Source organism: uncultured Oceanisphaera sp. (assembly GCF_947495715.1).
Lineage (GTDB): Bacteria > Pseudomonadota > Gammaproteobacteria > Enterobacterales > Aeromonadaceae > Oceanimonas > Oceanimonas sediminis.
The window spans coordinates 114475-172145 of sequence record NZ_CANLZU010000004.1 but is presented as its reverse complement, the minus strand read 5'-3'; the positions used below and the strand labels follow the sequence as shown (position 1 = coordinate 172145).

Genomic DNA, 57671 nt, shown 5'->3' with positions numbered 1-57671 from the left:
GCTGCCGGGCCCGCTTCAACCGCAGATTAAGATAATAACGGGAGGGTGAGCATTTCACATATTGCTGAAACAGACGTTCGACCTGACGCCGAGACAGTCCCACGTAGCAGGCCAGCTCATTCAGCGTGATCGGCTCTTCCAGGTTGGCCCCCATCAGTGCCACTACCTCGGCCAGTTTGGGTTGGGTCGTGCCCACCATATGGCGCAGCGGCACCCGCTGCTCTTCCTGCCCCTCTCGGATACGTTCGCACAGGAACATGTCACAAATGGCTGTACTCAGGGCGCTGGAATGCTCTTTTTCGATCAGGTGCAGCATCATGTCCATCGGTACGGTTCCACCGCTGCTGGTCAGCCGGTCCCGGTCGATACAATAAAGCGCACTACTGGTTTCCAGCTGCGGGAAAGCCTCGTTGAAGGCCGTCATGTATTCCCAGTGCAGGGTACAGCGATAACCGTCAAGTACGCCGGCATCCGCCAGCAAATAGCTGCCGGTACAGACGGCACCCAGCTTGACCCGGTACCTGGCCAGTTTTCTCAGCCATTTACTTAGCTCGCTACTACGAGCCTTGGCCACCTCGACACCGCCACAAAGGATCATCATGTCCAGATGGCCACAGTCCTGGATGCTGTGATCGGGGGTAACCAGAAGGTGGTCACTGGCCCGTGCCGGCTCACCGGTTTCGGTGAGCATGACCCATTCATAGAGGGTCTGCCCCGACAACTGGTTGGCCATGCGCAGCGGTTCGATGGCAGAAGCCAGCGAAATCATGGTGAAACTGTCCACCAATAGAAAACCAATACGGTTAGTCTGAATCATCACGCTCGCCCCTGATAATTTAGCCGTCGATTTAAAGACAGCTCAGATAGCCAGTCGCTCTTGTTTTAGATAAGCAATATCATGCTCATGAAAAAGACCGTGATGAGCAGCGGATTAATCAGCTATCACCACGGTCAAATGTCAGCGACTACATCATCCTCTCAGTTTTTTATTTGAGCCGTCTTCAATCAACTTGATGACTGACAGATGAGGCACATCTGGACCATATGACTCTGTCGCCGTTTGGTAGGTTTCATAAACTTTGCTGGCCAGGGTCAAGTCCACTCCCAAGTGATCACCCAGCCCCGTGATCAGCCGCATGTCCTTGGTTGCCAGTCCCAGGGCAAAAGAGGGATCGTAGCTGCCATCCAGTACCTTGGGGATATACCTGTCAACCACGTAGCTCTGGGCACAGCTGTTCTGCAGCACTTCATGCAGTGTTCTCAAATTCAGATCCGCTTTGGCACCCAGCATCAGGGCTTCACCAATCCCCTGTGCCACCAGGTAATTCAGATGAAGCTGGACCAGTTTGGTGACATAACCGGCACCCGATGGTCCCATGCGTACGGCCTTTTTGGTAAAGGAAGCCAGCAGGGGTTTAAAATCTTCCAGCACGTCTTCCTCAATACCCAACAGCATGGTCAGTGTTCCGGCCGCAGCACCTTCGGAGCCGCCGGTAATAGGAGCATCAACCAGGGTCAGGTACCCAAGAGCGGCCTCACAGACTTTTTCCCACTCGGACAGCTCATTGGTGCTGGTTTCAAACCAGACAGCACCTTCTTTGGCATTGGCAAGAATACCTTCTTCTCCAAATGCCACCTGATTTACCTGCTTTGAGCTTGGCAATGAAGTGAAGATAACGTCACAGCCCTTTGCTATGTCTTGTACCGACTCTGCCGCTTTGGCTCCCCTGGCAACAAAACTCGCGACGACAGCGGCATTAATATCAAAAACACACAAGCTGTTATCTGTGCTCAGACAATATTTAAGAATATTATCTGCCATACCAGAGCCCATATTTCCCAAACCAATAAAGCCAATTTTCATCATTTATTCCTTTAAAAAGATAGATTTGCACTTTTTTGTACTGCCTTACACCTGAACTGCTCACCAAATCAAACGTTCATATAGGGAGCATGTGCTGTCAAACCACCGTCATGCATGAAAACCTGCCCTGTTGCGAACGATGCCTCATCAGAGGCCAACCAGCAGGCCAAATTGGCAATATCTCCAGGTTCTCCCAAGCGCCCGACCGGGTGCTGCGCCACTATGGCCCGCTCGGCACCTTCCCCTTCGGACTGGCTCTTTAGATAGGCTTCCATCATCTCGGTCCTGATCCATCCCGGACTGATGGCATTACAGCGTACTCCTTCCTTACCATGGTCGACCGCGATCGCCCGGGTCAGTGCATGCACTCCCCCCTTGGCAGCACAATAGGCAGCCAGGGCAGGATCGGCCATCAGGGCGTCATAGGAGCCGATGTTGATGATGATCCCATGCCCCTGCCGCCGCATGGGGTCGAGCGCCGCCCGACTACACAGAAACACGCTCTTGAGATTAATATCCATCAACCAGTCCCATTCCGCTTCGCTGGTCTGAGCAATCGTTTTTTCCAGCTGGACCGATGCATTGTTCACCAGTATGTCGAGTGAACCGAAACGAGCGACCGTATAATCGAGCAATGCCTGCACCTCACCGGCATTGGCGACATCGGTGCGCTTTAGCCAGGGACCCTTTTCTCCGCCACCCAATACAGCCTCCGGTTCATGACGGGCCGCCACCACCACTTGGGCACCTTCCGCCACGAAGCGTTCTGCAATAGCCCGACCTATGCCACGGGTGCCACCGGTCACGATGGCTGTCTTGCCTGACAATTTTCCCACTGCTCCGCCCTCCTTATTGCAGAATGCCTAATAACCTCGTACCGGATCAAACACCGGTGATGGACACTCCCCTGCCACTACCTTCTTGATATTGTCTGCCATCAGACTGGCAGCAGAATGGGGGTAATTTATACCCGCCACGTGTGGCGTAACAAACACCTTTGGATGGGTCCAAAATGGATGGTCGACCGGCAGGGGTTCGACGCGAAAGGTATCCAGGGCCGCTGCCGACAGATGTCCGCTATCCAGCGCCGCCAGCAAATCCTCATCCACAATGATGGCTCCCCGGCTGATATTGATGACAGAGGCCCCTTTCGGCAACATTGCCAGGTGACGCTCATCAAGCAGGTTTTCCGTTGCGGCCGTCAGTGGCAGCACATTGACCAGAATATCGGTACTTTCCAGGAAGGGCTGCAACTCGTCATCGCCATCAAAGAACTGAACCCCTTCAAGATTAACCGGATCCCTGCCCCATCCGGATACCCCGAAGCCCAGATTTCGCACCATTTTGGCGGCTACCGCCCCCATGGCCCCCATCCCCAGAAAGCCGACACGTCGCCGGGCCGGCTCACGCAGAGGATATTTCTGCCAGCTAGCCTCTTTTTGTCCATCCAGATAGCGGTGATAGTCACGATGGAAATGCAGTACCCAATGGACCACGTGCAGCGCCATATCCTGCACCACCAGTCCGTCAACCAGGCGCACTATGGGCACATGCCTGGGAAACTCGGGATCACGGGTAATGTGCTCGACTCCGGCACCAAACGACATGATCGCCTTCAGGTTGGTATACCTCTGCAAGTCGCCGATGGGGTGCATCCATACTGCGGCAAATTCAATATCATCTGGCTCACCGACCTCGGGATATATCCGGATATCCATGTCCGGCAGGTGCTTGCTAAATTCCTGACGCCAGACTTCGGAGTCTGCTCCCTCGTAGCTGATCAGTAATGCCATGATTCTCTCCCTAAACGTTAACAGCCCTTGGCCTACCGAGGTCATCCAAATTTGTAACCTGGCCGCTCGAATCGTCACGATTCCTTGACGCCACGATACAAGCAGCCAAAGGTTCAGCGCATCAGATGTTGATCGATAAAGTCGTAATCGAAATTGAATCCCAGACCCGGAGCCTGTGGCATCGGGATCTCCCCTTCGACCAGTACCATTTTTTCCTGGTAAAGCGGTGAGAACCAGGAAACATGCTCGACCGAGATACAATTGGCCGCCGAGCCCGCGATACTGAGGCTTTGCTCGGTAAAGATATGGGTAGATACGGGTACATGGTAGGCCGAAGCCAACGCCACCGACTTGCGAAATTCGCTCAACCCACCGATGCGTTGCAAATCCGGCATCAGCACATCCACCGCATGGGCATCCAGAATGTTTTTCATGCCGAACCGGGTATAGTCGGTTTCACCACTGGCCACCGGAATATTGCTCGCCCTCAGGATACGGGCGTGTCCCACCAGATCGTTGGCCGATACCGGCTCCTCGAACCAGCCGATATTGTACTTCTCGATTTGCCCGGCCAGACGTATTGCCTGCCTTGGTGTCAGAGCCTGATTGGCATCGGTCAGGATCTCGATATCATCCCCCAGGGCTTCCCGCAGGGCCGCGACCCGGGCCACATCTTCCGCCGGGTTTTCCTTGCCCAACCGTAACTTCACCGACCGGAATCCCTGACGTACAAAGTCCTGGGCTTCATCGACCAGTTCATCGATGCTGGAGGAGAGCCATAGACCGCTGCTGGCATAAGCCTTGACGCTGTCACGGCAGGCCCCGAACAACTGGTAAAGAGGTAGTTGCGCTTTTTTTCCGATCAAATCCCACAAGGCGGTATCGATCGCCGAAATGGCCGATACAGCAATGCCCTTGTGACCGACAGGATTGATATCCGCCCACATGTTTTCCCAAATCCGCTCGACATAGAGAGGATTCTGGCCAATCACATGCGGTGTCAGGCTCTTGATCATGCCTTCGAACACATCCAACCGGGCCTTGTTCAGCGCAAAAATATAGTTTTCGCCGACCAGTCCACATTCGGTTTCAATCGAAATCAACACACAGCCCACGGTATCGGTACGGTGGATCGCCGTTATCATCGGCTTATCCAGGGGGATCTCGACCTTCAGAGTCCTGATATTTGCTATTTTCACTGAGTCACCTGCCATCAATCAGAAATAATATCGTTCTAACAACACCCATGTCGTCAGCGCTTTAACGCCGCAATCACATCGGTTTTGTCGAGATAACCCACCAGGGCATTTGACGCATCGATCACCGGTATTGACGATGCACCGCTTATCAGCTGAGGCAGTATTTCTTCCAAGGTTTGATCTATTCGCACCGCATGGGTGGCATCAAACCGTCCCTGGTTGAATGGTTCTGCGCCGCTGGCCATGGTCATCGCCGCAGACCGCATCAGATGCCCGACACGAATGGCCTTGGAGCGATTGACGCCGCCGATAAACTCCTCGACATAGCCATTGGCAGGCTTCATCAGAATATCCGAGGGGGTTCCTTCCTGGATCAGCTCGCCATCCTTGAGAATGGCGATGCGGTCACCGATCTTGAGCGCCTCGTCCAGATCGTGGGTGATAAAGACGATGGTCTTGTTCAGTTTCTTCTGCAGCACCAGCAGCTGATCCTGCATTTCACTCTTGATCAGCGGATCCAGTGCACTGAACGCCTCGTCCATCAGCAGGATGTCCGGGTCATTGACCAAGGCCCGGGCCAGGCCGACCCGCTGCTGCATGCCACCGGAAAGCTGAGACGGATAATGGCTTTCAACACCGGCCAGACCGACCTGTTCAAGCCAGTAAAGCGCCTTTTTCTCGCGTTCGGCCTTCGCCACCCCCTGTACCTTCAGGCCGAAGGCCGCATTGCTGAGTACCGTCTCGTGGGGTAACAACCCGAATCGCTGAAACACCATGCTGATCTTGTTGCGCCGAAAAGCTTCGAGTTCCTTCTTTCCGAACTCCATCACATTCTTGCCATCGACGATCACCTGCCCGCTGGTGGGGTCAATCAGGCGGTTGAAATGCCGGATCAGGGTCGACTTGCCGGAGCCGGACAGCCCCATAATCACATAGATATGCCCGGCTTCGATGGACAGGGAAACATCGTTCAGTCCCACCACATGTGCAGTTTGCTCTAATATTTCTGTCTTGCTGGCCCCGGCCTTGATACGGCTCATCACGTCGGTCGGGTTGGAACCGAATACCTTATAGATATTCCTGATCTCTATTTGGTAGTTTTTGCTCATAATTGCTGTCCCGTCGGATGCTTAACTGTTGGTATGCAGATGGGCCTGTGCCCGCTTGCCGTAGGCCTGGGTAATGCGATCGAACACCACGGCCAGGATGACAATAGCGATGCCGGCCAATAATCCGCGGCCGACTTCAAGCCGGGTGATACCCTGCAACACCTGGTAGCCCAGCCCCTGGGCACCGATCATCGACGCAACCACCACCATCGCCAGCGCCATCATGGTCGCCTGGTTAATACCGGCCATGATATTGGGCAGGGCCAGGGGGATCTGCACCCAGAACAGTTTCTGCATCTTGTTGGCACCGAAGGACTCGGTTGCTTCGATGATCTCGCTGTCGACCATGCGAATCCCCAAATCGGTCAGGCGGATCAGCGGCGGCACCGCATAGATAACGGTGGCCAGTACCGCCGGTATCTTACCGGGTCCAAACAACATGATGGCCGGGATCAGATACACGAAACTGGGCATGGTCTGCATGATGTCGAGCACCGGCAACATAAAGGCACGGAATTTATTCGACCAGGACATCAGAATGCCCAGCGGAATGCCGACCAGAATAGAAATAAGGGTACATACCAGCATCAGTGCCAAGGTGCGCATCCCGTCTTCCCACAGGCCGAGGAACCCCATCAGCATCATGGCGCCAGCCAACCAGAGCACCAGCGACACCTTTCGTGAACCGGCATAGGCTACGCCGGAGATAATGCCGATAACCAGCCACCAGGGGCTCTGCAGCAAGAGTGATTCAAAGAAATTCAGCAGCTGCAGGAAGGGATTGAACAGTTGCTCGAGAAAAGTGGCCCATTCAATGACAAAGTTATCGACGAAGTCATCGATGGCGCCTCTAAACTCTCTGGGATCTATCAATTCCGGAAACATATTCGCGTTACCTCGCATGTTATCGGGTGCCGAGGCACCCTCTCTTCCAATGATTTATGTCAGTTGCTCGCAATGACTTTTCCAGCGACCGTCGGTGATACCCAGGGGGTCCAGACTTCCTGATAGTTTTCCAGAAAATGCTCGGCAATCTCCGAGGCTTCTGCCTTGTTTTCATCGCCCCAGGCCAGCAGGCTGTTGACCATGTCGGTTTCCAGGCTCACCTTGGCAAGAAAGTCGTAGATAGACGGGGCTTTTTCCTTGAGTTCCTTGGAGACGATGGTATTGACCTCGGCATGAGGGAAGCCACCCGCCGTCGGGGTATCGCAATCGACCTTGGCATTGCAGGCATCCCGCTCCGGATCATGAGGAGTCATCTCCAGCTGAACCATGTCGTATTTTCCCAGCAAGGCGGTCGGTCCCCAGTAGAAGAACAGGACGGGCTTCTTGCGCTTGTAACTGGAGCTGATGGCGGCATCGAGGGCGGCACTGGAGCCGGGAGAGAAAAGGTTGTAGTGCTGATCCAGCCCGTAGCCCTTCAACAGGTTCTTGCTCATGACCTCACAGGCCCAACCGGGAGGACAATTATAGAAACGTCCCTTGTCCGGATCATTCGGGTCCTTGAACAGGTGGCTGTAACGGGCCAGATCGGCAACCGACTTGAGTTCGGGGTGCGCTTCCACCACATATTTGGGTACCCACCAGGCGTCGACCCCACCCGACACATAGGTATCGCCGGCAATGGTAATGGCGCCACTCTGCTCGCCGTCCTCCAGCACCTTGCGGACATTGCTACTCCACATTTCCGGCGCGATATGCGGGAGTCCCTTCCTCACCATGGTGGTGGCCGTCGGGACCGTATCACCCGGGATAAGCTGGGTTTTACAGCCAAACCCCTGCTCCAGTATCCTGGACTCGATATGGGCAATCGCAGAGGCCGAAGCCCAGCTCATATCGGCAATCTTGATCACGTCATCCATTTCGCAGGTGGCGTGGGCCGGCATGGCGCCTATGCCGGAAACAATGGTAATCAGCGCACCAAGTTTCGTTATCTTTTCCATGATTTACCTCTACAGATTGTTATCCATGTGTTAACCAAGGGTTCGGTTAACGTCATAGTAAGCCGATGTTTTTCATATTGAAAATTAAAGTTTATTGCCAAGATGTTAATTATTTTTTATGGGTATTTCCCGCTATTCGTGACCGCTGATGAATCCATCCCGGTGATGTATATCGAGGGAAAAACAAATCCCGATGGAAGGTGAGGTGTGAAGAAAATATAAAAAAACAGGCACAGCTCTCGCTGTACCTGTTTTTTATTATCTCGATTTTAACTCAAATATTGGCAAGCACCTTGTCTAGCACTTCCCTGGCTTTCGTAGACGGCCAACCTTAATAACGGTAAGACGGATCCTTCTTATCCAGCAGGCGCAACATGGCCGGCCACTCGTATTTACCCGCCGGAAAACTTTCATACTGCTGACTTGCCTTTTCCCACAGTGCTGGTGATGTTTTAACCAGCGGCAGGCCGGTTGCGCAGGCCTGCAGCATGGTCTGGCAGGCACGAACCAGATAGTACATGTTGATAAAGCACTCACCGGCGGTCTCACCGACGGTCAGGAAACCGTGATTACGCATGATCATGCATTTGTTATTGCCCAGGTTATCGGCCAGGCGCTGACTCTCGTCAAGGTCGACCGACAGGCCTTCCCAGTCGTGGTAGCTGATCTTGCCATACAGCATCGACGAGTCCTGCACCAGATGTATGACTTCTTCGATCGCCGTGGCCGCAAGGGCCGCCGGGGCATGGGAGTGAAACACAAACTTGGCATTGGGAATGCTGTTGTGAATTCCCTTGTGAATCACAAAACCCGCCGTATTTACATCGGGCGGGCCATCCAGCACGTTGCCTTCCTGGTCGATCTTGATCAGGTTCGATGCGGTGATCTCGGTATTGTGCAGACCGAAGTGGTTCATCAGGAAGTTGTGACCCCCCCCAGGTACACGCGCCGTAATATGGTTCCAGACGATATCGTCATAGCCATACTCATGAGCCATTCGATGCATGGCAGCCAGATCAACACGGACCTGCCATTCTTCCTTGGTATAGCGTGCCGCAGACGACGCTGCTCCAGTAAACTCAGCCATTGTTCCACTCCATTCGAACTGTGTATATCGACATATGCCAGGACAAATTAAACCCTGTATCGGTAGAGTAAAGCGGTCACCGGGCTTCGTAAAATTAATAGTTGTTAGCTTTAATTTAAAAAAAATTTATATCTCACGAAGACTCGTACACATCTCGCCGATACACATTGGGACGAGGACTGATCGTGAGGAGGAAAACACAAAAATAAGCTGCTCCATCAAACAAAGAACAGCCTGCGTTGACATCTGTTTCAGACCATATTGGAGATATGTGCTTCCAGCTCTTGGGCAAAGCAGTTGATGGCCTCACTGCCTTCACCCAAGCCACGATGCAGCTCAATCTCGATCATGCCGAGGTCGGGCAAAGATCCCGGGGAATCCAGAGTCCGCCATTCTCCCGACTTCACCAGAGATGCCGACATGGCGGAAATCGCCAAGCCGTTCGAAATGGCGATATCGAACCCTGTCACCCCTTGGCACTCAAAAGCGATATACCATTCCATGCCATGCTGATTGAGTACTTCAATCGCCCGACGCCTGTAATCACAACCCTGTTCATAAAGCGCCAGTGGAATGGGGACTTTGGTATCGAGCACATAATCCTCGGCCCCGACCCAGACCAGTTTTTCCTTGCGAACAATGCTCCCTCCCGGTTCCTTCTGTGAACGGGTGACCAGAATAAGATCCAAGTCTCCTTCATGCAGGCTGTGGAACAAGTTGGGACTCGGCGCATTTTTAATATGTAACCGGATTTTCGGAAACCGCTGAATAAAACGCTTGAGTACATCCTGAATAAAGGTACGGGCATAACCATCCGGTACACCAAAGCGCACCACCCCTTCGATCTCGTCTTCACTGATGGCATGATAGGCTTCATCGGCCAGCGCAAGTATTCTGCGCGCATAAGCCAACAACACCTCCCCCTCGCGGGTCAGGCTGATCTTGTTGTAGGTACGGTTCAACAGTTGCTTACCCGTCGACTCCTCAAGCTTTTTCAGCTGAATGCTGATCGCAGCCTGGGTTCGATGCAGCGCCACCGCCGCCTTTGAAATACTACCGGTATCAACAATCGATACGAAAGTGACTAACAGATTGAAATCGAGCCGCTTCATTCTTTACTCCTGCTATACAAACTTCGACCGGGCCCAGTAGAAAGACAAGGTGCGGGTGCTGATTACCAGCGCTTCCGACAGAGTCGGCTTGGCTGCATAGCTGGCCAAACGGAGAGGAGCTAATGCAAGCTGATGTGGCCCTAGGAAGATGAGGACTAACCGCATATAGCCCGGTGACACCTCCCGGAAAGTGAGAAGCCCCGCATTGCGGGGCTTGCCATAAACCTGTATTAACGTCCCATTTACAGAGTCACCGAGGCAAAGGTAGGCTCGCCCCGCGCCATGTCCAGCTGCATGTTCATGACCAAACCTGGCAGTATGGGGGTATCCAGCGTCGGTTTGGGCTTGGCTCTGCCGCTGCGGTCATCCCGCGGCGGCACCCCGAAGTTCTCCCGGTAGCACTTGCTGAAATGGGGCGTAGACACAAAGCCGCAGGCGGTGGCGATGTCGATAATGGACAGCGAGGTCTGACGCAACAGTTGCCGGGCCCGCGTCAGGCGCAGGTTGAGGTAATAGCGGGAAGGCGAACATTTCACATGCCGCTGAAACAGTCGCTCAACCTGACGCCGGGACAAGCCCACATAGCAGGCCAGCTCATTCAGCGTAATCGGCTCTTCCAGGTTGGCCCCCATCAGTGCCACTACCTCGGCCAGTTTGGGTTGGGTCGTGCCCACCATATGGCGCAGCGGCACCCGCTGCTCTTCCTGCCCCTCGCGGATACGCTCGCACAGGAACATGTCACAAATGGCGGTACTCAGGGCGCTGGAATGCTCTTTTTCGATCAGGTGCAGCATCATGTCCATCGGTACGGTTCCGCCGCTGCTGGTCAGCCGATCCCGGTCTATGCAATAGAGGGCGCTGCTGGTTTCCAGCTTGGGGAAGGCTTCCTTGAACGACGCCATGTATTCCCAATGCAGGGTGCAACGATAGCCGGTCAGTACGCCGGCATCGGCCAGCAAATAACTGCCGGTGCAGACCGCCCCCAGCTTGACCTTGCGCCTGGCCAACTGCTGCACCCAGGTACGCAAGGCCCGGCTGCGGGCATTAACCACCCCTACCCCACCACAGAGAATCATCATGTCCAGATGACCGCAGTCCTGAATACTGTGATCCGGCGTTACCAGCAGATGATCACTGGCCCGCACCGGTGCCCCGGTTTCGGTCAGCATCACCCATTCATAGAGCGGCTTGCCCGACAGTTGATTGGCCATGCGCAGCGGCTCGATGGCCGAGGCAAGGGAAATCATGGTGAAGTTATCTATCAGTAGGAAACCAACACGTTGTATCTGGCTCATTGCGCTTGCTCCTGGTCCCTGCAATATCTCACCGGGATCCTGTTAACACGACATCGACTCGATAACAAAAAGCGCTCATTTAAATAATAAATAAACACATTTGCGAAACATATACCATAAGTGAGATTTCGGAAACCTGTAGAGCGGCAATTTTCAGGCGTTCGGTGATAACTTGTGACCAAGCCATGATAATTCCGTCATCGTGGCCAAACTCACAGACTCGGTTGCCACCGCCCTGCCCCGGAAGCGCCTGAAAACATCACGCCTTCCCTTACTACTCACCAGCAAGATACGCGCCACTCTCTCACGCTCAAAAAAGATAAAAAAACCCTCGTCAAACAGCTGTTTGCCGAGGGTTTTTTATAATAAATCGTCACGTTTCATGATCCTGCCTGCCCGAACGGCCGATACTGCACCAACCGGGGGCAGCACGGCTCCGATAACAGGCATAATAAAGGGGCTTTCGCCCCTTATTTCATGTCGCTCAAGATAAGGGTAACAATGACCGGTCAGGATGCCGGCGGCACCTTCACCGGCACCTCTATGGTGACCGGTGTGTCGACCGTCACCGGCTGAGTGACCGGCACCTCCTCGTGCAGGCCGCGGTACAGGCCCCACATCATTACCAGGATAACGAACGAGAACGGGAAGGCGGCGATAATGGCCGCGGTCTGCACTGCCTTGAGACCACCGGCCAGCATCAGAATGGCCGCCACCGCCGCCACCGCCACGCCCCACAGCACCCGCTGACCGCGCGGCGGATGTTCATTGCCCAGCGACAGTATGGTGGTCACCACCAGGGTGCCGGAGTCGGCGGAGGTAATGAAGTAGAGCGCCACCAGCAGGGTTGCCAGCACCGAAGCCAGGGTACCCATGGTGCCGCCGTCCAGCAGCTCCAGGGTCGCATACAGCGACGAGGTGACGTCATCAGCCACCGCCGTCACGATACCGGCCTGCCCCACGGCCGCGACCGCTTCTCCGGCCGCATTGGTGACCGTATGGTTCAGCTCCAGATAGAGGGCGGTACCACCGAACAGGGTCAGCCAGAGCAGACCGAGCAGGGTCGGTACCAGCATCACGCCGCAGATAAACTCGCGCACGGTACGCCCCTTGGAGATGCGGGCGATAAACATGCCGACGAAGGGTGACCAGGACATCCACCAGGCCCAGTAGAATACCGTCCACCAGGACTGCCACTGACTGTCTTTGGTGGCATCGGTCCAGGTGCTCAGACCAACCACATGGGTCAGGTAATCACCGAGGCCCTGCACATAGCTCAGCAGCAGGTAACGTGTGGGGCCATAACACAGCAGGAACAGCAATATGACGGCGCTCAACCACATGTTGATCACCGACAGCCATTTTACGCCCCGGCCCAATCCGGAGAGCACCGACACGGTGGCAATCAGCGAGATCACCGCGATCAGGATCAACTGACTGCTGGTACCGATTTCCATGCCGAACAGGTGATTCAGGCCGGTATTGATCTGGGACACCCCGAAGCCGAGGGAGGTCGCTACCCCGAAGATGGTACCGAACACCGCCAGGGTATCCACGGTGTGCCCCATCCAGCCATAGATGCGCTGACCGATCAGCGGATAGAGCGCAGAGCGAATGGTCAGTGGCAAGCCCTTGCGGTAGGAAAAGTAGGCCAGGGACAGACCCACTACCACATAGATGGCCCAGGGATGCAGGCCCCAGTGGAAGAAGGTCAGGCGCATGGCCACTTCGGCCGCCTCCGGCGTCATGCCTTCGGTAATGAAGGGGTTGCTCTGAAAATGGTAGATGGGTTCGGCAATCGCCCAGAACACCAGGCCGGTGCCCATGCCGGCACTGAACAACATGGCAAACCAGGTACCCAGGCTGTATTCCGGGCGGGAGTCATCGGCTCCCAGGCGCAGGCTGCCAAAACGGCTGAAGGCCAGCACCACACAGAACACCAGCATCAACGACAATATGGCGATGTAATACCATTTGAAGTGAGTGAGGAGCGCTCCCGATATGCCGTCAAACAGGGTGGCGGCCGCCTCGGGGAAAAAGGCACCTCCCATTACAAACAAGGTAACGATAATCATGGAACTGATCGTCGCCGCCGGGCTCATTCCTTTCAAAAGTCCATCTTTGCCTAACATAGGACAAGATCTCCGTCGGGTTAATAAACATCTAGCGGCAACGGAGGCCTAAGATCCTGAAGGCCCGCCGCTTGCCGGTACAGATTTTGTCCATAACGGCAGTGGGCTGTCGTTATGAGCAAAAACCGGCCTCTATAACAACAGCTAAATCCTGTATGAAATATGCCCGATACGACATTGGTTTATGCCTGGGCGTCCTGCTGACCGCCGACTGTTCCGAGTGCGACATAACAGGCAGTGATCTATTTGGGCAATGTCCTGCATCCCCCACTGGAGCCATATCTGCTGGCACCCGGGTTGTCGCCTGATGTCTATAGCCTGTCGACCTGGCAACATCACCGTACCGGGGTTTCGCCTTAACATGGTTGCCAATGCTGTCACCCGAACAGCTGCCACCAGGTTGGAGACCCCCACATGATTGACAACAGCGCCACCTTCGACATCGCCGGCTACGGCACGTATCCGGTGACCCACCAGCCGCTAGGTATCGAGACGGGGTCCGACTCCCTGCGTCTGGTCTGGGACGATGGCCACGAAAGCGAATTTCATTATCTGTGGCTGCGGGACAATTGCCCGTGCACCAGCTGCGTGTCGTCCCTGACCCGGGAACAGCTGTTCGAAATCTGTGATGTGCCGCTGTCCATTCGGCCGGTAGAGGCGCAGCTGGACGGAGGGTATCTGCATATCCAGTGGGATACTGACGGTCATGTCAGTCGCTTTCATCCCGGCTGGTTACGCAGCCACTGCTACAGCGAACAGGCCCGGGCAGCCCGACAGTGGCAACCCGATATCTGGGATAAAGAGTCCATCACTACCCGTCTCGCCAGATACGATTACGCCGACATGATGCAGAATGACGCCGTCCTCCTGGACTGGCTGCGCAAGCTGCGTGATTCCGGTATTTCCCTGCTGCAGAACACGGATACCACGCCCGGCACGCTGCAGCAGGTGGCCGCTCGTATCTCTTTTATCAGAGAAACCAATTTCGGCACCCTGTTCGATGTGCGTTCCAAACCCGACGCCAATACCGCCGCCTACACCAACCTGCGTCTGCCGCTGCATACCGACTTGCCTACGCGGGAACTGCAGCCGGGATTACAGTTTCTGCATTGTCTGAACAATGACGCTCTCGGGGGCGAGTCGATTCTGGTGGACGGCTTTCGCATTGCCGAACACATGCGTGAACAGTATCCCGACGACTTCGATGCCCTCAGTCGCCTGCCGATGGACTTCTACAACAAGGATCGCCACAGCGATTACCGTTTCCGCGGGCCGGCGCTGGTGCTTGACGGCCAGGGAACGGTTATCGAGGTGCGTTTTGCCAACTTTTTGCGCGGCCCGCTGGATGTGCCGGCCGATCAGGTCATGCGGCACTATCGCGCCTACCGCACCTTTATCAGCCTGACCCGAGAGTCCCGTTTCCAGTTTGAATACCGTCTGCTGCCCGGCGACCTGCTGGTGTTCGACAACCGCCGCGTGCTGCATGCCCGTCAGGCGTTTGATCTGCAGCAGGGTCAGCGTCATCTGCAGGGCTGCTATGTCGATCGTGACGAGTTGCTGTCCCGCATCCGGGTACTGGAGCGCACCCTGTAATACCAATCTGGAAAACTAAATGATCTACTTGGCTGCTCGGTAAAGGTCGAACGAAGGGTCTACTCCACCGACACGCTGCAAGCACCTCCATGTGGCGCTCAGCACATGACGTCCTGTCATGTGATGGTCTCTGGAGTAGAACCCTTCATCCGCCCCTCTGCTGCGGCGTCGCCTGTTGGGGCGCTCTGCAGACAACTCGGTGCTTAAGGAGAGGCAACAGAGATCGACTCCCACGACCGTGAAATGCCAAGGATGGCATTTCCCGAGCCCCCATGGATGGGTTTATAGCGTGTCGAAGGAGGTGACTCTGTTTCCTCTCGTGCCAGCTTTGAAATAGATCATATTTTTATTTAGATTGGTATAATTTCCTCCCATACAGAAGATCAGGCGGCGCCACGGCGGCGCTGCTCACCGGGCGTCATGTTGAAGTGACGCCGGTAGCTGCGACAAAAACCGGATGCCGAGATAAAACCGCAGGCACTGCCGACTTCGCAGACACTCAGATCCGTCTCCTGCAGCAACTGTCGGGCCCGTTCGAGGCGTAACGTCAGGTAGTAGGCGGAGGGTGATGTATCCAGAAACTGCCGGCACAGCCGTTCCAGCTGGCGCAGCGAGATAAAGGCGCTGCCGGCCAGTTCCGCCGGCGTCAGCGGTGTTTCGATATGCTGCTCCATCAGCGCCAGCACCCGGATCAGCCGGGGATGATGGATATTGAGCTGTCGCGGCAGGCCGATGCGCTGCCGATCGGAAGGCGGCCGTATGCCGTTCTTGATGCATTGATCGCAAATCTGCAGCGCCAGTGCGGTGCCCGACTGTTGCCGGATCAGGTGCAGCATCATGTCCGTGGCGGCGGTACCGCCGGCACAGGTAATGCGATTGCGGCCGATTTCAAACAATTCCGGGCTGATCAGAATGTCCGGGTAGGTTTCCTGGAACGCCGGTACGGCTTCCCAGTGCAGGGTAATGCGATGCCCTTTCAATAGACCGGCCCGGGCCAGCAGGTAACAACCGGTATCCAGCGCGCCCAGCAGGCTGTCGCGCCGGTTCAGCCGACGCAGCCAGTCAATAAGGTTGCGGCTCTGATGACGTTCGGGGTGAAAGCTGGCATTGACAAACAGGTTGCGCGGCCTGTCGACGGCGTGCATATCCAGATGCTGTTGCAGTGCCATCTGGTTGCTGGCCATCACGGCCTGGCCGTTCTCGCTCAGGCACTGCCAGCGATAAAGCTCCCGCCCGGCCAGGCGATTGGCGATGCGCAATGGCTCTATGGCCGACAGCAGCGACACCATGGCGTATTCCGGCAACAGCAGGAAGGAGACGGTAATAACGCCGTCGTCGTCGGGGTGCAATATGGGCGGGACGGCGGCGGGATTGCTCACCGCCGCCGTCCCGGTTGGTGTGGATGCGTGCATATGAACTCCTGAAACGGGCCTGCGTCGTGTGCAGTGAGGGCACACAGCGCAGGCCCGGTTGGCGTCAGTCGTTCTGGGGCTCTGAGACTCCGGGCACAGTGCTCGGGGCGCGAACCTGTCCCGAGTCCTGCCACAGAGATGTCAGCACCCCGCAGGTCATGGCCAGAATGACCAGACTCAGCGGCAGGGCCGCGGCCATCAGCGCCGTTTGCAGGGCGCTGAGGCCACCCGCCAGCAGCAGCACGGCGGCAACCAGACCAATCACTATGCCCCAGAATACCCGGAACAGCTGTGGCGGCTCTTCATTGCCCAGCGACAGTATGGTGGTCAGTACCAGGGTGCTGGAGTCCGACGAGGTGACGAACCAGCTCATCAGCAGGAACACCATCAGCGCCGAAATAATCCAGCCCAGGGTGCCTTCACCGGCAATGCCGTCGGAGCTGGCGAACAGCGCGGCCGGCAGGTTCCAGTCATTGACCAGCGTGATCAGGCCCGCATTGCCGGGGCCGCCCGCGGCGTTCAGTTCCTGCCAGAGCGCGGTACCACCGAAGATACCCAGCCAGACAAAGATCACCAGGGTCGGTACCAGCAGCACACCGAGCACGAATTCACGCAGGGTGCGGCCCTTGGAGATTCGGGCAATGAACAGGCCGACGAAGGGTGCCCAGGCCAGCCACCAGCCCCAATAAAACACGGTCCAGCCATTCTGCCAGCTGGCAGGGCCTTCCTCTTCGGGGAACCAGAGTCCCATCTGCACGAAGTTGACCAGGTAATCACCGAGGGATTCGGCAAAAATGCCCAGCAGCCAGGCGGTCGGGCCACCAAACAGGAAAAAGCCGATAACCAGCACCGAAATAATGATGTTCCACTCGGAAATGATCTTGATGCCGCGCTGAACGCCCGACACGGCCGACAGAATGGAAATCACGGAAATCAGGGCGATCAGCACCAATTGGGTGTTGATACCCGGGTCGACCCCGATCAGCCGTTCCAGACCGACCGACATCTGGCTGACGCCAAGCCCCAGCGAAGTGGCGACGCCAAAGACACAGCCGAGTACGCCGAGCATATCCACCACATGACCGATGGGGCCATAGATGCGATCGCCGATAAAGGGATAGAGGGCCGAACGCAGCGCCAGCGGCAGTTTCTTGCGGTAGGCAAAATAGGCCAGCGACAGGCCGACGATGACGTAAACCGCCCAGCCGTGGAAGCCCCAGTGAAAAAAGGTAACGCGCAGAGCATCGACGGCCCGGTCATAACCGAGACCGGTGGCGCCGGCCATGTCGGCGTAGGGGTTGTTGGGGTAGCCAAAGGCGCCGCTGTTGTCGAGGTAGAAGATGGGCTCGGCGACACCGAAAAACAGGATGCCGATACCGATGCCGGCGGAAAACAACATCGAAAACCAGGCAAAGTTGCTGAACTCGGGTCGGGTGTCGTCATCGCCAAGACGAGTGCTGCCATGTCGGCTGAACACGATGTAGAAGCAGGTCGCGATCAGAAACACCACCGTGACCAGGTAGTACCAGCCGAAGGTGGTTTCAATCCAGCTGCGGGCGGTGCCGAAGATACTGCTGGCCAGTTCGGTATTGAAGCCGGTGAAGAGCACGAAGGCGAGCACCAGCGCGGCCGAGGCCACCGTCATTCCCCTGTGCATCCCCTTGAACAGGCCCTTGCGGGCCAGGACATCGGTCTTGAAACGACCGTGATTATCTGCAAGTTGTTGTTCTATAGACATTCTGTTTGTCTCCGATAAGCCATAATACGGGTCCTTGTATTGCTCGATGGATAAACAGCCTCCTTGATGTTGGTGATAAACGGCAATGGGGCCTTAACCCTGCCCCATTGCAGGTGTGTTAACGACGAATACCCTGCTCGTCGCGATATTCCTTGAGTGTCTGCATGATACGGATCAGGCAGTCGTCACGTTCCTGAATCAGTTCATTGATCGAGGCACCATTGGCCTGGTTCAGGCAGCCGGCTACCATATCGTCTTTCAGCTGCGGTGTCAGTTCAGGCGCATCCAAACGGGTCCATGGCTCTTTCAGCGATTCCTCGAAGTGATCCAGCAGGTGCGCCATGCCGCCCTGGCCGCCGCCCAGGTGATAGGTCAGACAGTGGCCCATAATGGCCCAGCGCAGACCCGGCCCATAGGCGATGGCCTTGTCGATATCCTCGACCGAGCATTCGTTGTTGGCCACCATGTGCAGGGCCTCGCGCCACAGGGCTTCCTGCAAACGGTTGCCGATAAAGCCCGGCAATTCCTTGTCCATCTTGGCAACCTGCTTCTCGATCGCCTCATAGAAGGCCGCCGTCCAGTCAACCACGTCCTGGCTGGTTCGTTCGCCGCCACAGACTTCGCAAAAAGGCACCAGATAGGGCGGGTTGAACGGATGACCGACCACAAAGCGATCGGCCTGCTGCTGCACCTCGACGGCCATGTCGGTCATGGCAAACCCCGAGGTACTGGAAATAATCACCACGTCGGGCGGGGCCAGCCGGTCGAGTTCGGCGAACAGGCCGCGCTTGGCATTCAGGTTTTCCGGCGTACTTTCCTGAATCACCTCAACGCTGTTGACCAACTCTTCCAGGCTGTCGGCAAAGCGCAGCCGGCTGGGGCTTGCGCCCTCGCGCAGGCCCAGCTTCTGCATGGTCGGCCAGATTTGCTCCACCATCGCCAGCAGTTTTTCACGCGCATTGGGGCCCGGATCATAGGCGACCACGTCCATGCCCATTCTCAGAAAATGCAGCGCCCAGGCGCCGCCGATAACACCGGTGCCGAGCACGCCGGCCTTGGTAACTTCAGTTGGTAGAGGACGAGTCATGGTATTTGCTCCGAATAGGGTTGAGTGCTGTGTCGTTACAACGGGCGTTACTGAGTGCCACGCAGACGCAGTTTCTGGCGGGCTTCGCTGGGGCTGAGCACCCGAGATCCCATATTTTCGACGATATTGACGGCGCGCTCGACCAGCTGGCCGTTGGTGGCGAACCGGCCCTTGCCCAGATACAGGTTGTCTTCGAGGCCGACGCGAATATGGCCGCCGAGCAGGGCTGACTGCGCCGCCCAGGGCAACTGGTTGCGGCCCAGTGCAAAGGCGGTCCAGTTGGTGTTGGCCGGCAGCATGTCGACCATGCCCTTGAGCAGGCTCAGCTCCGGCGGTGTGCCCCAGGGAATGCCCTGGCAGAGCTGGAACATGGCGTTGTCGTCCAGTAGCCCTTCTTTCATCATCTGCAGCGCAAACCAGAGGTTGCCGGTGTCGAAAATTTCCAGTTCGACGGTAACGTCCAGCTGCTGGATACGGGCCGCCGCCTTGCGCAGCATGTCCGGCGTCGAGATGTACACCAGGTTGCTGTCACCGAAATTGACCGAACCGCAGTCCAGGGTACAGATCTCGGGCTTCAGCTCTTCGATATGTACCAGTCGCTCGAGGCCACCGACCAGGTCGGTTTCCGGGCAGAAGGCGGTGGGGTTTTCCTCGGGGCCGATATAGAGGTCGCCCCCCATGCCGGCGGTCAGGTTGATGATAACGTCGCAGTCGGCGGCGCGCAGACGCTCGCAGACTTCGGCGTACAGATCCAGGCGGCGGGAACACTGTTTGGTTTCGGGATCGCGCACATGCATGTGGGCAATGGCGGCACCGGCATTCCAGGCCTCGATGGCGGCATCGGCAATCTCTTTCGGGGTAACCGGCACGTGCGGGCTGCGGTTGGCGGTATCGGCGGCACCGGTAACGGCGCAGGTGATGATGACGTCCTGATTCATGGCGATTCTGACTCCTGGTGTTTTGTGTTGTCGAGCCGGGAGGCAGTGGCAAGACCGCCCGGTGCATCCGGCTGGTCATTAAAGTTACGCGTATCGGCAGGAGTCTTTTGCCTTTATGCGATTCATTTTTTACTAAATACGAACATATCCGGCCGGTGTCGCAAATGAACAAGGTATATTCGTTTGCGCCGGCGGTGTGACAGCAGGCCTTGAATATGTTGGCGGATGCGGCTCAGCGCTCTCGGCTGGGATTTTTGTTGAAGCGCTGCTGGTAGCTGCGGGTGAAGTGAGACAGGGAGGCAAAGCCGCAGGCGACGGAGATATCGGTCACACTCTGGCTGGTTTGCTGCAGCATCCAGCGGGCCTGGTCCAGACGCAGGTTGCGATAGTAGGCGCTGGGGGTCTGCTGCAGATAATGGCGGAACAGGCGCTCGAGCTCCCGCTCGGATAGCTGAAGCTGAGCGGCCATTTCTCTGATGCGCAGCGGCTCCTCGAGATTACGCTCCATTAACTGCACGGCTTCGACCAGACGCGGATTGCGGCTGTCCAGGCGCTTCTGCAGCGAGATGCGTTGGGGGTCACTGTGGGCCCGCTTGTGGGTATAGATCAGCTTGTCCGACACCGTGGTCGCCAGGCCATTGCCATGCTGGGTACCGATCAGATAAAGCATCATGTCGAGTCCCGACAGGGCACCGGGGCACGAGAAGCGGCCTCGATCCACCACCAGCAGTTCCTGTACCAAATCGACCCGGGGAAACGCCTCTGCGGTGCTCTGCAGATTCTCCCAGTGCAGAGTGGCACTGTAGCCGTCCAGTATGCCGGCGGCGGCGGCAATATAGGCGCCGGTGTCCTGACAGCCAATATCGGCGCCGTGGCTGGCCTGCTTGCGAATAAACCCCAGCAAACCGGGGGTAATTTGGGCATGGGGATCGTAGCCGGAACAGATAATCAGTGTTTCGCACACCGAAAGATCACGGACTCCGGTGTCGCTCATGATGTCCAGGTTGTCGCTGCTGCGCACCGCCCCGCCCTGCTCCGAGATCAGTTGCCAGCGATACAGTTCGCGGTTGCTGCTTTGGTTGGCGTGGCGCAACGGATCCAGCATGGCCGTCAGGCCGAACAGCGAGAAGCCGGGTACCAGCAAAAAACCAATGACTTGAGGGTAACGGTGGGGACGATCTCCAAACATGGGTTCACTCGGTCCTTGGATGTACGGTTGTTTCGGGTGTTGGTCTGCAATCCGCGACGCCTCTCCCACAGTCTCCGTTCATATTCAGGGCTAATAATAGGCGGATTCAGGCAAATTTTTCAGGAAAGGAGGGTTAGTATTGTCCAAAAGGTACATTGGCGCAATCTTCACAAGAGACTGAACATGGCAACTGAACTCAAGGTATTTGACGGGCCTGTCCTGCCCGAGTGGATCGATTATAACGGTCACATGAATGACGCCTGTTATGTGCTGGTGTTCAGCAAGGCCATCGATGAATTCATGGTGCAGATTGGCCTGGACGAGGCGTTTCGCGCCGAATATCAGGTATCTGTCTATACGTTGCAGAGCATGGTGCACTATTTGCGGGAAGTGAGTCTGGGCGAACCCTTGCAGGTAGATGCCCGGCTGCTCGAAAGCGATGCCAAAAAGCTGCGGGTCTTTTTCACCATGCGTCACGGCGACAGCGGCATGGAGCTGGCGGCGATGGAAACCCTGTTGCTGCACATGGACATGTCGGCCCACCGGGCCGCACCCATGCTGCCCGCTACCGCAGACCGGGTCGCAACCTTGCAACAGCGCCAGGGCAACCAGGACTGGCCGGCACTGGCCGGGCGCAGCATCGCCCTGACACGGCCGCGCAGCTGAACCAGAGACTCTCGCGGTTTGACTTAACCGAAACACGCATTGAAAAACCCAATAAAACCAGCAATCAACCGGCTGGCGACATCGCGTGAGCTGTACCCATGACTCACTCTCACAAGGACACGACGAGGAGCGGTAACGATGAACAGAATTCTGTGGCAACCAGATGCCATGCAAATCGAGCGCAGCAACCTGCATCGATTCATGCAACAGGCCGGCGAGCGGGCCGGTATGCATGTCGACCGCTACGATACGCTCTATCGCTGGTCGATAGAACGGCCGGAGGACTTCTGGTCACTGGTCTGGGATTTTGCCGAGGTAAAGGCGAGCGAACGCGGCGAACGGGTGCTGGTCGATGGCGAACGGATGCCCGGCGCACGCTGGTTTCCCGAGGCTCGGCTGAACTACGCCGAAAACCTGCTGCGTTTTTGTGACGAGCGTCCGGCACTGGTGTTTCGTAACGAGGCCGGTCGACGCGACAGCCTGAGTTATGCCGAGCTTCACCGGCGAGTGGCCCAGGTAGCCGCGGGCTTGCGCCGGGTCGGAGTGGTCGAGGGCGATCGGGTGGCGGGCTTTGTGCCGAACGTCATCGATACCGTCGTTGCCATGCTGGCCACCGCCAGCCTTGGCGCCGTCTGGACCGCCTGTTCGCCCGATTTTGGTCTTCAAGGGGTGCTGGATCGCTTCGGTCAGACCACGCCCAAGGTCATCTTTACCACCGACGGTTACCTCTACAACGGCAAGACCTTCAACTCGCTGGAGCGCTTGGCGCAGGTGCTGCCGCACTTGCCCGAGCCTTGCCGGCTGGTGGTGATGCCCTACCTCGACACCACTGCGGATCTGAGCCTTGTGCCCGGCGCCGTGCTGCTCGATGACTTTATCGACCCGGCGGCAACGACACTCGAATTTACCCAGGTGGCTTTCGACAGCCCGCTTTGTATCCTCTACTCCTCCGGTACCACCGGCGTACCCAAGTGTATCGTCCATGGCGTTGGCGGCACCCTGTTGCAGCACCTCAAGGAGCATCAGCTGCATACCGATCTCAAACGCGAGGATACGCTGTTCTATTACACCACCTGTGGCTGGATGATGTGGAACTGGATGCTCAGTGGCCTGGCCACCGGCGCCACCCTGGTGCTGTTTGACGGCTCCCCCTTTGCCCCCACGGCAGAGGTGCTATGGGATATAGTGGAACAGGAAAAGGTCACCGTCTTCGGCACCGGCGCCAAATATATCGCCGCCCAGGAAAAGGCCGGCATTCGACCGGGGACCAGCCACCGGCTGGACGCGCTCAGAACCATACTGTCCACCGGCTCGGCACTGACCCACGAGAGCTTCGAATATGTCTATCGGGAGGTCAAACGCGATCTCTGCCTGTCGTCAATCTCGGGCGGCACCGACATACTGTCGTGCTTTGCCCTGGGCTGCCCGATTCTGCCGGTGCGTGCCGGTGAGCTGCAGTGCCGGGGGCTCGGAATGGCGGTCGAAATTCGGGACGACGGCCGGCCGGTGGCCAGCGGCAAGGGCGAGCTGATCTGTAGCCGGCCCTTTCCGGCCATGCCCATCGGCTTCTGGAACGACAGCGACGGCCACAAGTACCACGACGCCTATTTCAGCACCTTCGACAATGTCTGGGCCCATGGCGACTATGCCGAGCTGACCCCCAGTGGCGGCGTGGTGATTCACGGCCGTTCCGATGCGGTGCTCAATCCGGGTGGGGTTCGCATCGGCACCGCCGAGATTTACCGCCAGGTCGAAAAGGTCGCCGCGGTGCAGGAAGCCGTCGCCATCGGCCAGAGCTGGCAGGATGATGTACGTGTGGTGTTGTTTGTGGTGCTCAAACCCGGTTACCGCCTCGATACGGCACTGGAACAGGAGATTCGCCAGACCATTCGCAGCAATACCACACCGCGGCATGTGCCGAGCAAGATTATCCAGGTGGCGGATATCCCCCGCACCCGCACCGGAAAACTGGTAGAGCTGGCAATTCGCAGCACCGTCGAAGGACAGCAGGTGAAAAACCTGGATGCACTGGCGAACCCCGAGGCGCTGGCCTTGTACCGGGATTTACCGCAACTGACCTGCTGATAAAGCCCTCTGCCACTACCACGGCACGACGGCCCGGTTAACGGGCCGTCGTGCCGCCGGCCGCCGACTGTCCTGAATGCGACCTGACCGGCTATGACCTATTGCCGGACGGAAGCCCGCTGCATAGGCTATGGCAAAATAATTTGAAGAGGACAGAACCATGATGATCAGCGAACTGATTGACCAGGACGATTTTCGTGCCCAGCTACAGGCGTGGGGGATAGCCGAGGCGACACGGCTGACGCTGGCGGAGTGTACCGACCGGTTGAACGAGGCGCTGGCGGGATCGGAGCGGGCATTATGGCAGGAACGGCTGGCATCGCTGCTGGCCAGGCGGGAACTGCTGCATCCCGAGGTACAGAGAGTATTACTGGCATGTCTCACGGATTGATATCCGGTCTCACTGGCCGGATGCCTGTTCTGGTGATACTGACTCGTACGTCACGAGTCGGTTCCTCATCATTAGTAATACCAATCTAAGTAAAAATATGATCTAGTTTAAACTGAATACTCGAGGAAACAGAGTCACCTCCCGCGACACGCCGTAAACCCATCCATGGGGGCTCGGAAAATGCCATCCCTGGCATTTCACGGTCGTGGGAGCCGATCTCTGTTGCCTCTCCTTAAGCCCCGAGTTGTCTGCAGGACGCTCCCACAGGCGACGCCGCAGCAGAGGGGCGGATGAAGGGTTCAACTCTACCGACCATCACATGACAGGACGTCATGTGCTGAGCGTCGCAGGGATGCGGTTCAGCGTGTCGGTGGAGTCGACCCTTCGTTCGACCTTTTCGGGGCAGCCAAACAGCTCAGTGAGTTTTACAGATTGGTATAATCACATTGCAAGTATAAAAAGGGGCGCCTTCGGCGCCCCAGAAATGACGACTCCACCATAAATAGAGCTCAGACGAAGCCTAGCAGCCGCGGCAGAAACAGCGATACTTCCGGCACAAAGGTCGTGATGATCATCACCGGCAGGGCAACAAACGCCATCAGCGCGAGGGCGGGCTTGACCGTTTTGTGAATCGACACCTTGCCAATGCGGCACGCCATATACAGAATCGGCGCCACCGGCGGGCTGTTCGCGCCAATCACCACCGAGCAGGCCACGATTGAGGCAAAATGTACCGGATGAATGCCGGTATCCACCATCAATGGCAGAAACAGCGGCGCCACCACCACGGTGACCGACACGTCGTCCATGATCATGCCGGCGAGGATCAGAAACAGATTCACCGCAATCAGGATCAGCAGGGGATTCTCGATCAGGGTGCTGACCAGCACGGTCAGGTCCTGCGGAATCCGCTCCGACGCCAGAATACGGCCAATCATGAAACTGAACAGCAGGATCAGGATCACGGTGCCGGTGGTTTCCGCCGCCGCCACCACACTGCGGGCGAAGCTTCTGAAATTCAGGTCACGGTAGATGAAGAAGCCGATCAACATCGCCGAGAAGGCGGCCACCGCCGCCGCTTCGGTTGGTGTGAACACGCCGCCGTAAATGCCGCCGAGAATGATGATCGGCAGCGACAGGGCCGGAAATGCCTTGATCGCCGCCCTGCCCTTGCCCGGCAGTTGGTCGAGACCATCGCCGGCCGCACTGCTCAGCTCGTGAAAGAAGCGCCCGGCGCCGAAACGATTGATGGCGATCAACCCCAGAATAAGCAGAATGGCGGGCCCCACCGAGGCGGCAAAACAGGCGGCGACCGACTGGCGTGTGACCACCGCGAACAGGATCATGGTAATCGACGGCGGGATAAGGATGCCGAGCAACGACGAGATCCCGAGCAGCGCCGCCGAGTAACTGCGCGGGTAGCCGCGTTTTTCCAGCGGATCGATCATGATGGTGCCGATAGACGCGACGGCGGCGGTAGCCGTACCGGCGATGGCACCGAAGATGCCCGAGGCCATGATCATCGACGCCCCCATACCGCCACGGCGCTTGCCGATCATCACCTCGATGAAGTCGACCAGTCGACGGGCAATGCCGCCGCTTTGCATCAGGTAGCCGGTAAGCACGAACAGCGGCAGAGCAATCAGAATCACCGAGTCCACCGAGCGGTAGCCCTGCAACATCAGCGTATTCAGGTTGGCATCATAAATGTAAACCAGGTATGCCAGCACGCCGGCAAACGACCAGGCCACTGGTACGCCGACGATCATCAGCAGCAACAGTAGCCCGATAGCCATAAAACCTTCCATGTCAGTACTCCCCTTCCTTGAGCTGCCGGGCGCCGGACCCCGAATGCACAATGCCGGTAACGGCACAGAGCAGATCACGCAGCGAATAACAGCTACAGCCCACGGCCGCCAGCATGATCGAAGCCTGTGGCAGCCAGAGCGGTATCCCCATGCCGGGAGTCGACTGCGGACGTTTCAGCCCCCAGGCCAGCATGCGGTACGCCAGCACCACAAAGAACAGACAAATCACGAAGGTGATCAGAGAGACCAGCGCCTTGTGCATCAACTTGAGTCGATGATCCGAAATCTGCAGCTCGACGAAATCCACGACAAGGTGCTCGTTGTGACGGCTGGCGATCAGCGCGCCGAGCATGTAGAGCCACATCCCGAACAGCATGATCAGCTCCAGCAGTCCGACGATGGACCAGCCAAACACATAGCGCGCCAGTACCAGAAACAGCATCAGCCCGACCACCAGCATACTGGACATGAAAGCGGCCGCTTCCAGTAACCACCCGATACGGCGATCCAGCGTGTAAAAGACTCTACCGATCATCTTTTTCAGCCTCTGAGCAGACCGGCCCGCAATGCGGGCCGGTCATGTTGAAACGATATGCCTGTCCGCTTAGAGCGGAGAGGCGTTGCTGCGAATGGTGTCCATGATCTCGGAACCGATCTCCTTGTCCATCATGGGCCAGACCTGCTCGCGGGCCGCCTTGGCAAATTCGCGCAGCTGCTCGGTACTCGGCTCGAAATACTTCATGCCGGCTTCCTGGGCTTTTTTGATGTAGTGCTCATCCTGCTCCCTGGCGGCCTTGAACTGCTCGTTCATGATCTCGATGGCCGCTTCGCTGACCACCTTCTGCTGCGCTTCGGTCATGCTTTCCCAGACCTCCTGATTCATCGACAGTATACCGGTCATGAAAAAGTGTTTGGTCTGCACGAAATAGTCGAGGGAGTCACGGAAGTACTCGTAGTCCCAGTAGATCACATTGCCGGCCTCACCATCGACGACGCCGGTCTGCAGCGCGGTATAGACTTCGCCCCAGTCGATGGCGGCGGTCTGGTAACCCAGCGCCTGCATGGTCTGGGGTGCCGGAAACACGGTCATGGTGCGCACCTTGAGACCGTCTGCGTCGGCGATATTCAACGCATACTTGCCGCGCGACCCCACGCCGTTGAACCCTTCCGGCCAGGGTCCGAAGAACTTCAGGCCGATATCCTGGTAAACACCGCCCAGCATGTTGTTGACCCAGCCGCCCGGGCTGTAGGCCTTGAGCGCTTCATCCCAGGACAGGGTCATGTAGGGGGTGTAAATCACGCCAATCCGCTTGTCGTAAGAGGTCATCGGCCAGTTCAGCATCACGTCCACGTCGCCGGCCACATGCAGATCAAATACCTCCTGCTGACCGCCCAGTTCATTCTGGTAGTAGACGCGGGCTTCGATGTCGCCGCCGGATTTCTGCTCGATCAGCTCGCCCCATTTTTTCAGGGCGTCGCCGGCCGGCGAGCCCTGAGTACCGGAGTCGGTTGCCAGTTTCAGGGTAAGAGCCTGGGCACTGGTACTGAACAGACAGGCGGCAGTGATGGCGGAAGCCAGCAAGGTTTTAACATTACGTTTGATGGTTTTCACTTGGTTACCTTCCCTTGGTGGTGCTGCGTGAGACGAATGCGCTCGATAGCGAACACAGACGATGCAAATCCATTTTCAACTCGCAAACGGTAATGATCATAAGAAAGCAGAGGCACTTTCAGGACCATCTTCCGTCTCGGCTGCGGTGTATATCCATGCTATAGCTGCGTGAATATCTCATCATCGCGATAGCGACAAAAAAACGGGGAAATACGGTTTAATTGCGTCATGCCCGGAATGGCTTGTCTGATTAAGGCATCACTGGCAGCGTACTATTGCCGGGTGGAAGCGGGTTACACGGGAATGACCACGGAAAAAGCGCAGAAATGACAAGGGGGAGCCGATGGCTCCCCCCCCCCTTTGAGTCAGCCTTACTCGGACAACTCGACGGCCAGGGTCTGACTGCCGGCGTGACCGGTGGCGTGGCCGATAAAGGTATCCGCATACCAGTCGACGAAGTTCACCACCCCGAATTCATAGGTCGCCGAATAAGGGCCGGGCTCGTAGGCCATGGAGTTGATGCCCCGCTGGTTTTCTTCGGCCAGGGTTCTGTCCTGGGCATTGGTGGCATCCCATACCCGGCGCAGTTTTTCGACGTCGTAGTCGACGCCTTCCACCGCATCCTTGTGCACCACCCACTTGGTGATCACCTTGGTCTTTTGCGGGCCAAGAGGCACCACCTGAAAGGTGACCAGATGATCGCTCTGGCCATGGTTCCAGGAATTGGGCAGGTGCAGAATACGCAGCGAGCCCAGCTCCCGGTTCTTGACCCGACCCAGGGTCTTCTCGCAGGCATGGCTGCCGTCTATGGTCATGGCCACCTTGCCTTCGGCCAGCGGCATGCGCACCATGCGGTTGCGCAGTCCGAACGACACATGGTGATGGGGAATCTTCTCCGCATCCCACTGCTCGCCCATACGCGCCACATGGGCCTTGAAGGCGTCGGTGGCACGAGGATCCGTGGTGTCGTCAAATTCCAGCAGGGTATTGAGCAACTCGGGATGAGAGCCGTTGCAGTGGTAACACTCGCGGTTGTTCTCGAGCACCAGCTTCCAGTTGGCGTCCTCGACGATTTCGGACTGTACCGCCACCTTGGCATTTTCCAGATCGTAGGGTTCGAGGTAACGCTCCAGCTCCGCCAGAAAGTCATCTATCTCGGGCGGGTTGTCGGCCAGGCTGATGAAGATATAACCACCCGCGGTTTTGGTGTGCACCTGCTTCAGCGGAAACTCGGCCTTGTTGAAGTTCTCGCCCATGTCATTGCCGGCATACAGCAGCTTGCCATCCAGTTCGTAGGTCCACTGGTGGTAAGGGCAGACCAGCTTGGCGACCTTGCCTTTCTTCGAGGTACAGAGACGGGAACCCCGGTGGCGGCAGACATTGTGAAACGCCTGAACCCCCTGCTTGTTGCGCACTATGGTAATGGGATTGTTACCCACCTCCAGGGTGATGAAATTACCTTCCTTGGGGATCTCGCAGGTCAGGCCGACATAGAGCCATTCCTTGCCGTAGATCTGCTCCATGTCGGCAGCAAAGACGTCGGGACTATTGTAAAACGCCTGCGGGAGTGAATAGCCGGGACGACGCTGCTGCAACATCTGCACTGCATCACCCAGGCCGGGGGCTGTGCCTAACAATGCGGTGTTGATCTGCTCCATGTGTGCTGCTTCCTTTGCTGTTGAGATTGAGCCGTGTGTCCCTGCCACCAGAGCCGGAACCTTGACCTCATTGTCACCAAGGTCATGCCGAGCCGGTTGTCTGAAAACGACCCGTCTGCAGATGATTTCCGACCTCCCCTCTCCCGCCCCGTCCAATAGATACCTGCTCATGATCAAAAGCGGGGCTGGCAGATAACTGCATGTCGTTTTTGAGCAACCGCCAACGGCCAAAGTGCACAAGAATGCCGTTATTAAGGACAATCAGAAATTGGCTCCCTAGCCCAGACGGAGAACGGCGATGAATCAGGATTTTATCTCACCCATCAATACCCAGACGTGGAGCAACGGGCGCCATCCGGTACGATGTGTCCGGGTCATACAGGAAACCTGGGACGTCAGAACCTTCTGCTTTACCGCAGAAAGCCCCCTGCTGTTCTTCTTCAAGCCCGGTCAGTTCGTTACCCTGGAGCTGGAAATCGCAGGGCAGACGGTGATGCGCAGCTACACCATTGCCTCTTCTCCTTCCGTGCCCTACAGCTTCTCCATTACCGTCAAACGGGTGCCCGGCGGCGAGGTCTCCAACTGGCTGCACGACAACCTGAATGAAGGAGATGCGCTGGCGGTGCATGGTCCGGTCGGCAACTTCAACTGCATCGACTTTCCCAACGACAAGGTGCTGCTGCTCTCCGGCGGCGTCGGCATCACCCCGGTGATGTCCATGGCCCGCTGGTGGTTCGACACCAATGCCGACGTGGACATCCACTTCGTGCACAGTGCCCGCACGCCCAAGGATCTGGTGTTCTACCGGGAGCTGCAGCACATGGACTCCCGGCTGAACAACATCCACCTCAGCCTGATCTGTGAGCGTACCGACATCGGCGAAACCTGGAGCGGCTTCAAGGGTTATCTGAACGGCTCCATGCTCGCCCTGATCGCCCCGGACTACATGGAGCGGGAAATCTTCTGCTGCGGCCCCAACCCCTATATGCGGGCGGTGCGCACCCTGCTTCAGAACAGCGGCTTCCCGATGGAGCACTACCACGAGGAAAGCTTCGGTGCGACGCCGGTAGAGGTGGCCGAAGGCGTTGAAGAGCAGGCCCGGGATGCGGTCGAGCTGGCCGAGGAGCTGGAGCGTACCGAAGACCGGCTGACGGTGTCTTTCCAGGACAGCGATCTGCAGGTAGAGATAATGCCGGGCGAAACCCTGCACAGCGCCGCCGCCCAGGTGGGCCTGCACATTCCCAAGGCCTGCGGCATGGGCATTTGCGGCACCTGCAAGGTGCAGGTGGTGAAAGGCGAGGTCACCATGGAGCACAACGGTGGCATCACCGATGAAGACATCGCCGACGGTTATGTACTGAGCTGCTGCAGCGTGCCCCAGGGCAATGTGGAAGTGGCGTTCTGACCCGGCTTTGACGGGCACCTTGAGTTATTGAGTTTGCATGTGAATAAATGAAGGTCGGTCCACTTTGCCGGTCTGGGCGGTATGCCCAGACCGGCTTTTTTATGGGCCATGATCGGTGGCCATACTCGATGCCTTGTATTCGAGGCTCCTTGTAGCCGCCGCTTCAGCTGGCGGATCAACGCACGCCAAAGATAAAGCAGCCCTCGGTTTTCTGAAGCTCCCGACGTGATTTGTATTGCCCGGCTTCGTCGGGCCTGCCGACTGAAGTTGCTGCGAGGTAACGGAGGATAAAAGACTGGCGCAGCTGCATCCATACTGCATAAAAAAAGGGCGCCTGTCAGACAGGCGCCCCGTGTTTCAAGGTTCGTTCGGGTTACGCGAAAACTTACCGATTGCCCTCCTGATGACCGGTTTCAAGATAGTCCAGCTGCTCGCGGGTAAAGGCATAGAACTTCTGCTGCCAGTCGGACAGCGCATTGGCGTTCGTGCCCAGCACCTGCACCGCCGTTACCTTGTATTCCGGGCAGTTGGTGGCCCAGTCGGAATTGTCGGTGGTGATCACGTTGGCGCCGCTGTGCGGGAAGTGGAAGGTGGTATACACCACGCCCGGCTGCATGCGCTTGCTCAACCTGGCCTTCAGCACCGTATTGCCGGTGCGGCTGGCGATGGTCACCGGCTGGCCGTCCGCAATCTGCCGCAACTCGGCGTCATGCGGATGGATTTCCAGCACGTCCTCGCTGTGCCAGACGTTATTGTCGGTGCGCCGGGTCTGGGCACCCACGTTGTACTGGCTGAGGATACGCCCCGTGGTCAGCAGCAAGGGGTAGCTTTCCGATACCTTCTCGGTGGTGGGAATGAACTCGGTCACCACCATGCGCCCCAGGCCGATGGGGAAGCTGTCGCCGTGCATGATGGGCATGCCGTCGGGATGCTCGTCGTTGCAGGGCCACTGTATGCTGCCCAGCTCTTCCAGCTTGTCATAGCTGACATGGGCAAACGAGGGCGTCAGGCCGGCAATTTCATCCATGATCTCGGAAGGATGCTGGTAATGCATGGAGTAGCCGAGGGCATTGGCCAGCGCCATGGTCACTTCCCAGTCTTCCTTGCCCGCCAGCGGCGGCATCACCTTGCGCACCCGGTTGATACGGCGCTCGGCGTTGGTGAAGGTGCCGTTTTTCTCCAGAAAGGTGGAGCCGGGCAGGATCACATGGGCGAACTTGGCGGTCTCGTTGAGGAAGAGATCCTGCACGATCAGCAGCTCCAGCGAGCGCAGCGCCGCCTCCACATGATGGGTGTTGGGATCCGACTGGGCGATGTCCTCCCCCTGCACATACATGGCCTTGAATTCGCCGGCAATGGCGGCATCGAACATGTGCGGAATGCGCAGCCCCGGCTCGGCATCCAGGCTGACGCCCCAGGTTGCCTCGAACCGGTGGCGGATCTGATCGTTGTTGACCGGCTGATAGCCCGGCAGCTCGTGGGGGAAGGAGCCCATGTCGCAGGAACCCTGCACGTTGTTCTGGCCCCGCAACGGGTTGACCCCGACTCCGGGCCGGCCGATGTTGCCGGTGGCCATGGCCAGATTGGCGATGCCCATGACCATGGTCGAACCCTGGCTGTGCTCGGTCACGCCCAAACCGTAATAGATGGCGCCGTTGCCGGCGGTGGCGTACTGGCGCGCGGCCCGACGGATGGTCTCGGCCGGTACGCCGATCACGTCCGCCATCAGCTCGGGAGTATGACGCGGCTCGGCAACAAAGGCGCGCCAGGCGCGGTACTCTTCCGGGTCGCAGCGCTCGGTCACGAAGGCTTCGTCTTCCAGCCCTTCGGTGACGATGACGTGGGCCAGGGCGTTGATCAGGGCCACGTTGGTGCCGGGGCGGATTGGCAGATGAATGCCTTCACCCGCATGGGGCGTGTCCAGCAAATCGATTTCACGCGGGTCGGCCACGATCAGGCTGGCGCCTTCGCGCAGGCGTTTGCGCATCATGGAGCCGAACACCGGGTGGGCGTCGGTGGGGTTGGCCCCGATGACCATGATGCAATCGGCTTCCATCACCGAATCGAAGTCCTGGGTACCCGCCGACTCGCCCAGGGTCATCTTCAGGCCATAGCCGGTGGGGCTGTGGCAGACCCGGGCGCAGGTGTCGGTGTTGTTGTTGCCCAGCGCCGCGCGGATCAGCTTCTGCACCAGATAGGTTTCTTCGTTGGTACAGCGGGACGAGGTGATGCCGCCCACGCTCTTGCGACCGTGCTTTTCCTGCACCTCACGCAAACGGCGGGCGGCAAAGTCGATGGCCTCCTCCCAGCTGACTTCGTTCCAGGGTTCGTCGATGGACGCCCGTATCATCGGCTTGGTCAGCCGGTCCTTGTGGGTGGCGTAGCCGAAGGCGAAGCGGCCCTTGACGCAGGAATGACCATGGTTGGCGCTGCCGCCCTTCCAGGGGGTCATGCGGATCACCTTGTCGCCTTTCATTTCCGCCTTGAACGAGCAGCCCACGCCACAGTAGGCACAGGTGGTAATTACGCTGTGCTCGGGCTGGCCCTGATCGATCACCGATTTTTCCATCAGGGTCGAGGTCGGGCAGGCCTGCACACAGGCGCCGCAGGACACACAGTCCGATTCGACGAAACTGGTGTTCTTGCCGGCAGACACCTTGGAGTCGAAGCCCCGGCCTTCGATGGTCAGGGCGAAGGTGCCCTGCACCTCGCCACAGGCCCGCACGCAACGAGAGCAGGCGATGCACTTGCTGGGGTCGAAGCTGAAATAGGGGTTGCTCTCGTCCTTGACCGCATCCAGATGATTTTCGCCGTCGAAGCCGTAGCGCACTTCGCGCAGACCCACGGCGCCCGCCATATCCTGCAGCTCGCAGTCACCGTTGGCCGGGCAGGTCAGGCAGTCGAGGGGGTGATCGGAGATATACAGCTCCATCACGTTGCGGCGCAGTTTGGCCAGGGCCCGGGTCTGGCTGCGCACCACCATGCCCGGCTCGACCGGCGTGGTACAGGAGGCGGGATAACCGCGCCGCCCTTCGATTTCCACCGTGCACAGCCGGCAGGAGCCAAAGGCTTCCATGTTGTCGGTGGCGCACAGCTTGGGAATATTGATGTCGGCCCGGGCCGCCGCGTGCATCACCGAAGTGCCTTCGGGTACCGTGATCTCGACACCGTCGATGTTCAGGGTGATCAGGTTTTCCGACAGCCGGGCCGGCGTCCCGTAATCCTTCTCGGGATAAAAATGTTCAACCATCTTTTACGCCCCCTTCGAGTCGTTGAAATCTTCGGGAAAATACCGGAGTGCGCTCTTCACCGGAAACGGCGTCATGCCGCCCATGGCGCACAGGGAGCCGTGGATCATGGTGTCGCACAGGTCTTCCAGCAATTCGATATTGGCGGCTCTGTTGTCGCCCTCGATGATTTTGTCGATCACCTCGACGCCGCGTACCGAGCCAATCCGGCAGGGGGTACACTTGCCGCAGGACTCTTCGACACAGAATTCCATCGAGAACCGGGCCTGCTCGGCCATATTGACCGTGTCGTCGAACACCACCACGCCGCCGTGACCGAGCACGGCACCAATCTTGGTGAAAGACTCGTAATCCAGCAGCACATCAAACTGCTCCGGCGCCAGATAGGCACCCAGGGGGCCGCCGACCTGCACGGCGCGCACCGGTCGGCCGCTGAGGGTGCCGCCGCCGAAGTCATCAATCAGCTCGCGCAGACTCCGACCGAACGCCAGCTCCACCAAGCCGCCCCGTTCCAGGTTGCCGGCCAGCTGAAACGGCAGGGTGCCCTTGGAGCGTTCATAGCCGTAATTGGCATAATAGTCGGCGCCCTCACTGAGGATGGCGGGAATGGCGGCGAAGGTGAGCACGTTGTTGACCACGGTCGGCTGACCGAACAGCCCGACAATGGCCGGCAGCGGCGGCTTGGCACGGACCATGCCGCGCTTGCCTTCCAGGCTTTCCAGCAGCGAGGTTTCTTCGCCGCAGATGTAGGCGCCGGCGCCGAGCCGCACTTCCAGCTCGAAGCGACGGCCGCTGCCGGCCACATCAAGGCCCAGAATGCCGGCGGCATAGGCCCGCTCGATCGCCTGGTTCAACAACTCATTGGCCAGCGGGTATTCTTCCCGCAGATAGATGTAACCCTGGGTGGCGCCCACCGCCAGGCCGCTGATGATCATGCCCTCGATCAGCATATAGGGGTCGCATTCCATCACCATGCGGTCGGCAAAGGTGCCCGAGTCGCCCTCGTCCGCATTACAGACGATGTATTTCTGCGAGGCTTCGGTGTCCAGCACCGTCTGCCACTTGATACCGGTGGGAAAGGCCGCCCCGCCCCGGCCGCGCAGACCGGACGCTTTGACGCAATCGACCAACTGCTGGCTGGAACGGGTTATCGCCTTGTCCAGCCCCTTGAAGCCATCCAGCGCGCGATAGTCGTCCAGCGACACCGGACTCGTGATACCGATGCGGGAGAAGGTCACCCGTTGCTGATTTTTCAGATAGGGGAGCTGGTCGGTCAGGCCCAGGGCCAGCGGATGCTCGACCTGACCGCGCTCGAAGCCGGCGTCGAACAGGGAGGCCACGTCGTCCAGCTCGACCGGGCCGAAGGCATAGCGGCCGTCTGCGGTTTCCACCTCCACCAGCGGCTCCAGCCAGAACAGGCCCCGGGAGCCGTTGCGGATCAATTCGATATCCAGGCCACGTCGCTCGGCTTCGCGCCGGATCAGGGTCGCCACCTCGTCGGCGCCCAGCGACAGGGCCGTGGTTTCATAGGGAACATAAACTCGCAGCGTCATTATTTCAGCTCCAGTTTGAAGGTGGTCAGCTCGTCCACCAGCCGATCGAATTTGGCCGGGCTCATGCGGCCCTTGATCTTGTCCCCCACTCGAATGGAGGGACCGGTGGCGCAGTTGCCCAGGCAATAGACCGCCTTCAGGCTGATGTCCCGGTTCGGGGTGGTCTGGTCGAAGTCGATGCCCAGCTTTTCCCGCACATGGCGTTCAAACTCGCGACAGCCCTGGGCCTGACAGGCCTCGGCCCGGCAGATTTCAATCACGTGCTTGCCCGGCTTCTCGCTGCGAAAATAATGATAAAAACTGATCACCCCGTGCACATCGGCCGCGGTGCTGCGTAAATGGGTGGCTATCACCCCGATGGCGGCATCGGGAATATAGCCAAACTGGTCCTGAATACGATGCAGGATGGGCAACAGCGCGCCGGGTTTATGTTTTATCGACGTCACTATCGCTTCGATAGTGTCAAGAACGCCTGTTTGAGTCTCATCCATATCATCAACCTTGTAAAAAACGGTCATCGCGGGCTTGTCTGTATCTACCGCCATGAACAGTACTGTCCTGCCGGCCGTTCCTGGCCGGATGCAAAACATGCCCTCCACCGCAAGATGGAAGGCATGAAGCAGTCAACCCTATCCTTTACGCCGGAACCATGCCATGGGGGTCGATCACAAATTTCTTCGCTACTCCGCCGTCAAATTCGGCATACCCCTGAGCGGCCTGATCCAGGCTGATGACCTGTACGTTGACCGCATCGGCAATTTTCACCTTGTCGAACAGAATCGCCTGCATCAGGGGGCGATGGTACTTCATCACCGGACACTGACCGGTGTGGAAGGAGTGGGACTTGGCCCAGCCCAGGCCGAAGCGCATGCTCAGGGCACCCTGCCGGGCGGCCTCGTCCACGGCACCCGGATCTTCGGTGACATACAAGCCGGGAATACCAATCTGGCCGCCGGCGCGGGTCAGAGCCATGGCCGAGTTCAGCACGGTAGCCGGCTGTTCCTTGCCATGGTCACAGCCGCAGCCGTGCGCTTCGAAGCCGACGCAGTCGACGAAGGCATCGACTTCGCGCTCGCCCAGTATCTGTTCAATCTTGTCTTCCATCGAGCCTTCTTCGCGCAGATCGATGGTTTCGCAACCGAAGCTGCGGGCCTGGGCCAGACGGTCCGGGATCATGTCGCCGACGATGACGCAGGCCGCGCCCAGCAGCTGGGCCGAGGCGGCGGCGGCCAGGCCGACCGGGCCGGCACCGGCAATATAAACGGTAGAGCCGGGGCCGACGCCGGCGGTGACGCAGCCGTGGAAGCCGGTAGGGAAGATGTCGGACAACAGGGTCAGGTCGCGGATTTTTTCCATCGCCTGGTTCGGATCCGGAAACTTGAGCAGGTTGAAGTCCGCATAGGGCACCATGACGTACTCGGACTGGCCACCGACCCAGCCGCCCATGTCCACATAGCCGTAGGCGGCACCGGGGCGGGCCGGGTTGACGTTCAGGCAGATGCCGGTTTTGCCTTCTTTACAGTTGCGGCAACGGCCACAGGCGATATTGAACGGCACGGAAACGATGTCGCCCACTTTCAGATACTCGACATCGCGGCCGCATTCGATGATCTGTCCGGTGATTTCGTGGCCCAGCACCAAACCGGCTTCGGCGGTGGTTCGTCCACGCACCATATGCTGGTCACTGCCACAGATATTGGTCGACACCACCTTGAGGATCACCCCGTGATGACAGGCTCGCTTGCCGATAGACAGTTCCGGGAAGGCGATGGACTGCACCTCGACCGTGCCCGGGCCGGTATAGACAACACCTCTGTTTCCGTGAATTGCGCACGTAGTGGACATAGTGAACTTCCTTTTTGCTAACGGGAGTCAACGCCGGTATGTGGACCGGGCGTTACAAACCGTGACAGGCAGTCACCTCAGTGCCCCTGCTCGGATACCCGACAGTAAACCGCCGTTACACTCTGGCAACATTGCTGATAAAGACATCGACATGCCAAAACAAGACATGAATACGTGTGAACCTTTGCCCTGCCCCGCGATGGCCGCCGGTAACCGACGGCCGGGCGGCCACAAACACGGTGTCGAAAAGCTGATTACGCGGTTAGTCGGTGGCGTTATCGGGGCTGTGATGTTCATGCCAGTGCCGGGCAATATCGACCCGTCGCGCCAACCACACGTCCTGGTGTTTGGCCACATGATCGAGAAAGCGCTCCAGTGCCATCATCCGGCCGGGACGGCCGGCAAGACGGCAGTGCAGCCCCACCGACATCATGCGCGGCTGATGCGCGCCTTCCCGATACAGGTAGTCGAAGGTATCCGTCAGATAACTCAGCCAGTCGTTGCCGGTATCAAACCCGGGCGAAGAAGCAAAGCGCATGTCATTGGTGTCAAAGGAATACGGCACCACCAGGTGATGGCCCTGATGGTGCCTGACCCAATAGGGTAAATCATCGTTGTAGGCATCGGAGTCATACAGAAAGCCGCCGTCGTTGATCACCAGTTGACGGGTCGCCTGGCTGACGCGCCCGGTATACCAGCCCAGCGGTCGCTGTCCGGTCAGCTCGGTAATGGTGCTCATAGCCAACCGCATGTGCTCGGCTTCGACTTCTGGCGATACATCGCGATAGTCCAGCCAGCGCCAGCCGTGGGCGGCAATTTCATGGCCGTCTGCCACCAGGCGGGTTGCTATCTTCGGCACCCGTTGCAGCGCCTGCCCCACCGCAAACGCCGTGATGGGAATGTTGCGTTCCCGAAACAGGTCCAGCAGCCGCCATACGCCGACCCGACTGCCGTATTCGTAATGGGATTCAAGATTGAGGTTGCGCCGGTCGGGCCAGGGTTCACACCGCATGTCCGAATTGAGATATTCTGCCGCCGCATCACCGTCAAGAATATGTGACTCGGCACCCTCTTCAATATTAAGTACAATCGACAGCGCCAGACGTGCTTTTTCCGGCCAGTGGGGATGAGGTGGCTGGTCGCCGTAACCCTGCAGGTCTTGCCGCCGCTCGGCGGCATCTAAACGAATTGATGAAGGCATGTATGAGTCTCGTCAAATAGTGATTTCGTGAGAAAAACAACATACCTCACATTAATTGATAACAAAACAGCAACATCATAATTAACAATAATTGCATCAGTACCGGAAATCGATGGATGACCACCGCATTGAGTCAGGTGTAGGATCAAGGCAATCAGGTGCCTTTTTTCATTCTGACCAATAGCAACTTGTATATAAGGTACACAACGCCATCAGATGTGCCGATCGGTTCTAATCTGCTGCGTACAGAGACAAGATTGACAACCGTGCTTCGGCGATGATAGAAGTGGGTCGTCGGGTCACACTGTATACAATATCAAGTAAAAATGAGAACAAGCGATATGGATATCCGCATCTTGATTGTGGAAGACGACGACACCACGCGGGATTGCCTGGTGGAGTACTTCAGGGTAGAGCAGCATCAGGTGTTTGCCGCCCGGAGCGCGGAAGAAGCCGAGCAGATACTGAGCGGGCAGGATATCGAGCTTGTGCTGCTGGACATTCGGCTGCCGGGCAAGGATGGCCTGACCCTGACCCGGGAGCTGCGCGCCGGCTCCGAGGTGGGCATCATTCTGGTAACCGGCCGTCAGGACGACATAGAGCGCATCATCGGCCTGGAGTGCGGTGCCGACGACTATGTATGCAAACCCTTCAACCCCCGCGAGCTGCTGGCCCGGGCCAAAAACCTGGCTCGCCGGGTACGGGCCACCGCACCCCGGGGCGATACGGCTTCCACTGCCAATATTCATCGGTTTGACCACTGGCGCATCGATCTGGATCGCAGAGTGCTGCTCGATGAACACGACCGGCAAACGCCGCTGACCCACGGTGAATACCAGCTGTTGTGTGCCTTCCTGCACCATTCGGGACAGACCCTGTCACGGGATCAACTGCTGGATCAGATCAAAAATCGGGAGTGGGCCCCCAATGACAGAACCATAGATGTATTGGTAGGCCGGCTGCGACGCAAGCTGAAAGACGACCCGGCCAATCCCGGCATCATCCTCACCGTGCATGGTGCCGGTTACGTATTTACCCCAAGGCCGGTGCCATGCCACTGATGCTGTTACTGCTGCTTGCCCTGCTGCCATCGCTGCCGTTGCAGGCACAGGAGCCGGTTCACGCCCGCCCCCTTACCGCCTGCGGTCACCCCGAGTCTCCTCCGCTGTCATGGGTGCAGGATGGGGAGCTTATCGGCATTACTCCCCATCTGGCCCGCAAGCTGCTGGCCGAGCACGGCTATTCGGTCAACATGCAGGTGTTCGGCAACTGGGAACGCTGCCAGCTGGCGGCGCGCCAGGGCAAGGTAGACCTGATTCTGGCCGCCTACAAGACCCGCCGGCGGGAGCAGGACTTTGTATTCAGCACCCCCCCCATCGTCGCCGAGCCGGTGGTGCTGTTTACCCATTTCGGCAACGGCAATCAGTCGCCCTGGAACCTGTCCGACAAGACCCTGGGCATGCTGTTTGGCGACAGCTTCGGTGACGATTTCGACCAGGCCGCCGCCCGCCATCCGCATGTGGAGCGGGTGTCCACCGGCGAGCAGAATTTTCACAAGCTGGCGCTGGGCCGTATCGACTACATGCCCATCGGACTGGGGACAGGCAAGCTGCAGGCACAGAAATTCGGGCTCACCGGGCAGGTGTTTGCCCTGCCCGATCTGGTCACGCTGGAGCATTATCACCTGACCCTGCCCAAAGGCTCGATTCTGGAGCCGCTGCTGCCGGCGCTGTCGGCACAACTGCAGGCGCTTATCGACGACCATTATATTGAACGCATTACTCCCTATTTTGAACGCCGCTACCTGGACACTCCCTGAATGAATGCCCTGTTTACCCTGTTGCCCCGCTACCGGCGGCGGCATCCGCTGAGTTTTCGCCTGTTTCTGCTGGTACTGGGCGTCAGCGTGAGCCTGTCGCTGCTCTCTACCGTCTTTCAGCTCTGGCTCGACCATCGCCAGATACGCCAGGATCTGGACGATCGCCTTACCCTTATCGAACAGAGCTACCTCGACAGCCTGACCCAGAGCCTGTGGGATCTGAATCTGCCGCAAGCCCGGTTACAACTGGAAAGCATGCTCGACATGCCACACCTGGCACGGTTGTCGGTGACCGGAGACGCCCTGACCGACCCGCTGGTGCTGGCCGGTAATAACAGCAGCGAGGGCTTTCACGAATACGGCTTCGACTTGATTTATCCCAGCCCGGCACTGGGCCCCCAGCAGGTTGGCCGGCTGGACATTGCCTTTAGCAAGCACAGCATTCGCCAGCAGCTGATTGACCACGCACAAACCATTCTGCTGAGCCAGACCCTGACCATACTGGCCATAGCCCTTTGTTTGATGCTGGTGTTTCAACGTCGGGTTACTCGTCACCTGGAGCGCATGGCCCATCATGTGGCGCAGATTGGCGAAGGCCAACCCAATAGCCCGCCACTGACCCTGGCCCGCTCGCCCGGCCAGTTGCCCGACGAGCTGGATACCCTGGTGGGCGCCATCAACACCATGCGCCGCGCGGTGGAGCGCCGTCAAAACGAGCTGCAGCACGACAAAGACCGGCTTGAAGCCCTGGTAGACAGACGCACCCAGCACCTGCGCCAGGCCAAGGAAGCGGCCGAGGCGGCCGACAGCGCCAAAAGCCGTTTTATCGCCAACATGACCCACGAGCTGCGCACCCCCATGAACGGCATTATGGGCACCCTCACCCTGCTCAGGCCCGCGCTGAAAGACAGCCCGGAGCAAGGGATGCTCGACATACTGCAGCACTCGGCCGAGCACCTGCTGATGCTGCTGAACGACGTGCTCGATTATGCGGCGCTGGAGCAGGGTCCCTTGCCCGAGGAGCCGGCTCCCTTCGTCCTGAATGAACTGCTGGAGAGCAGTGTCGCCATGATGCAGGGTTACGCCGAGGCCAAGCAGATTCAGCTGCAACTGGACGCCCCCAACGCCGGACTCTGGCTCTCGGGCCACGCCAACCGGCTGCGCCAGGTGCTGATCAACCTGCTGTCCAACGCCACCAAGTTCACCGACGAGGGCGGCCGGGTCACACTCGACGCCCGGCCGGTGGATGGCGGCTGGCGATTCAGCGTGGAAGACAACGGCATCGGCATTGCTCTTGAGCAGCAGGATCGCATTTTTCAGCGCTTTACCCAGGCCGACGAAAGCATAGGCCGGCGTTATGGCGGCACCGGACTGGGGCTGGCCATTTCCAAACGCCTGATCGAGGCCATGGGCGGCAGCATGAGCCTGCAAAGCACCCCGGGCCTGGGCAGTTGCTTCAGCTTTATTCTGCCGCTGACGTCTGCCGACACACCGACCACCGAACAAGAGAACGAGCTGGCCGTCCTGCCCAGCCTCAGCCTGCTGCTGGTAGAGGATGTAACCATCAACCGGGCCATTCTTGCGGCCATGCTGGAACAACACGGTCACCTGGTGAGCCAGGCGGAAAGCGGCGAGCAGGCGGTCGAGATGGCCAGGCATCAGGCTTTTGACCTTATTCTGATGGACATGCATCTACCGGGCATCGACGGCCTGGAAGCCAGCCGCACTATTCGCCATCAAACCCAGGGACTGAACCGGGACACCCCGGTCATTGCCCTCACCGCCAGCGTCGCCCCCGATGACATTCGCCGTTATCTGGCCGCCGGGCTCAAGGCCGTGGTGGCCAAGCCGGTGCAATGGCCAAGACTGACCCAGGCGCTGAGTCAGGCGATGGGCATTCGTATTCAGCCGGAGCTGGAGCAGCCCCTGCTGCAAGAGCATCTGCGGGTGCTGGGTCGCCCCCGCTTGCAGGCCATGCTGAACCAGTTTACCGAAGAGCTGCCTGCCCGGCAGGCGGCCATAGAGCAGGCGCTGGCAGCAGAAGATCATCTGGAGCTGGGCCAACTGGCGCACCGGCTGGGGGGGACCGCCCGCATGCTGGATCAGACCCGGCTGGCCGAGGTACTGTCCCGGCTGGAGCACACCGCCGAGACCCAGAACCTGCTGACCCACAGCCTGGCCGGCGAGCTGACCCAGGCGGTAATGGAAACGCAGCAAGGGCTTTCTGCGCTCACCAGCCGCTTGGGTGGCAATAACTAATACAAAACTGTTACAAACTTTTACATTTATCTCATAACTGCCACACATGGCTACTTTAGTCTGACCCTGTCCCTGATAAGGATATTTGCCGCAGGCCGGTTACTTACACCGGTCTGCCCCACAGGCTCAAGGAGAGAACCATGGTAACACCCACCCCGCGCAAACCCGGCTTCTGGCTGGCCTGCCTGCCCATCGCACTGACCTTTGTGGTGCTGGGCGTGCAGCTGTTTTACTTCGGTAACTTCACCCCCCATATTCCGCTCGCCATCGGCGTGGCCATCACAGCGCTCATCGGCTGGCTGCGCGGCTACCGCTGGCCCGAGATGGAAGACGGCATCATGCACGTGGTGCGCCTGGGGCTACAGTCGGTAGGCATTCTGATTATCGTCGGCATGATTGTCGGTATCTGGATTGCCAGCGGCACCGTACCTTATCTGATCAAGCTGGGGCTGAGTCTGATCTCTCCCGAGCTGTTTCTGGCCGCCAGTGTGCTGATCTGCGCCGTGGTGTCGGTATCGCTCGGTACCTCGTGGGGCACCACCGGCACCGTGGGCCTGGCACTGATGGGCATCGGCAACGGTTTCGACATTCCCATGTACTGGACCGCCGGCGCCGTGGTGTCGGGTGCCTTCTTCGGTGACAAGATGTCGCCGCTGTCGGATACCACCAATCTGGCTCCGGCGGTGACCGGCGTGAACCTGTTCGACCATATCCGCAACATGCTGCCCACTACCGTTCCGGCCATGCTGATTGCCCTGGTTATCTACCTGTTTGCCGGCTTCAGCCTGATTGGCGATCAGGCCGTGGATTTTGGTCGCATCGAGAACATCATCAGTGGCCTGGATCAGCACTTCAACCTGTCGTGGCCGCTGCTGCTGCCGCTGGCCGTGACCGTGCTGCTGGCGCTGAAGAAAATGCCCGCCCTGCCCACCCTGTTTGCCGGCGCCATGCTGGGCTTGGCGACCGCCATGCTGACCCAGGACGTGGGCTTGCAGCAGGCCTTCAACTTCATGTTCGGCGGTTATCAGATTGATACCGGCGTGCGCGAAATCGATGCCCTGCTCAACCGTGGCGGAATACAGAGCATGACCTGGGTGATCACCCTGATGCTGGTGGCCCTGGCCTTCGGCGGCGTGCTGGAACGTACCGGCTGTCTGGCGGTGATCATGGAAAAAATTCTGACCCGCGCCAAGAGCTTTGGTGCCGTCCAGTCTTCCGCCATCGCCACCTCGGCCATGACCAACGTGATTGGCGGCGACCCCTACCTGTCCATCGCCCTGCCCGGCCGCATGTTCGCCCCCGCCTACCGGGCCAAGGGCTATTCGGCGCTGAACCTGTCGCGGGCCGTTGAAGAAGGCGGCACCCTGATATCGCCGCTCATTCCCTGGAACGCCGGTGGCGCCGTGGTGATTACCGCCCTGGGGTTGGGCATTGCCGAGGGGCAGACCGAGAACCTGTTGTATATTCCGCTGGCCTTCGCCTGCTGGCTGTCACCGCTGATCGGCATGGCCTACGCCCACCTGGGCTGGTTCTCGCCCAAACTCAGCCCGGAAGAGGCCGCACAGCACCAAGCCGAGGAGACCATAGTTGCCAAACCGGCCATGGCCAAATAATCGCAAACTGCCCGGATAACTTCTGGCTGACAACATAAACACCAAGGGCCCGGCGGGCCCTTTTTTGTCTCTGCAAACAACCTTAAAGCCGACTGTTTAGTGCCATTATCCCTGGATTCCCGCCTACCGGTCATGACACTAATGCCGTCACCCTCGCGGAGGCGGGGGTCCATGACTGGGTGTACTCAGCCATCCTTTTCGCGTCGCCTGTTGGTGCCGCCTGCACTGAGACAAGAGCCTGCCATGAAGTACGCGGATATCATCAATGGCCGTAGTTGTGAGCTGGCTCTGACTCCGGCGGCCTTGCCTGCTTTACAGCCTGCTTTTTAACATTTATGTTGAATCACCGACCATATTCAAAGGATTGATACCGTGGCGAACATGAATTTCAGATTTGATCTGCGCCACCTCAAGGCATTTGTTGCCGTGGCCGAGTCATTGCATTTCAAGAAGGCGGCCGACAGCCTCTTTATCACACAGCCGGCCCTGAGCCGACTGATCAAGGGGCTGGAAGAAGCGGTGGGGGTTGAACTGCTGGCCCGCACCACCCGCCAGGTGGCGCTGACCGAAGCCGGCAGGCTGTTTCTGGCCGAATGCAAGGAAGGCTTCAGGACCCTGGAGCGAGGAGTTCACCTGGCCCAGAGCGCATCGCAGGGCGATATCGGCCATATTTCCGTAGCCTACAACGATTTCTCTATTAACGGCGTGCTCCCGGATATTATCGAGCGATTCAAGGAAAAACATCCCAACATCTCGATCGAACTCACTCATATGCCTTCCCACGAGCAGCACAGAGCCTTGCAGGACTGCCGTATCGACGCGGGCTTCATGATAGGGCCGCTGAACATGCCCGGCATAGAAACCATTTCCTGCGCCGTCGAGGGATTGCTGGTGGTGCTGCCACTGCGGCATCCTCTTGCTCACCGGAGCAGCCTGCGCCTGGAGGATTTGCAAAACGAGAAGTTTATTCTGGGGGCGGAAAACAGCTGGAAGGCCTTCAGAAGCCGCTTTTTCAAAAACTGCCAGAAAGCCGGTTTTTCCCCGAATATCGTACAGGAGGCCACCACCAGCACCGGTATCTTCGGGCTGGTGGCGGCCAACATGGGCATTTCCGTTTATACCGAGTGCGTCAGAAAATTTACCCGGGAAGACATTCACTTGATCCCGCTGCAAGGCGAAGAACATCAGATTGAAACGGTGGTGGCCTGGAACAGCGCCTTTATCAGCCCCAGCTTCGCCCATTTCATCCGCCACCTGCAGGAAGAGTCGCTACCTCTGCCCGCCTAGGGTCTGTTGACATTCCCGCGCGCCCTCTCTTGTCATTCCCGCGCGCCCTCTCTTGTCATTCCCGCGAAGGCGGGAATCCAGACCTGGTAACGCAGAACAGTCAGATTGCGAGTCACCTGCAAAGCACTGGCCCCCCGCCTTCGCGAGGGTGACGAGAAAGGCAAACCAGCCCCAGTACCCGCATCAGTTATGGGACATTACTTATTACAGACTACTGCTTAAGCCGGCCTGGCAAAGATCAGGCAGGCATTGGCACCACCGAAGCCGAAGCTGTTCGACATCACGCAATTCACCTGCTCGTCATGACGAGTGTTCAGTACTATGGGCGAGTCAAGCAGTGCTTCATCCAGATTTTCGATATGGTGCGACGCCGCCAGAAAACCGTCCCGCATCATCAGCAGCGAATAGATCGCCTCGTGCACCCCGGCCGCGCCCAGGGCATGGCCGCTCAAGGCCTTGGTGGAGCTGAAGGGGGGCAGCTGGCCGGCAAAGGCATCTTTCGCCGCCTCGACTTCCACCAGATCCCCTGCCTGGGTACTGGTACCGTGGGTGTTGAGATAATCCACCGGCAGCGGGCTGGTTTCCAGCGCCATCTGCATGGCGCGAAAGGCGCCCTCCCCGGAAGGCGACACCATGTCCTGACCATCGGAAGAGGTACCGTAACCCACTACCTCACCGTAAATCTGAGCCCCGCGACTCAGCGCATGCTCCAATTCTTCCAGCACCAGCACACCGGCGCCGCCGCTGATCACGAAACCGTCTCTGTCTCTGTCGTAGGGGCGGCTCGCATGGGTGGGATCCTCGTTGTAACCGGTGGAAAAGGCACCCATGGCATCGAACATGCAACTCTGGCTGACATCCTCCGCCTCGGCGCCGCCGGCAAAGACGATATCCTGCTTGCCGAACTGGATCTGTTCGAAGGCATGACCGATGCAGTGGGCACTGGTGGCGCAGGCCGAGGCAATGGAATAGTTGAGTCCCTTGATATTAAAGAAGCTGGAGATACAGGCAGACACGGTGCTGGTCATGGTTCTCGGCACCCGGTAAGGCCCGACCTTTTTCACCCCGCCACTGGTCAGCAACTGGTTGGCTTCCACGATATCCTTGCTGGATCCGCCACCCGACCCCATCACGCAGCCGGTTCTGGGATGAGACACCTGATCATCGGCAAGGGCCGCATCCCGGATGGCATCCTGCATAGCCAGATAGGCATAAGCAGAGGCATCCCCCATAAAGCGCCGGTGCTTGCGATTTATCCGGCTGAAATCGGCATCGAGCATGCCCGACACATGAGAACGCAGCCCCGCCTCCCGATAGTCCGGATTGATGTCGATGCCGGAGTATCCGCTTTGCAATGACGATGTCACCTCGTCCAGGGTATTACCAAGACTCGAGACAATACCTATCCCTGTAACAACAACTCGACGCATACTCGTCACCTCTGCAATGTATTTTTTGGTTGGATCACTCAGTACAACACTGACAATCTCGTTAAATTTATCACGTCGGCGTGGCGTTATTGATTGTATGTAAACATCAATCAGAGCCGAAAAGGAAACAATAAAAACCCGATGAACAGGCGATGCCGTTCATCAGGAAAAGAACTCATAAAACCATTCATTGACTTCATGAGTAGCCACGTTTGTTTTTCTTGTTTTAATTAATCCCTATCGACACGAACTCGCTGAAATGAACCCGATGATTCGTTATAGCGCCAGTCCATTCCTGTGCTGGTCGCCAGGTAGTTATCTTTATTCTTTTCGGTGACTTCCTTTTGTGGATACTTCCGCATGATCCAGTATTTCATCAGAACGAAATACATAACCATACCTAATACCAGCCCGACTACAAAAGCCCATTCCCCGGAATAGAAGGCCAGGCCACCGGCAGCAAGCCAGGCAATCAAACCGGCCGGATTCACGCCCCGGTAGTAATGGAACTGGCCGCTGACGGAATACAGCTCGGGCACGTTCAGCCGGCGTTTGCGGATCAGGAAGTAATCGGCAATCATGATGCCACCGATGGCCGACAGAAAAGATCCATACGAAAACAAGAACGCAAACAGGTTATCCAGTATCGCCCAGGGCATGGACAGGGTGCCGACCACGCCCGCGATAAAGACCGCCATCGGATACTTGATGTAAGGCGCGCCCGCGTTGACAAAGGCCAGCGAGGCCGGGATCAGGTTGGCGGCATTATTGGTCGACCATTGAGCCAAAATCACCAGTACCAGCAACACCACCAGCCGTACTCCCTCGCTCTGGCCCTGTATCACGGTGATCGGGTTCCAGTCGCCGGCGGCAATAAAAGACACGGCGCCGATCAGCGCAATCCAGGCCTGGGTAATGGGCAGCGCCACCAGCTGGGCCAGAAAGATGTTCCGGTTTCTGGCAATAAAGCCCCTGGCCCCCGGCCGGGTTTTGACATACCGGGTAATGTTGGGAATATCGATAGCCAGGGTCGACCAGAACGCCACATTAGCCAGAAACAGGGTGAGGATGGAGACATCCATGGTGCCGGCGAAGGTCCAGATATTGATGCCCTTGGTTTGCGCCAGCACATCCAGGGTGAAGTACATCCACACGGAAATGGCCAGTATCGCCGGGGCCGCTATGGCCGCAAGGCGCTCTACCGATTTGATGCCCAGCGAAGTATTGGCCACCTGCACCAGGGCAAACACCAGATACCATATCGGCCAGTTCGAAAAGCCGGTCAGGTACTCGATAATGCCGTTCAGAGCCAGGGCTCCCAGGTAGGTCTGAATACCAAACCAGACCGCCGCAATCAGCCCCCGAAAAATAGAGGGTATGTGAGTGCCATATATACCAAACGGCGCTCTTAAATAAACGGAAAACGATAACCCGTGTTCGGTGCCGATATCGGCAGTCAGGGTCATCAGCAACGCCAGAATCACGTTGGCGATCAGTATGGTGGCGATCACCTGTAATAACGGCAGGCCGGACACACCATTGGCGCCCAGCTGGAAGGTGGCGATAATCACCGCTATACCTACCCATATCCAGACAAAGCCCCAGGCGGTAATGGGCCTTTGCGCCGATTCAATGGGAAGAATGGATTTTTCAAGTAGATGGTTGGCTTTTACATTGGTACCGCTGCGGCTGTTATCAGCCAGCTGCTCATTGATACTCATAATACCGTCCTTAGTACTATATCAGGCATAGCAAGAATAAGGGGCGGATAATTCCGCCCCATACACAGATAAAGAACATGGATAAATAACGTTAACTTCGGTTATTCACGGGCGAGACTGCTCAGCATTTCCCTCCGGTCGAGGGTCGCCACCACATCAACGCCCAGCTGTTCATCCAGCACCACGCCATACACCTCGAAGGCATGCTCGCGGCTGCAGAAGTCATCCAGCACGTCTTCCCTGACCTGCTCTGCCGGACGTTCCAGCGGATTGCCATAGCCACCGCCACAGGGTGAGTAATAGGCCATCACATCACCGGCCTGAGTGGCATGTCCGGAAAACTTGGACGGCATCTGGGTAATTTTGTCCTTGCTGGCATAGTTGTAGATTTCGGTTTTACCGACGGTGCCGTCGGTGCCGCCGAACACGCCCCAGGGCACATCATAATGTCGCTCACTCTCATGGGTGATAAAGCCGGGGGTCAGCACCCGCTGCGACTTGACCACACCAATGCCACCGCGATACTTGCCGGCGCCCGGCATCACATCATCACGCAGCTCGTAGCGATCGCAGATCATCGGCAGATGCATGCCCAGGTCTTCAATCGGGTTGTTGCGGGTATTGGCCATCAGGTTGTCGATGCAATCGGGGCCATCGGACTGGGGCCGGCCGCCATAGGCGCCTTCGTTCACCTCCAGAAACACCCAGTAATCGCCGTCATCCTTCATGCCCGAATAGGAAGCGAAGGAGATGGAGGCCGAGCTGCCGGCAATCACCTTGTCCGGCATGACCGGCGCCAGCGCCTTGATGATCAGGTCTATCATGCGGTTGCACTGGGTAAAGCGGGCCTCGGCCGCCGCCGGAAAAATCGGATTGAAGATGGACCCTTTCGGTGCCACCACCTTGATGGGCCGGAAAGAGCCTTCGTTGGAAGGCACAGGCGTGTCGATGGTATGGCTATCCAGCAGCAGCTTGCGAAAGGCCGCATAGGCGGCCACCTTGCAGGAACCCTCGAACGGCACATTATAGGCGGTGGGAGTCTGCGGCGCCGAGCCGGTCAGATCCACCGTGATGTTGTCGTCTTCCACCTTCACCGTCACCACGATCGGCAGCCTGTCTTCCCGGTTGCGGCCATCATCATCGAGGAAACCTTCGGCTCTGTATTCGCCGTTGGGTACTTCCCTGATTTTCTGTCGGAGTATGCTCTCGGAATAATCAATCAGCTGATCCACGGCACTGAAGGTCATGTCTTTGCCGTAGCGGGCCAGCAGCTCCTTGAAACGTTTGACCCCAAGCTGGGCGGAGGCGACCTGGGCATCGATATCCCTGAGTAGCTGGGTCGAAGCCCGGCTGTTGAAGGTGATCATCTGCGCCAGGGCCTCGTTGCGAACCCCTTTTTCATAGAGCTTGATTCCGGCCAGCAGCATGCCTTCGGCGTAGACATCACCCACATCGATAATCAGCCCGGGCGTAGCGGCGCCGATGTCGATATGGTGGGCGGTATTGCCGGAAAAGCCCACCAGCTCACCTTCGTAGAAGATGGGGATGATCACCGCCAGATCCGGCGAGTGGCTGGAGCCGTAATAGGGATGGTTATGGATCACCACATCCCCTTCGTGCCATTCCCCGCCCTGCAGGGTTTCTTGTATTCCTCGCAGATAAGCGGGAATGGATCCGATGTGCATGGGCGTGGATTCGGACTCGCAGATGGTCTGAAAGTTGGTGTCAAACAGTCCCGCCCCCAGATCCTGGGATTCGCGGATAATGGATGAAAAGGACATGCGATAGAGGATGTGGCCCATCTCTTCCGCGATGGTTTTAAGGGCGCCATTGATGACCTGCAGCGTAATGGGATCTACCTGTGTCTGGTTCATATCAATCATCCTCTCACTGATCCTTGGAAATAAAGAGATTGCCGTACTTCGAGATGCTGGCACTCCAGCCCGGGGGCACCAGGGAGGTGGAGTCGTGCTGCATCAACAACGCCGGCCCCGGTACCTGCTGCCCGGCCTTCAGGGCCTTGCGGTGATAGCGTGGAGTCATGCATTCCTGGCCGTCATCGAACACGGTCGGCCGCTCGTACATGAAGGCCGCAGCCAGGTCATCGGCACCGGCTGCTTCGGACAGCGGCCAGTCCAGCTTGCTCGACTCGGCATTGCCAATCACCCGCAAGGTCACCAGCTCGACCACCGCATCCTTGAAGCAGTAGCCGTAATCGGTTTCGTGAGCCTGATGGAAGGTATCGATCACCGCCTGCAATCCCTCGCGCGTCACTTCACCGGCGGGAATGGTGGCCCTCAGCTCGAACCCCTGGCCGTAGTAGCGGCACTCCGCCAGCCGGGTCAGCAGCATGTTATCCGGCTCGACGCCGTCGTCCCGCAGCTTATGGATGATTTCTTCTTCCAACTGCCCCAGGTAGCCTTGCAGGCGGGACAGGTTCTGGTCGGATATGGTGTCCAGATCGCACAACAGCGAACGAGTGGCTTCATATTGCAGGTTGGTGGTCAGCAAGCCGGCCGCCGCGGTAATGCCGGGCGCCGGTGGCACGAACACCGCCTTGGCATTGACCTCTTCGGCCAGTGCCGGTCCGTGTACCGGGCCGGCACCGCCAAACGGCATCAGTACAAAGTCGCGCGGATCCACGCCGCGGGCCACCGAGTTGGAGCGAATGGCCAGCGCCATGTTGTTGTTGACGATTTTCAGTATGCCCAGCGCCGCATCCTTGACGCTCAAGCCCAGCGGGTCGGCAATTTTTTCCTTGATCGCCTTGGCAGACAGAGTGGGATCCAGGTTCAAATCACCACCCAGCATCTGATCCGGGTCGAGCCGGCCCAGCACGATATTGGCATCGGTGACCGCCGGCTCGGTGCCGCCTCTGTTGTAACAGGCAGGGCCGGGGTTGGAGCCTGCCGAACGGGGGCCGACCTGAAAGCCGCCCGCCTCGTCCACATAGGCGATGGAACCACCACCCGCCCCTATGGTGATCAGGTCTATCATCGGCACCATCACCGGATAACCGGCAACATAGGAGTCCCGCGGATTCATGATCTTGATCTGGCCGTCGGACAGGGTGGAAATGTCCGCCGAGGTACCGCCGATATCCACCGTGATGATGTTCTGCTCGCCGTCGAGCTGGGCGAAGTGATGCCCGCCGATAACCCCACCCGCCGGGCCCGACATCAGGATGTTCACCGGCCGTTCGCAGCAGCTTTCCACCGTGGCCACGCCGCCGTTGGACTGCATGATACGCAGATCCGCATCGATGCTGTTTTCACGCAGCTGGCTGGACAGGTGGGTCAGGTAATGGGAGGTACTGGGGCCGACATAGGCATTCATGGCGGTGGTAGAGAAACGCTCGTACTCGCGCATCACATCGACCACTTCGCTGGAACAGCAGACGAAGGCGCCGGGCATCATTTCCTGAACGATTTCCTTGGCTTTCTGTTCATGTTCCCGGTTCAGGAAGGAATAGAGGAAACCGATAATCACCGCCTGCACACCACGCTCTTTAAGGGTGGCCACCGCCGTACGGACTTCCTGTTCATCGAGGGGGACTTCAACCTGGCCGTGGGGAGGTAAAATACGTTCATTGATGGGGATACGGTTGCGACGTTTGACCAGAGGGGAAGATTGCCAGGTGGCATCGAAATGCAGTGAGAAGTTGTGTGGCCGCTTGTGTCTGCCGATATGCAATATGTCTCTGAAGCCCTTGGTGGTCAGCATACCCACCTCGGCCCCGTTTTTCTCGATGGAGATATTGGTGGCTACCGTAGTGCCATGCACTATCAGTTCTATCTCCCGCTTGTCCAGTCCCGCCTTGTCACATATTTCCAGAATGCCCCGCATCACTGCGATGGACTGATCTTCGGTGGTACTGGGTACCTTGTGCTCGAATATTCCCTTGCCGACCGAATCTTTTACCGTGGTTTCCAGTATAAGATCGGTATTGGTGCCGCCTACGTCTACGCCGATACGTGCCATTTGCTTCTCCTTCAATCCATTAGAGGAGTCGGTGAAAGGCTTGTCGTTTGACCCTGCAGCCCTTCACCGAGTCATTCACGATTCTCAGTACTGTTTTTCCAGCTTGTTCAGGTATTCCACACAGGTGTCGACCGTTTCCACGTCGCCGAACTTGGCATCGATGTCGAACAGGTTCCAGGCCACGGCACCCGGAATACGGTCGCCGATACATTCCTTCACCGCAATCGGGCGGAAGCCTTCGGCCATGGCGTCACAGATGGTGGTACGCACACAGGCCGAGGCGGTCACGCCGGTCACCAGTACGGTGTCTACCCCGGCGGCACGCAGGAAGCCGGCCAGATAGGTTCCCTGAAACGAGCTGGCGTGCTTCTTGATAAGCACCTGCTCGCCTTCAATCGGGGCGATACGGGAGTCGATGGCCCACAGCTCTTCGTTGTCCTGGGCGCAGAAGTCGACCGGGATCTTGTTGTGCCACAGGCCCATGTCGGTGTTGGGATTGGTGCGATCGGTCACCTGATAGCAGGTGGTCACGTGCACTACGGGCAGATCGTTGGCGCGGAAGGCTTCCAGCAGGCGCTGCATGCCGGGGATGATCTCTTCGTCCACCTTGTCGCAGGTGAAGGGGTTGCCGGGACGAGTCCAGGCGTTGGCCAGATCGACGCTGATCAGTGCCGGCTTCTTGCCGAAGCCGACCCGGCGCTGAAAGCCGTTGTTCTGGTACAGGGTGGTGGCTTCATCGAAAGCCTGGTTCAGCATGCTCATCAAATCCTGGGACATGGTCATTCTCCGTTTTCATGTTTTGCGTTAAGTAAATGTCGAATGCATCGGCCCTATCCGGTGGCCGTGTTATCCGATGGCAAGTACGATATTAAATGCCTCGATTATTAACATCCAATTCACTTTTTAAACATATTGATAACCTGAGTGGAATAATCGAATTGCCGATGACAGAAACAGAAACAGCAGCCTGACTCAACGTCAGGCTGCTGTTTTTAAAGCAAAAATTAACGATACTCGGCTATCACATAAAACCGGGCAACCAGAGCACCACGCTCGGAAACAGGGTATAGATTCCCACCGCACTCAACAGGATCAGCCAGTAGGGCAACGACGCCCAGGCCGCCTCGGTAAGGTTGACCTCATTCTTGGTGATCGAAGTCAGCACGAAGAGATTGAGGCCGACCGGGGGCGTGATCATGCCAATCTCCATCAGCAGGGTGACGATAATCCCGAACCAGATGGGATCGAAGCCCAGGCTCATCATCATGGGAAAGGTGATGGGCAGCGTCATCAACAGCAGCGAGATACCGTCAAAAAAGCAACCCAGCACTATGTAGACCAGCACTATCATCAGCAGAATGCCGTAAGGCCCCAGGCCAAATGAAGAGATAGCCGACACCGCCTCTCTCGGCAACGCCAGCATGCTCACCGCCTGTGACAAAATCGCCGTACCCAGCATGATAAAGGCGATGGCACTGAACATGACGGTGGCGTTTTTAAAGGCCCCCCACAGCTTGCCGATGGTCAGATCTCCCCAGGTGAAGCCCAGCACTATACTGGCAACCACCCCCAGCGACGCCGCCTCGGTGGGCGTAGCGATACCCATGTAGATGGTACCCAGTACAAAGAAGATCAGTATGGGCAGCGGCCATATCTGCTTCAGACCGCTACGCACCTCGCCCCAGTCCATTTCCTCCTTGCCTTGTGGCACCACGGCACTGCCGATTTTAGAACGAATGATGATCCAGCCGAAAAACGCCGCCGATATCATCAGCCCGGGCAGTATGCCCGCCAGAAACAGCTTGCCGATAGACACATGCTGGGTGGCCCCGTAGATGATCAGCGCGAGACTGGGCGGGATCAGCAATCCCAGGGTACCGCCGGCGGCCAGGGTGCCCACCACCATGCTCGGCGAATAACCCCGACGCTTCAGCTCCGGATACCCGATAGAGCCGATGGCCGCCGCCGTGGCAGAACTCGACCCGCTGACCGCACTGAACAGGGTGCAAACCGCAATATTGGTATGCAACAACTGGCCAGGTATGCGCCGGAACAAGGGCGTCAGTCCGTTGTAAACCCGGGTCGACACGCCGCTGGCCAGCAAAATATCGCCGAGAAAGATAAACAGCGGCACCGCCGTCAGCGAAAAGCCCGTCAACAGATTCCAGGAGGAATTAATCGCCAGCGACATGGATCCATGCCCCTGAAAATGCAGCAGTGTTAATCCTACCAGCCCAAGGGCGGCGCCCAGCAAGGCGCCGCTGCTCAGCAACACCAACAATCCAGAACTCAATACCATCCAGCTCATTATGCTATCTCCACGGGCGACGTATCCTGATCATTCCTGATCTGGGGGGCTTTCAGGCCATGACGCAGTTGCACCAGAATGCACAGGGAAAATGACAGCGGCATCAGTATCATCCAGGGCCAGAGCAGCAAGCCGCTGATCTCCGATCGTGCGTCTATTTCATAAGAAAACAACATGAAGTCCCAGGATTCGTAGATGATGATCGCCGAAAACAGAATCAATATCAGGCTGGCAAAGACCTCGCTCAACCGAGCGGCCAGCGGACTGAGTTTACGCGTGACCAGATCGATGCGGATATGCCTGCCGCTGTTCAGCACATGGGGAATAGTCAGAAAGGTGAGCGAGAAAAACAGCAGGCCGGCGAGTTCATTGGAAAAATGGATGGGGTGATCAAATACATATCTCATCAAGGTACTGGCAAACACCGTGAAGGTCATCACTATGCCGCCAGCGACCCCGATAAGAAACAGACCATAAGACAGCCTGTCTATCAACTTGGCTATAAAATACATGATTAATACTCCTGATGAGCCACAGTCAGGGCGGCGATACCGCCCTCGTCCTCAAATTTATAACTTCGCCAACTTGCCCGTGACCCTGTCATAAATTTGCTCACCGTTTTCCCCCGCCCGCACGGCAATGGCTTGCCACGCCTCAAGCGCTGCCTGCTGGAACTGCTGCACATCCTGCGGCGAGAAATTTTCCAGCATGGTCACACCCAGCTCCTGTCGCCTGGCCCGGGCCTTTGCTTCGCGTTCGGGATCCACAGCGGCGGCGCGGGTTTTCTGCCACAGGTTTTCACCCGCCTGCTGCAGCACCTGCTGCTGCTCGCCGCTCAGTGAATTCCAGGTTTTGTCACTGACACCAAACAACGCCGGCACCGCCGCCCAGGGATGCAGATACGCTTCGTATTGGGTGACCTCATGCAAAGAAACGGTTTCTGCCACGGTCGACAAGTAGTAGGCACAATCGACCACACCGGTTTGCAGCGCCATGTACATATCATTCTGGGGAATAACCTGAGCGGATATATTCAGTTTGGTAAAGGCATCGACCAGCTGGGCCGACCAGACTCTGACCTTCTTGTTTTCAAGCTGCGCCAGGCTATTGATCGGCTCTTTGCAGTGCAGGCCCACACTGAACACCGGAGACACTATGCCGCCAATGGTCTTGATGTTCCATTTTGCATAGCCCTGCTCGTAAACATCGCGGATGGTGGGTAAAATCTCTAAATGCTGCTCTGGTCTGGTAATGGCCCCCTGGGCATAAACGGCAGCCAGTTCCGGCGCGTCCCGCGTGTAATACTCCCCATAAAGTAGAGCCATATCGATGGAGCCACGCTTCAGTATGCGCAATAGATCCGGTTCATTAAGACCCAATGATGCCGCATGAAAGACATCAACCTTCAAATCTCCCTGTGATAACTGTTCGACTTCTTTAGCAAATTCATTCAGGTATTTCGCTTCCGGCCTGGACTCCGCATAACCGCTATGAAACTTGAGTACCCTGGATTCCGCCATGGTGACCGGCGACACCAACAACAATGCCGCCATGGAGGCGGTCATTGCTGTGGTGGACATATTCGATTTATATGCTTTCATCATACTTCCCTATATTTTTGATTAACGTCAGGACGGATGCCTGACGTTAATCATGAATAAAGCAATCGGCTTGTCTTGTTTACATCTGCCTGTTTACATCTGCCTGGGTTACTTCTGCTTACCCAGCTTGTTCAGGTATTCCACACAGGTATCGACCGTTTCCACATCACCGAACTTGGCGTCGATGTCGAACAGGTTCCAGGCCACGGCACCCGGAATACGGTCGCCGATACATTCCTTCACCGCAATCGGGCGGAAGCCTTCGGCCATGGCGTCACAGATGGTGGTACGCACACAGGCCGAGGCGGTCACGCCGGTCACCAGTACGGTGTCTACCCCGGCGGCACGCAGGAAGCCGGCCAGATAGGTACCCTGGAAGGAGCTGGCGTGCTTCTTGATAAGCACCTGCTCGCCTTCAATCGGGGCGATACGGGAGTCGATGGCCCACAGCTCTTCGTTGTCCTGGGCGCAGAAGTCGACCGGGATCTTGTTGTGCCACAGGCCCATGTCGGTGTTGGGATTGGTGCGATCGGTCACCTGATAGCAGGTGGTCACATGTATAACGGGCAGATCGTTGGCGCGGAAGGCTTCCAGCAGGCGCTGCATGCCGGGGATAATCTCTTCATCCACCTTGTCGCAGGTAAAGGGGTTGCCGGGACGAGTCCAGGCATTAGCCAGATCGACGCTGA

General features: G+C 57.9%; 45 protein-coding genes (2 of these 45 only partly in view). 10 read left to right on the top strand and 35 right to left on the bottom strand.

Features of this window, described 5'->3' with window-relative positions:
• The 12 genes from Q0753_RS04175 to Q0753_RS04120 all read right to left on the bottom strand — a co-directional run.
• Nucleotides 1–817, bottom strand: partial view of a GlxA family transcriptional regulator gene (locus Q0753_RS04175; protein WP_298717691.1) — the 5' portion only. The gene continues 236 nt to the left of window position 1, outside the view; the window shows 817 of its 1053 coding nt (coding positions 1–817); its start codon is at nt 815–817; the stop codon falls past the left edge of the window.
• 153 nt (nt 818–970) lie between these two features.
• The gene (locus tag Q0753_RS04170; RefSeq protein WP_298717688.1) at nt 971–1867 is read right to left on the bottom strand and encodes an NAD(P)-dependent oxidoreductase; all 897 of its coding nucleotides are present in this window, start codon (nt 1865–1867) and stop codon (nt 971–973) included.
• 65 nt (nt 1868–1932) lie between these two features.
• A complete protein-coding gene (locus Q0753_RS04165) occupies nt 1933–2700 on the bottom strand; it encodes an SDR family NAD(P)-dependent oxidoreductase (RefSeq protein ID WP_298717685.1) in 768 nt (255 codons plus the stop codon).
• A gap of 27 nt (nt 2701–2727) precedes the next feature.
• Nucleotides 2728–3657 carry a glyoxylate/hydroxypyruvate reductase A gene (locus Q0753_RS04160; RefSeq protein ID WP_298717680.1) on the bottom strand — a complete coding sequence of 310 codons (930 nt, stop codon included), beginning with the start codon at nt 3655–3657 and terminating at the stop codon, nt 2728–2730.
• Nucleotides 3658–3770: 113 nt separating this feature from the next.
• A complete protein-coding gene (locus tag Q0753_RS04155) occupies nt 3771–4856 on the bottom strand; it encodes a mandelate racemase/muconate lactonizing enzyme family protein (RefSeq protein ID WP_298717677.1) in 1086 nt (361 codons plus the stop codon).
• Nucleotides 4857–4909: 53 nt separating this feature from the next.
• On the bottom strand, nt 4910–5965 hold the full coding sequence (locus Q0753_RS04150) for a glycine betaine/L-proline ABC transporter ATP-binding protein (protein WP_298717674.1): 1056 nt from the start codon (nt 5963–5965) through the stop codon (nt 4910–4912).
• Between the two features lie 21 nt (nt 5966–5986).
• Nucleotides 5987–6850: a proline/glycine betaine ABC transporter permease gene (locus Q0753_RS04145; RefSeq protein WP_298717671.1), complete on the bottom strand. Its 864-nt coding sequence runs from the start codon at nt 6848–6850 to the stop codon at nt 5987–5989.
• 59 nt (nt 6851–6909) lie between these two features.
• On the bottom strand, nt 6910–7908 hold the full coding sequence (locus tag Q0753_RS04140; protein WP_298717668.1) for an ABC transporter substrate-binding protein: 999 nt from the start codon (nt 7906–7908) through the stop codon (nt 6910–6912).
• A gap of 331 nt (nt 7909–8239) precedes the next feature.
• A complete protein-coding gene (locus Q0753_RS04135) occupies nt 8240–8995 on the bottom strand; it encodes a class II aldolase/adducin family protein (protein WP_298717665.1) in 756 nt (251 codons plus the stop codon).
• A 251-nt stretch (nt 8996–9246) separates the two neighbouring features.
• A complete protein-coding gene (locus Q0753_RS04130) occupies nt 9247–10107 on the bottom strand; it encodes a LysR substrate-binding domain-containing protein (protein WP_298717662.1) in 861 nt (286 codons plus the stop codon).
• Between the two features lie 242 nt (nt 10108–10349).
• Nucleotides 10350–11402, bottom strand: a complete 1053-nt coding sequence (locus Q0753_RS04125) for a GlxA family transcriptional regulator (protein WP_298717659.1) — start codon at nt 11400–11402, stop codon at nt 10350–10352.
• 509 nt (nt 11403–11911) lie between these two features.
• A complete protein-coding gene (locus Q0753_RS04120) occupies nt 11912–13534 on the bottom strand; it encodes a BCCT family transporter (protein WP_344963065.1) in 1623 nt (540 codons plus the stop codon).
• Between the two features lie 414 nt (nt 13535–13948).
• On the opposite strand from Q0753_RS04120, the gene Q0753_RS04115 reads away from it, so the two are divergent.
• On the top strand, nt 13949–15127 hold the full coding sequence (locus Q0753_RS04115; protein ID WP_298717654.1) for a gamma-butyrobetaine dioxygenase: 1179 nt from the start codon (nt 13949–13951) through the stop codon (nt 15125–15127).
• A 383-nt stretch (nt 15128–15510) separates the two neighbouring features.
• Here Q0753_RS04115 and Q0753_RS04110 read toward each other — a convergent pair whose 3' ends face one another.
• The 5 genes from Q0753_RS04110 to Q0753_RS04090 form a co-directional block, all read right to left on the bottom strand.
• On the bottom strand, nt 15511–16539 hold the full coding sequence (locus tag Q0753_RS04110) for a GlxA family transcriptional regulator (protein ID WP_298717651.1): 1029 nt from the start codon (nt 16537–16539) through the stop codon (nt 15511–15513).
• A gap of 64 nt (nt 16540–16603) precedes the next feature.
• Nucleotides 16604–18277 (bottom strand): BCCT family transporter, encoded by a 1674-nt coding sequence (locus tag Q0753_RS04105; RefSeq protein WP_298717648.1) that lies wholly within the window; start codon nt 18275–18277, stop codon nt 16604–16606.
• Nucleotides 18278–18395: 118 nt separating this feature from the next.
• The gene (locus Q0753_RS04100; protein WP_298717645.1) at nt 18396–19364 is read right to left on the bottom strand and encodes a 3-hydroxyacyl-CoA dehydrogenase NAD-binding domain-containing protein; all 969 of its coding nucleotides are present in this window, start codon (nt 19362–19364) and stop codon (nt 18396–18398) included.
• A 47-nt stretch (nt 19365–19411) separates the two neighbouring features.
• Nucleotides 19412–20302, bottom strand: a complete 891-nt coding sequence (locus Q0753_RS04095) for a 3-keto-5-aminohexanoate cleavage protein (RefSeq protein WP_298717642.1) — start codon at nt 20300–20302, stop codon at nt 19412–19414.
• 232 nt (nt 20303–20534) lie between these two features.
• Nucleotides 20535–21491 carry a GlxA family transcriptional regulator gene (locus tag Q0753_RS04090; RefSeq protein WP_298717639.1) on the bottom strand — a complete coding sequence of 319 codons (957 nt, stop codon included), beginning with the start codon at nt 21489–21491 and terminating at the stop codon, nt 20535–20537.
• A 183-nt stretch (nt 21492–21674) separates the two neighbouring features.
• Here Q0753_RS04090 and Q0753_RS04085 point away from each other — a divergent pair, with 183 nt between their 5' ends.
• The 3 genes from Q0753_RS04085 to Q0753_RS04075 all read left to right on the top strand — a co-directional run bounded on the left by Q0753_RS04085 (nt 21675) and on the right by Q0753_RS04075 (nt 24633).
• A complete protein-coding gene (locus tag Q0753_RS04085) occupies nt 21675–22157 on the top strand; it encodes a thioesterase family protein (RefSeq protein WP_298717636.1) in 483 nt (160 codons plus the stop codon).
• A gap of 138 nt (nt 22158–22295) precedes the next feature.
• Entirely contained in the window at nt 22296–24242 is a 1947-nt protein-coding gene (locus Q0753_RS04080; protein ID WP_298717633.1) for an acetoacetate--CoA ligase, read from the top strand.
• Between the two features lie 160 nt (nt 24243–24402).
• Nucleotides 24403–24633 (top strand): hypothetical protein, encoded by a 231-nt coding sequence (locus Q0753_RS04075; protein WP_298717629.1) that lies wholly within the window; start codon nt 24403–24405, stop codon nt 24631–24633.
• Nucleotides 24634–25142: 509 nt separating this feature from the next.
• On the opposite strand, the gene Q0753_RS04070 is transcribed toward Q0753_RS04075, so the two are convergent.
• The 4 genes from Q0753_RS04070 to Q0753_RS04055 form a co-directional block, all read right to left on the bottom strand.
• Nucleotides 25143–26429 carry a TRAP transporter large permease gene (locus Q0753_RS04070; RefSeq protein WP_298717626.1) on the bottom strand — a complete coding sequence of 429 codons (1287 nt, stop codon included), beginning with the start codon at nt 26427–26429 and terminating at the stop codon, nt 25143–25145.
• Between the two features lie 13 nt (nt 26430–26442).
• Nucleotides 26443–26976: a TRAP transporter small permease gene (locus tag Q0753_RS04065; RefSeq protein ID WP_298717623.1), complete on the bottom strand. Its 534-nt coding sequence runs from the start codon at nt 26974–26976 to the stop codon at nt 26443–26445.
• Between the two features lie 69 nt (nt 26977–27045).
• On the bottom strand, nt 27046–28053 hold the full coding sequence (gene dctP / locus Q0753_RS04060; RefSeq protein ID WP_298717620.1) for a TRAP transporter substrate-binding protein DctP: 1008 nt from the start codon (nt 28051–28053) through the stop codon (nt 27046–27048).
• 371 nt (nt 28054–28424) lie between these two features.
• Nucleotides 28425–29711, bottom strand: coding sequence for an aromatic ring-hydroxylating dioxygenase subunit alpha (locus tag Q0753_RS04055; protein WP_298717617.1), 1287 nt, complete (start codon nt 29709–29711; stop codon nt 28425–28427).
• Between the two features lie 298 nt (nt 29712–30009).
• On the opposite strand from Q0753_RS04055, the gene Q0753_RS04050 reads away from it, so the two are divergent.
• Nucleotides 30010–31116 carry a hybrid-cluster NAD(P)-dependent oxidoreductase gene (locus Q0753_RS04050; RefSeq protein WP_298717614.1) on the top strand — a complete coding sequence of 369 codons (1107 nt, stop codon included), beginning with the start codon at nt 30010–30012 and terminating at the stop codon, nt 31114–31116.
• Between the two features lie 385 nt (nt 31117–31501).
• Here the strand turns inward: Q0753_RS04050 and fdhF are convergent, their stop codons facing one another.
• The 5 genes from fdhF to puuE all read right to left on the bottom strand — a co-directional run bounded on the left by fdhF (nt 31502) and on the right by puuE (nt 38963).
• Complete coding sequence (gene fdhF, locus Q0753_RS04045; RefSeq protein WP_298717611.1) at nt 31502–34366, bottom strand: formate dehydrogenase subunit alpha; 2865 nt, start codon at nt 34364–34366, stop codon at nt 31502–31504.
• A 3-nt stretch (nt 34367–34369) separates the two neighbouring features.
• A complete protein-coding gene (locus tag Q0753_RS04040; protein ID WP_298717608.1) occupies nt 34370–35917 on the bottom strand; it encodes an NADH-quinone oxidoreductase subunit NuoF in 1548 nt (515 codons plus the stop codon).
• The gene (locus Q0753_RS04035; RefSeq protein WP_298717602.1) at nt 35917–36408 is read right to left on the bottom strand and encodes a formate dehydrogenase subunit gamma; all 492 of its coding nucleotides are present in this window, start codon (nt 36406–36408) and stop codon (nt 35917–35919) included. The genes Q0753_RS04040 and Q0753_RS04035 overlap by 1 nt, the downstream gene beginning before the upstream one ends.
• Before the next feature lie 145 nt (nt 36409–36553).
• On the bottom strand, nt 36554–37744 hold the full coding sequence (gene fdhA, locus Q0753_RS04030; protein WP_367179489.1) for a formaldehyde dehydrogenase, glutathione-independent: 1191 nt from the start codon (nt 37742–37744) through the stop codon (nt 36554–36556).
• A 280-nt stretch (nt 37745–38024) separates the two neighbouring features.
• On the bottom strand, nt 38025–38963 hold the full coding sequence (gene puuE / locus Q0753_RS04025) for an allantoinase PuuE (protein WP_298717597.1): 939 nt from the start codon (nt 38961–38963) through the stop codon (nt 38025–38027).
• A gap of 341 nt (nt 38964–39304) precedes the next feature.
• On the opposite strand from puuE, the gene Q0753_RS04020 reads away from it, so the two are divergent.
• From Q0753_RS04020 to Q0753_RS04000, 5 genes are all read left to right on the top strand, one after another.
• Nucleotides 39305–40024, top strand: a complete 720-nt coding sequence (locus tag Q0753_RS04020; RefSeq protein WP_298717594.1) for a response regulator — start codon at nt 39305–39307, stop codon at nt 40022–40024.
• A complete protein-coding gene (locus Q0753_RS04015) occupies nt 40015–40782 on the top strand; it encodes an ABC transporter substrate-binding protein (protein WP_298717592.1) in 768 nt (255 codons plus the stop codon). Before Q0753_RS04020 ends, Q0753_RS04015 begins: the two co-directional genes overlap by 10 nt.
• The gene (locus tag Q0753_RS04010; RefSeq protein WP_298717587.1) at nt 40783–43041 is read left to right on the top strand and encodes an ATP-binding protein; all 2259 of its coding nucleotides are present in this window, start codon (nt 40783–40785) and stop codon (nt 43039–43041) included.
• A 140-nt stretch (nt 43042–43181) separates the two neighbouring features.
• Nucleotides 43182–44654: a Na+/H+ antiporter NhaC gene (nhaC, locus tag Q0753_RS04005; RefSeq protein WP_298717584.1), complete on the top strand. Its 1473-nt coding sequence runs from the start codon at nt 43182–43184 to the stop codon at nt 44652–44654.
• A 381-nt stretch (nt 44655–45035) separates the two neighbouring features.
• Entirely contained in the window at nt 45036–45941 is a 906-nt protein-coding gene (locus tag Q0753_RS04000) for a LysR family transcriptional regulator (protein ID WP_298717581.1), read from the top strand.
• Nucleotides 45942–46159: 218 nt separating this feature from the next.
• Here the strand turns inward: Q0753_RS04000 and Q0753_RS03995 are convergent, their stop codons facing one another.
• The 9 genes from Q0753_RS03995 to Q0753_RS03955 all read right to left on the bottom strand — a co-directional run.
• Complete coding sequence (locus Q0753_RS03995) at nt 46160–47371, bottom strand: beta-ketoacyl synthase N-terminal-like domain-containing protein (RefSeq protein ID WP_298717578.1); 1212 nt, start codon at nt 47369–47371, stop codon at nt 46160–46162.
• A 230-nt stretch (nt 47372–47601) separates the two neighbouring features.
• The gene (locus Q0753_RS03990; protein ID WP_298717576.1) at nt 47602–49092 is read right to left on the bottom strand and encodes an NCS1 family transporter; all 1491 of its coding nucleotides are present in this window, start codon (nt 49090–49092) and stop codon (nt 47602–47604) included.
• 101 nt (nt 49093–49193) lie between these two features.
• Entirely contained in the window at nt 49194–50966 is a 1773-nt protein-coding gene (locus Q0753_RS03985; RefSeq protein WP_298717574.1) for a hydantoinase B/oxoprolinase family protein, read from the bottom strand.
• A gap of 13 nt (nt 50967–50979) precedes the next feature.
• Nucleotides 50980–53073: a hydantoinase/oxoprolinase family protein gene (locus tag Q0753_RS03980; protein ID WP_298717572.1), complete on the bottom strand. Its 2094-nt coding sequence runs from the start codon at nt 53071–53073 to the stop codon at nt 50980–50982.
• A gap of 84 nt (nt 53074–53157) precedes the next feature.
• Complete coding sequence (locus Q0753_RS03975) at nt 53158–53850, bottom strand: isochorismatase family protein (protein ID WP_298717571.1); 693 nt, start codon at nt 53848–53850, stop codon at nt 53158–53160.
• A gap of 244 nt (nt 53851–54094) precedes the next feature.
• Complete coding sequence (locus tag Q0753_RS03970; RefSeq protein WP_298717569.1) at nt 54095–55381, bottom strand: TRAP transporter large permease; 1287 nt, start codon at nt 55379–55381, stop codon at nt 54095–54097.
• Nucleotides 55381–55893: a TRAP transporter small permease gene (locus Q0753_RS03965; RefSeq protein WP_298717567.1), complete on the bottom strand. Its 513-nt coding sequence runs from the start codon at nt 55891–55893 to the stop codon at nt 55381–55383. The genes Q0753_RS03970 and Q0753_RS03965 overlap by 1 nt, the downstream gene beginning before the upstream one ends.
• 57 nt (nt 55894–55950) lie before the next feature.
• Nucleotides 55951–56982: a TRAP transporter substrate-binding protein DctP gene (dctP, locus tag Q0753_RS03960; protein WP_298717565.1), complete on the bottom strand. Its 1032-nt coding sequence runs from the start codon at nt 56980–56982 to the stop codon at nt 55951–55953.
• Nucleotides 56983–57090: 108 nt separating this feature from the next.
• Nucleotides 57091–57671: the 3' portion of an isochorismatase family protein gene (locus Q0753_RS03955; RefSeq protein ID WP_298717563.1), read on the bottom strand. It continues 112 nt past the right edge of the window; the window shows 581 of its 693 coding nt (coding positions 113–693); its start codon lies beyond the right edge, outside the window; its stop codon occupies nt 57091–57093.

Excerpts from the sequence above, each read along its gene's own strand:
- Q0753_RS04170 (WP_298717688.1), bottom strand. The coding sequence starts at position 1,867 with ATGATGAAAATTGGCTTTATTGGTTTGGGAAATATGGGCTCTGGTATG.
- Q0753_RS04160 (WP_298717680.1), bottom strand. The coding sequence starts at position 3,657 with ATGGCATTACTGATCAGCTACGAGGGAGCAGACTCCGAAGTCTGGCGT.
- Q0753_RS04150 (WP_298717674.1), bottom strand. The coding sequence starts at position 5,965 with ATGAGCAAAAACTACCAAATAGAGATCAGGAATATCTATAAGGTATTC.
- Q0753_RS04145 (WP_298717671.1), bottom strand. The coding sequence starts at position 6,850 with ATGTTTCCGGAATTGATAGATCCCAGAGAGTTTAGAGGCGCCATCGAT.
- Q0753_RS04140 (WP_298717668.1), bottom strand. The coding sequence starts at position 7,908 with ATGGAAAAGATAACGAAACTTGGTGCGCTGATTACCATTGTTTCCGGC.
- Q0753_RS04135 (WP_298717665.1), bottom strand. The coding sequence starts at position 8,995 with ATGGCTGAGTTTACTGGAGCAGCGTCGTCTGCGGCACGCTATACCAAG.
- Q0753_RS04130 (WP_298717662.1), bottom strand. The coding sequence starts at position 10,107 with ATGAAGCGGCTCGATTTCAATCTGTTAGTCACTTTCGTATCGATTGTT.
- Q0753_RS04125 (WP_298717659.1), bottom strand. The coding sequence starts at position 11,402 with ATGAGCCAGATACAACGTGTTGGTTTCCTACTGATAGATAACTTCACC.
- Q0753_RS04120 (WP_344963065.1), bottom strand. The coding sequence starts at position 13,534 with ATGTTAGGCAAAGATGGACTTTTGAAAGGAATGAGCCCGGCGGCGACG.
- Q0753_RS04115 (WP_298717654.1), top strand. The coding sequence starts at position 13,949 with ATGATTGACAACAGCGCCACCTTCGACATCGCCGGCTACGGCACGTAT.
- Q0753_RS04110 (WP_298717651.1), bottom strand. The coding sequence starts at position 16,539 with ATGCACGCATCCACACCAACCGGGACGGCGGCGGTGAGCAATCCCGCC.
- Q0753_RS04105 (WP_298717648.1), bottom strand. The coding sequence starts at position 18,277 with ATGTCTATAGAACAACAACTTGCAGATAATCACGGTCGTTTCAAGACC.
- Q0753_RS04100 (WP_298717645.1), bottom strand. The coding sequence starts at position 19,364 with ATGACTCGTCCTCTACCAACTGAAGTTACCAAGGCCGGCGTGCTCGGC.
- Q0753_RS04095 (WP_298717642.1), bottom strand. The coding sequence starts at position 20,302 with ATGAATCAGGACGTCATCATCACCTGCGCCGTTACCGGTGCCGCCGAT.
- Q0753_RS04090 (WP_298717639.1), bottom strand. The coding sequence starts at position 21,491 with ATGTTTGGAGATCGTCCCCACCGTTACCCTCAAGTCATTGGTTTTTTG.
- Q0753_RS04085 (WP_298717636.1), top strand. The coding sequence starts at position 21,675 with ATGGCAACTGAACTCAAGGTATTTGACGGGCCTGTCCTGCCCGAGTGG.
- Q0753_RS04080 (WP_298717633.1), top strand. The coding sequence starts at position 22,296 with ATGAACAGAATTCTGTGGCAACCAGATGCCATGCAAATCGAGCGCAGC.
- Q0753_RS04075 (WP_298717629.1), top strand. The coding sequence starts at position 24,403 with ATGATGATCAGCGAACTGATTGACCAGGACGATTTTCGTGCCCAGCTA.
- Q0753_RS04070 (WP_298717626.1), bottom strand. The coding sequence starts at position 26,429 with ATGGCTATCGGGCTACTGTTGCTGCTGATGATCGTCGGCGTACCAGTG.
- Q0753_RS04065 (WP_298717623.1), bottom strand. The coding sequence starts at position 26,976 with ATGATCGGTAGAGTCTTTTACACGCTGGATCGCCGTATCGGGTGGTTA.
- Q0753_RS04055 (WP_298717617.1), bottom strand. The coding sequence starts at position 29,711 with ATGGAGCAGATCAACACCGCATTGTTAGGCACAGCCCCCGGCCTGGGT.
- Q0753_RS04050 (WP_298717614.1), top strand. The coding sequence starts at position 30,010 with ATGAATCAGGATTTTATCTCACCCATCAATACCCAGACGTGGAGCAAC.
- fdhF (WP_298717611.1), bottom strand. The coding sequence starts at position 34,366 with ATGGTTGAACATTTTTATCCCGAGAAGGATTACGGGACGCCGGCCCGG.
- Q0753_RS04040 (WP_298717608.1), bottom strand. The coding sequence starts at position 35,917 with ATGACGCTGCGAGTTTATGTTCCCTATGAAACCACGGCCCTGTCGCTG.
- Q0753_RS04035 (WP_298717602.1), bottom strand. The coding sequence starts at position 36,408 with ATGGATGAGACTCAAACAGGCGTTCTTGACACTATCGAAGCGATAGTG.
- puuE (WP_298717597.1), bottom strand. The coding sequence starts at position 38,963 with ATGCCTTCATCAATTCGTTTAGATGCCGCCGAGCGGCGGCAAGACCTG.
- Q0753_RS04020 (WP_298717594.1), top strand. The coding sequence starts at position 39,305 with ATGGATATCCGCATCTTGATTGTGGAAGACGACGACACCACGCGGGAT.
- Q0753_RS04015 (WP_298717592.1), top strand. The coding sequence starts at position 40,015 with ATGCCACTGATGCTGTTACTGCTGCTTGCCCTGCTGCCATCGCTGCCG.
- Q0753_RS04010 (WP_298717587.1), top strand. The coding sequence starts at position 40,783 with ATGAATGCCCTGTTTACCCTGTTGCCCCGCTACCGGCGGCGGCATCCG.
- nhaC (WP_298717584.1), top strand. The coding sequence starts at position 43,182 with ATGGTAACACCCACCCCGCGCAAACCCGGCTTCTGGCTGGCCTGCCTG.
- Q0753_RS04000 (WP_298717581.1), top strand. The coding sequence starts at position 45,036 with ATGAATTTCAGATTTGATCTGCGCCACCTCAAGGCATTTGTTGCCGTG.
- Q0753_RS03995 (WP_298717578.1), bottom strand. The coding sequence starts at position 47,371 with ATGCGTCGAGTTGTTGTTACAGGGATAGGTATTGTCTCGAGTCTTGGT.
- Q0753_RS03990 (WP_298717576.1), bottom strand. The coding sequence starts at position 49,092 with ATGAGTATCAATGAGCAGCTGGCTGATAACAGCCGCAGCGGTACCAAT.
- Q0753_RS03985 (WP_298717574.1), bottom strand. The coding sequence starts at position 50,966 with ATGAACCAGACACAGGTAGATCCCATTACGCTGCAGGTCATCAATGGC.
- Q0753_RS03980 (WP_298717572.1), bottom strand. The coding sequence starts at position 53,073 with ATGGCACGTATCGGCGTAGACGTAGGCGGCACCAATACCGATCTTATA.
- Q0753_RS03975 (WP_298717571.1), bottom strand. The coding sequence starts at position 53,850 with ATGTCCCAGGATTTGATGAGCATGCTGAACCAGGCTTTCGATGAAGCC.
- Q0753_RS03970 (WP_298717569.1), bottom strand. The coding sequence starts at position 55,381 with ATGAGCTGGATGGTATTGAGTTCTGGATTGTTGGTGTTGCTGAGCAGC.
- Q0753_RS03965 (WP_298717567.1), bottom strand. The coding sequence starts at position 55,893 with ATGTATTTTATAGCCAAGTTGATAGACAGGCTGTCTTATGGTCTGTTT.
- dctP (WP_298717565.1), bottom strand. The coding sequence starts at position 56,982 with ATGAAAGCATATAAATCGAATATGTCCACCACAGCAATGACCGCCTCC.